The sequence below is a fragment of the Lactobacillus gigeriorum DSM 23908 = CRBIP 24.85 genome (genome assembly GCF_000296855.1).
Classification (GTDB): domain Bacteria; phylum Bacillota; class Bacilli; order Lactobacillales; family Lactobacillaceae; genus Lactobacillus; species Lactobacillus gigeriorum.
This window is the reverse complement of record NZ_CAKC01000060.1, coordinates 1-57,671: the sequence shown is the minus strand read 5'-3', so window position 1 is coordinate 57,671 and position 57,671 is coordinate 1. Positions and strand designations below refer to the sequence as shown.

Here is a 57,671-nt window from a genome sequence, read left to right as displayed (position 1 = left end):
TGATCGTAATGACCCTATTGACGGCGCCATTTATATTATTTTTTATGCTTAAAGATGGCCATCAGCTTCGTCCATATTTGACTAATTTTGTTCCACAACGTTGGCAAGAAAGTTTTAGCGATTTACTATACCAAATTAACTTTGCTTTAGCTGCATACATTAGAGGACAAATTACGGTTGCCTTTTGGGTAGGAGTAATGTTTGCGATCGGATACAGTGTCGTAGGGCTACCATATGGTTATGCTTTGGCAATCTTAGCTGGTTTTCTAAATTTGATTCCATATTTTGGTTCAATTATTGCCTTTATTCCTGCAGTTGTTATCGGTATAATGACATCTGTCCCAATGCTGATCAAAGTTTTAGTAGTTTTCGCAATTGAGCAATTGATTGAAACACGATTGATTAGTCCTTTGGTAATGGGTAATAAATTAGAGATGCATCCAATTACGACCATCTTGCTCTTAATTGGTGCTAGTGCAGTTTGGGGCTTATGGGGAGTAATTTTTGGGATTCCAATTTTTGCAGTCTTGAAGATTATTAGCTCTCGCGTGTACAATTATTACCGAGCTGTTTCTGAAGTTTTTGATGATGAAAACGAAAATGAAGCAAGTGAAGTAATTAAAAAAAGCGAAGATAATCCAGAATAAAGAGACGTGATGGGTTACATCACGTTTTTTCTATAATGTTTAAAGTAAGGGGATTTTATGACTAATCATGTTGTTTTGTTTGAACCGCTAATGCCTGCCAATACAGGAAATATTGCAAGAACTTGTGCTGGTACGAATACGGTTTTGGATTTAATTGAGCCACTAGGATTTCAAATCGACAATAAGAAAATGAAACGTGCAGGTTTGGATTACTGGGATAAAGTAGAGATTCATATGCACGACGATTTAGAGGCATTTTTAAAAACATTGAAGCCTGCGGACGAAATGTACTTGATTTCAAAATTTTCTTCCAAGAACTACTCTGAAGTTGATTATACTGATCAAGATAAGGACTATTATTTTGTTTTTGGAAAAGAAACTACCGGCTTGCCTGAGACTTTTATGCGCGAATACTATGATCGCAATTTGAGAATTCCAATGTCTGACAATATTCGTTGCTATAATTTGTCTAATTCAGTTGCAATGGTATTATTAGAAGTGTTAAGACAACAAGGTTTTCCAAATATGGAAACCAGTCATCACTACGAAAACGATAAGTTGAAAGATGATTACAATCGTCCAGAACGCTATGAAAGAAATTTAGGAGAAGAATAATAATGGAATTTACTAAAGAAACCCCAATCATGGTTGAAGCTTTTCACTATGATGTCAATCAAGAACCTAAAATGAGCAATGACGTTAATGTTGCTTTTAGAAAAGCTACTCGTACCAATGACGATGGCACTACTGAAACTGGTGAAGGCGGAAGCTTCTTTGAAGTTTCAGTAGAATTTGATGTTGCCCCAGCCCCAGGATTTTTTACTGTAAGTGGTAGAATCAGTCAAATTGTAACCTTGAAAGATTACTACGGCGAAGGCTATGATCTTGATCAAAGCGACTACAAGTTGTTGAGTCGTCCATTGGTGGAATACATTGAAACTTTAACTTATCAAGTAACCCAAATTACGCTTGATGAACCTGTTAACTTGAATTTCCAAGCTAACTTTTAAGGTTGATTAGGTTGAGTTATGCCTAAGAAAAAGAAAAAAACAACTGCTCGAACCAGCAAAAAACGCAAATCGAGTCAAGAGCAAACATTATATTGGGTTACTACTGGAATAGGGCTATTATTGGTAGCCTTATTGAGTTTTGCACGTGTTGGCTGGCTGGGAAATTTTGCGGCAAATTTATTGCGCTTTTTTGTTGGTGATTTATACCTTGTAATTGCTGGCGTGATAGCACTACTTGGAGCAATTTTGATTATTTATGGTCAATTTCCGCACTTCAAGTTGAAGCGTAATACAGGATTAGCCTTACTTATAGCAGCAATATTATTATTGCTAGCTGGCAATTATTTTGTTCAAGAAAAAGTATACAGCGGGTTTATCAATGCCTTCCTTGCTGAAATAGGACGTGAATTTGGTCGTGCTAACGTAACTGAAAGTGTTGGTGGAGGACTAATTGGTAGTTTTTTATATCAAATTTTTAATCCTTTGTTGGGCAATCTAGGAATTAAATTTTTAGCAATTATCTGTATTCCCATCAGTATTTTGATGTTTTGCGATGTTAAGTACAGCACTGTGGTGAAATGGGTCCAACAAGCTGGTCAAGGTTTTGTTAATCAAAATAAGGTTGCTGGTAGTAAGATTAAAGATAAGTATATTGAACTAAAAGAAAAGCAGGAGCAAGCTAAAGTTGATAATCGGTCTAATTTGAGTGATCCATTAGGTGGAAAATCAACGGTTTTTCCTGATGTGGATGATTTTTCAACTGCTGATCAAGACATAGATTCTACAGTAGCTGAAGCAGAATCAGTGGCAAAACCAGATCCGAAAATTGAGATTGCGGTTGCGCCGACGCCAACGCCAACTTCCGAACCAGCGATCGAAACTGCAGAAGAAAAATTACCAAATCCTAGAAATCATCATGAGGAAGATCAAAAGCTGTTACAAAAGTTAGCTGATGTTGATCACGGTGAGTTAAAAACTGAAACGACAGTTAACCCAGGGTATCGCAAGCCACCATTGAATTTGCTTGATCCAATTAAAAATGCAGATCAATCCACGGATAAGCAACTAATTCATAAAAATACTGCCACTCTGCAGTCGACTTTTAAAAGCTTTGGCGTTGATGTAATTATCAAAAAGGCTATTCTGGGACCGACGATCACGCGGTATGAAGTTCAACCCGCAGTCGGCGTTAAGGTAAGTCGGATTGTTAATTTAGCAGATGATTTGGCATTAGCACTAGCTGCAAAAGATATTAGAATTGAGGCTCCAATTCCAGGGAAACCATTCATTGGAATTGAAGTTCCAAATCGAGCAACTTCACCGGTTTCCTTTAGGGATGTAATGGAACATCAAGAGAAAAAGGCCAAGCAAGATCCTATGCAAGTACCTCTTGGTAAAGACGTTACTGGTCAAATAATTTCCGCTAATCTAGCAAAGATGCCCCATTTATTGATTGCAGGTTCGACGGGGTCTGGTAAGTCTGTGGCCATTAATACGATTTTGACCAGTATCTTAATGAAAGCCAGACCAGAAGAAGTTAAACTAGTTTTGATTGATCCTAAGATGGTGGAATTGTCCGTTTATAATGGCGTACCGCATTTATTAATTCCAGTAGTTACTGATGCAAAATTGGCGGCCAATGCGTTACATAAAGCAGTAAAAGAAATGGAACGTCGGTATAAATTATTTGCAGCCAGTGGTGCTCGCAACATGGATGAATATAATCAAAAAGTTGCCGAAAACAACCAGGATAAAACCAAACCAGTTATGAAGCCATTGCCATATATTGTAGTGGTGGTTGATGAATTGAGTGATTTGATGATGGTAGGTGGACATGATGTTGAAGGCGCAATTGTTCGTTTAGGGCAAATGGCTAGAGCAGCAGGTGTTCATATGATTTTGGCAACGCAGCGTCCGAGTGTCGATGTTATTACTGGATTGATTAAGGCTAATGTGCCATCGCGAATTTCTTTTGCAGTATCAAGTGGAATTGATTCACGGACGATATTAGACCAAACGGGAGCAGAAAAACTGTTAGGTCGCGGCGACATGCTATTTATGCCGATTGGAGCTTCCAAACCGGAACGAATCCAAGGGGCCTTTATTGCCAGCGAAGAAGTAGAAAAAGTAATTGATTGGGTTAAGAATCAGCAAAAAGTAGAATACGACCAAGAGATGATTCCACAGCAAACTGCTTCGAATGAACAAGCTAGTGATGATGAACCGGAAGATGAATTTTATGACCAAGCAGTGGCATTAGTTCGTCAGCAACAAAGTGCTAGTGTTTCCATGTTGCAGCGTCGTTTTAGAATTGGCTACAATAGGGCAGCCCGTATCGTTGATGAGATGGAAGCTAAAGGAGTAGTAGGACCATCTGAAGGCTCCAAGCCTAGACAGGTATTGTTGCCACCGGAAAAGGAAAATAATAATGAAGATCACAGTTAATTCGAAAATCATTCCTAATACTAAATTTACTACAGCCATGATTGGCTGTTTTTTGCGTTTACCACTTACTAGACACAATTTGGCATATGCAAGTTTGCTTACGCGGATGCAATTAAATGCTAGCTTGTATTATCCAAGTATTGGAATTCAAGAAAAAACCTTATCAAATTTATATGATTTGAGTTTTGATGCCACTCCGCAATTGTTTGGCAAAGAAATTGTAATTTCTTATCTTGCTAACTTCATTGAACCCCAAGAAATTCTTGATCCTGAATACACCTATGAAAAAATCATTTCAACAGTAGCTTCGATCGTGCAACATCCTTTGTTTGATCAAGACTTGTTGAATTATACAAAAAGTCAACTAAGTGAAGATCTGCAAGAACTGTTGGAAGAACCTGCTAATTATGCTTTGGATCGGTTCTTCAAACTTTGGTATGAACAAGATCCCGATTACGGGGATAATTTCATGGGTCCACTTGAGGAGATTGAAGGAGCAACGGTTGATAGCCTAAAAAATTTCAGTGACGGTTTGCGCATAGTGCCAGCTACAATCGTGGGTTTTGCTAGAGATGACCAGCAAGTTACAAATATAATCAATCAAAATTTTAAACAGGCAGGCTTAATTAAACGTTTCCAAATTGATGATTTAACAATTCCTGCACCTCATAAAGATGCTTTAAGCAAGATCGAAAAACGGGGGAATCTTCAAGCACAAATCATGATTGGCTATGGCTTTGCTGGGAAAATGACCTATCGAGATCAAATCGCTGGGATGGTTCTGGCTCAGTACCTTGCTGGAGACCAATCTTCCAAGTTGTTCGTGAGAGTAAGAGAAGAATTAGGAGCTGCTTACGCCATTGATTCGAATAATTATTCCAATAATAGTTTGTTCTTAATCAGTGCGGGTCTAGATCCAGAACTGACTGAACAAGCTATCCAGATAATTAAAGATGAAATTGTCAAGATCAGTGATGGGCAAATTGATCCGGAATTATTCAAGAAAGCCAAAAAGAGTTTGAAGAATCTGCAATTAGTTGGTCGTGATCAAGAAAACTGGCAATTGGCACAAGCATTAAGGAAAGAATTATTTGCCGGCTATGCTGAATTTGATCGAGATCAGGCAATAAGTCGAGTAACGAGCAAGCAACTGATCAGTTTTGCTCAAAAATTGTTTTTAAATGAAAGTTACGTTTTACAATGATTTCACCAAAAATTATTTCCCAAAAATATACGTCTGGGTTTATGGCACAAATAATTTTAAGACCTCAGTTCAATCAACGTTTCTTTGGAATAATTGTTGATTTTGGAAGTAGCGATCCTCAAGCAATACCAGGATCAGCGCACTTTCTAGAACATAAATTATTTGCCAAAAAAAGTGGCGATATTTCCCATCGCTTTGAAGAGCTAGGAGCCGATGTTAATGCCATGACGTCATTCAATGAAACGATGTACTTTTGTAGTGGCGTTGATCATAATCGGCAATTGATTGAGCTTCTTTTTGAATTAGTAGGAGAGCCATATTTTACAGCAGACAACGTTGCTAAGGAGATTCCAATTATTCAACAGGAATTAGCAATGTACCAAGACGATCCAAACTGGCCCATTAGCAATACCTTGATGCAGGAATTATTTGGCAATTCTAATTTAGGAATTGATGTTGCGGGAACAAAAGAATCGATAGCATCAATTAATGTGGCTGCTTTAAAGGCAGTCTATCAACGCAATTATTATGCCCAAAACATGAGGTTCATTGCTTGTGGTGATTTTAACGAAGGTCAAATCCAATACATTTTTAGATTGGTTGGCCAATTACAACAAAAATACATTAAAGTAGCTAAGTTTGAGCAAGATCTAACTAAAGCAACAGGCAAATTGCGTGATCGAATGATTGTCAACAAAACAAACTCAAATGTTTTTGGTTTGGGCATAAACTTGAAAAACTTTAAGAAAGTATTATCAAGTTACGAACTTAGTCAAATTTTACTTGAAATAATGCTAGAATCTAAACTAGGAATTATGAGTCCGTGGTTTGAGGCAATGAAAGCCAAACATCTTTTAGCTAATTCTTTGCAAATTGCTGTAAATTACACTCGGCAAGGAAATTTTGCAACTATCTATGGTGTGGCAGATCATAGTCAAGCGGTGATTGAAGCCATTAAATCAGAAATTATGCGACCTTTTTCAAAGGAGGAGCTTCCTTACGCAAAAGAATTTTTTGAATTGCAGAAAAAAGAATGGCTAGCACAAAACAAACGGGCGTTAAATAATATTCCTTATTTAGCAATGGAAATGGCTGAAGAATTACTTGATTATGAAGATTCGTCACAGAATTTACGAAATTTGCAAACGATGAGTTTCAGTGACTTTTTAAAATATTCACAGGAACTGCTTAAAGAATACGATTTTTGCTCAGCTAGTTTCGCAAAAAAAGGTGAAAATTAATGAAACGGGTAATTGTATTTGGTGCAAGTGGTGGTATTGGACAAGAAATTTGTCGCAGTTTGGCTGCTGATGGTTGGTCAATCTATGTTCATTATCGAAAAAATGTTGAAGTAGCTCAGAAATTGGCAACAGAATTGCTTGAAAAATATCCTAAACAAGACTTTTTTACTACTAAATTGGATTTCGCAGCATCTGATCAGCAACTCGAAGATTTTGTTCAGAGCTTGTTTCCTGTTAATGCAGTTGTTTTTGCCCAAGGGATAACTAAATATGGTTTTTTATCGGAACAGTCGTTGACGGATATAGATCGAGTTATGAAGATTAATTTAACGGTGCCTATAAAATTAACCAAGCTATTAGAACCGATGCTGGTCAAACATGAAATGAGTCGAATTGTATATTTGGGCTCGGTATATGGTGGCCAGGGCAGTGCTTTAGAAACAATTTATAGTGCAACAAAAGCAGGCTTAAGTCGCTTTTCTCAAGCTTATGCGCGAGAAGTTGCATCAACAGGTTTAACGGTAAATACGATCGCTCCTGGGGCTGTAGCCACGGAAATGAACAAAATTTTTTCAAAAGAAACATTAGATGAAGTTCGAGAAGAAATTCCTCTAGGCCGATTGGCTCACGGAGAGGACGTTGCTTATTGGGTAAAAACCTTGCTACAGGCAGAAAGCAAATATTGCACCGGACAAACTATTTATGTTTCTGGTGGCTGGCTCATATAAAGTGATTTTTATCAGCTTTTTTATGTTATACTCAAAGTGATAATCAAATTTTAAAGAGGTAAATATGGCAGATATTGGAGAAAAGTTACGCAACGCCAGAGAAGAAAAGGGATTGACAATTGCGGATATTGAAAAAGCAACTAAAATTCAAAGTCGCTATTTAACTGCAATTGAACAAAATGATTTTGAAAAACTTCCTGGTGATTTTTACGTAAGAGCATTTATTAGACAGTATGCACAAATTGTTGGGCTTGACGGAAAAGAGCTATTGAGCGAATATCATCAGGATATTCCAGAAGCTAAACCTGATGAATATGTAGAAAATTCGATTGATAATAAGAGCAAGGAAGTCCAAGAGACAACTAACAATAAGAAGAATCTTTGGAAAAATTACTTACCTAGAATTGCTGTAGGACTAGGAGTAATTATTGTATTGTTGGTTGTTTATGTTTTGTATGCCCACCTTTCTACAAGCAGTCAAAACAACAATGCGGATAGCAATGTGACTGTATCTTCGCAAAAGGCATCTTCTAAGAAGAAAGCAAAGCCAATCGTCAAAAAGAAAAAATCATCAGTAAAAATTGCTAAAATAACTGATAATCAATATCAAGTCACTGGTTTAAAGAAGAATCGTACTTTAGAAGTTAAGACAGGTAGTCAAGCAATTAATGTAAGTATTGCAATTAATGGAACAGTTCAATTCCAACAAACAATGACTGCAAACCAAAAACATAGTGTGGTACTTCCTGATGATGCCAACACTGTTGTAGTTACTTTAGGTAATGATAATGGTACTTCAATTAAGATTGGTGGTAAGAAAGTTCCATTTGCTCCTATTGGCAATTACCGTTCAATTACTTTGGTAATTGGTAATACTACACAGAATAATACTTCAACTAGCTCTACTACAAATGGTACTAGTTCAACTACTCAAAGCAGCTCACAAACAAGCTCAAGCACTGCCCAAAGTAGTAGTCATGCTTCGTCACAAGCACAATCAAGTCAAAGTCAAAGTAGTCAAGCAACTAGTAGCAGTGAGAATACTAGTTCTAGTCAAAGCAGTAATTAATAGAATTTAGGAGATCAAAGTAAAGAATGAATTTACCTAATAAATTAACTATGCTGAGAATTCTTATGATCCCAGTATTTATGTTGCTTATCATTTTTAGAGATAGTGTTGGTTATTATACAGTTGGTGCCAATCATGTTTCGTGGCTTCAATTAGTAGCAATGATTGTTTTCGCAGTTGCATCTGCAACTGATTGGCTAGATGGTCATATTGCACGTGCTCGTCATTTGGTAACTAATTTCGGCAAATTTGCTGATCCACTTGCTGATAAGATGTTAACTATGACTGCATTTATTTTCTTAGTTGAGTTGAAATTAGCTCCAGCATGGGTTGTGGCGATTATTGTATGTCGCGAATTGGCAGTAACTGGTTTACGGTTAATTGTTGTTGAAAACGATGGTGAAGTTATTGCAGCTAAAATGCCTGGTAAGATTAAGACTACCGCCCAAATGCTAGCAATTATTTTACTATTAGTTGGCGATCCATTTAAGATTGGAACAATTCTTTTATACGTAGCTTTGATTTTTGCAGTATATTCAGGTTACGATTACTTCCGTGGTTCATGGAGCGTATTTAAAGGTTCAATGTAGAATCTTCACTTAGGTCATCTTTCGTTGGGAAAGGTGACTTTTTTGTTGGCAATAAAATTATGTAATATTTTTGTAAAATAGATTTTATGACTTTTTGCGTATTTATATATTAGGGGGAATTTTTTGCATCAAGCAAATTATTGCCAACCTAATAAAATTAAACGTATAATTATTAAGTAATATAAAAAGGAGGTTTATCGGTGGCTAATACTAATAATGATGAGCAAGCAAAACAGGCTGCTCTAGATAAAGCGCTTAAGAAGATCGAAAAAGACTTCGGTAAAGGTGCGGTTATGCGACTAGGTGAAAAGGCCGATACTAAGATTTCAACGGTTCCTACTGGATCTCTTGCTTTAGATGCCGCTTTAGGTGTAGGTGGTTATCCACGAGGAAGAATTATTGAAATTTATGGTCCTGAATCTTCAGGTAAGACTACAGTTGCTCTTCATGCTGTAGCTGAAGTACAAAAGCGTGGTGGTACTGCAGCTTATATCGATGCTGAAAATGCGATGGATCCTGACTATGCAAAAGCTTTGGGAGTAGATATTGACTCTTTGATTTTGTCACAACCAAATACGGGTGAAGAAGGCTTGCAAATTGCTGATACTCTGATTACTAGTGGTGCAATTGATATCTTAGTAGTCGACTCAGTTGCGGCTTTAGTTCCTAAGGCTGAAATTGATGGCGAAATGGGTGATTCTCATGTTGGGCTACAAGCTCGTTTAATGAGTCAGGCTTTGCGTAAATTATCTGGTAATATCAATAAGACCAAGACAATTGCAATTTTTATCAACCAGATTCGTGAAAAGGTTGGAATTATCTTTGGTAATCCAGAAACTACGCCTGGTGGTCGTGCCCTTAAGTTCTATTCAACGATTCGTCTTGAAGTTAGAAGATCAGAATCAATTAAGCAATCAACCGAATTAGTCGGAAATCGCGTAAAAATTAAGGTTGTTAAGAACAAAGTTGCTCCACCATTCAAAGTTGCTGAAGTTGATATTATGTATGGGAAAGGTATTTCCCAAAGTGGTGAATTACTCGACATGGCGGTTGAAAAAGACATTATTGATAAGTCAGGTTCGTGGTATTCATACAAACAAGATCGAATTGGTCAAGGACGTGAAAATGCCAAGACCTACCTTGAAGAACACAAAGATCTTTATGCTGATATTGAAAAACAAGTTCGTGAAGCATATGGCATCAGTGATGACTTAACTGAACAAAAAGTTGAAGCTAAACCAGCTGATGAAAAAGCAAGCACAACTGAAAAAGATAGTGCCAGTAAGGATAAATAATATCAAAGAAATAGATCTTGACCTTGGACTTTGAGTCCAAGGTTTTTCTGTTTGATTGACATAGAGCGTGATGTTCTTTATCATAAAGTCTGTGTGAATAATTCTAAAAAAAGGCGATAGTAATCATGATAAATAATATTTTGATTCCCGCCGTAGCAGCTATAGTTTCATTATTAGTGGGAGTTGGCATTGGTTATGTGTATCGCAAGTCTTCTTGGGAGAAGAAGGCAAGCAATGCTCAGAAAGATGCTGACCATATTTTGGCAGATGCGCAAGCACAATTAGCTGCCGCTAAGGCAGAGGTTAGCGCACAACAGCAAGCTGCCGAAGCAATTAAACAGGGTGCTGAGAATACTAAAAAAGAAAAGATTCTTGAAGCTCAAGAAGAAATTCATAATTATAAACAAACAGTTGAAGCCAATTTAAGTCAAAAGCGAGATGAAATTTCTCGTCAAGCAAATTTACTTCAACAAAGAGAAGATACTCTAGAGCATAAAAAGTCCTTGTTAGCTGATGCAGAAAATGAACTTTCACTAAAGGCTGACCAATTGAAACGCCAGCAAGCTAGTTTAGATGAAAAAATCAATGAAGCCGATGATTTAATTGACCAACGGAAACAGAAATTGTTTGAAGTTGCCGAACTTACAAAAGAGCAGGCTAAAAAATTGGTCTTAGATAATTTGGCTGATGAACTTGTTAAAGAACGAGCTGAATTGATTCGTAACAGTAATGAAGAAATGCAGGCTAAAGCTGATCATTTCGCACATAAAATATTGGTGGATGCTATTCAAAGTAGTGCTGCCGATACGGTAGCTGAGACAACTGTTTCAGTGGTTGATTTACCTAACGAAGAAATGAAGGGAAGAATTATCGGTCGTGAAGGTCGAAATATTCGTTCTTTTGAGGCATTAACCGGAGTTGATTTAATTATTGATGACACACCAAAAGTAGTCACATTGAGTGGCTTTGACCCGATTAGACGTGAGATTGCGAGAAGAGCAATGGAGCGCCTAATCAAAGATGGTAGAATTCATCCTGCAAGGATTGAAGAAATGGTTGATAAAGCTCGTAAGGAAGTTAATGACGACATTTATGAGGCAGGAGAAAGTGCTCTGATGGATTTGGGAATTCACCGGATGAATCCTGAATTAGTTAAGACCTTAGGTCGTCTAAAGTACCGTACATCTTATGGTCAAAATGTTTTGGCTCATTCGATTGAAGTAGGCAAATTAGCTGGTACAATGGCAGCAGAACTTGGTCTAGATGAAAAACTAGCGGTTCGTGCGGGATTATTACACGATATTGGAAAGGCCATTGACCATGATATTGAAGGCTCACACGTAGAAATCGGTGTCGAATTAGCCCGCAAATATCATGAATCGGAGACCGTGATTAATGCAATTGCATCTCACCATGGAGATGTTCCTAAGTTGACTTTTATTGCAGACCTTGTTGTGGCGGCAGATACGATTTCTTCTGCTCGTCCAGGTGCTCGAAGTGAAAGCTTAGAAAACTATATTCGTCGTTTAACTGAGTTGGAAAGAATTGCTATGAGCTATCCAGGCGTTGAACAAGCTTACGCTATTCAAGCTGGTAGAGAAGTTCGCGTAATGGTTGAACCAAGCAAAATTTCTGATGAACGAATTACCATTCTTGCGCATGACATTAGGAATCAAGTTGAAAAAGAACTAGATTATCCTGGAAATATCAAGATAACAGTAATTCGTGAAAAACGAGTAGTTGCGATTGCTAAGTAAGAGAAAGAACTGAACAAGCGATTAAGCTTTTCAGTTCTTTTTTTGTGACTGCTTGATTGTAATCGAACTGACCTTGTATAATTAATGAATAACTCAAAAAGAAAGTAGTCAAAAATGTTTAAAATTATTGTTGATTTATTTTTCTTGGTAATTATTCAAGCGGCAATAACACCGTTTATTCGTCGATTGGCTTTCGTTTTAGGAGCCGTGGATAATCCTAATGCAAGAAGAGTAAATAAAAAACCGATGCCAACAATCGGTGGACTCGGTATTTTTGTGACTTATAATATCGGTGCTTTTGTTCTTTTGCGGGAACAATTTCCAACACATGAATTATTTTCAATCTTATTAGCTTCAAGCATTATTGTTTTGACTGGATTAATTGATGATATTTTAGAATTAAATCCTAAACAAAAAATGTTTGGTATTTTTGTTGCTGCCTTAGTAATTTATTTTTTAGGTGGCATCAGGATGAATGTCTTGAATTTACCTTTTGTTGATCATGAGATTAATTTGGGTTGGTGGAGTATGCCAATCACGATATTTTGGATTCTAGCACTTACCAATGCGGTAAATTTGATCGATGGGCTAGACGGTTTAGCAGATGGAGTCTCAATGATTTCCCTTACTACAATGGGGATCGTAGGCTACTTTTTCTTGCATACGCATCAACTATATGTGCCAATTGCTTGTTTTATGCTAGCAGCGTGTTTAATTGGCTTTTTACCTTATAATTTTCATCCTGCTAAAATCTTCTTGGGTGACACCGGAGCTCTCTTTATCGGCTTTATGATTGCAGTTTTGTCGCTAAAAGGGTTAAAAAACGTAACTTTTATTTCGCTTTTGGTGCCAATTGTAATTTTAGGAGTGCCAATCACAGATACTGTGTATGCGATGATTCGGCGAAAGCTTAATCGGCATCCTGTTTCTCAAGCAGATAAGCACCACTTGCATCACCAATTGATGCGTATGGGCTTGTCCCACCGCCAGACAGTATTAACGATCTATGCCTTGTCATTGATTTTTTCATTCATTTCTCTTCTGTTTCTGTCGTCACCAGCATGGGGGACTTGGCCATTGATCTTTGCCTTAATTTTTGCCTTGGAACTCTTTGTGGAATCAATTGGCTTGCTTGGAGAAAAATATAAACCGTTAATGCATTTATTGCAGAAAATTATTAATTCTCGAAGCGTTGAAGATCCTAAAGTTGAAGTATGGCATTTGGGCGATAAAAAACCAGAACAATTAAGAACTAAAGGCAATACAAAAGCCAATGATCCTACAAGTAAACAGTAGGTCATTGGCCTTTTTTATTGCTCATGATAATTAGTAGCAGTAACCGGTATTTCGTTATAGCGTTTAATACCTTGAATAAATTCAACTTTGCCGTTTAAAAGCTCGATGAGATCTTGCTTGCATTGTGGAACAGCTTCTTCATCCAAAAATAGATGAATTTCAATGTCCACACCATATTCAACATTTGCTACAAAAATATTCTTAGATTTTAGAAAATGATCAACTTCATCAAAGCGATTGTAGGGAATATGAAAGATAATTTCTTGTTGCAGTACACGCTTGATTACTCCAATGTGTTGTACAGCTTCTGTGACGCTGTTTGAATAGGCACGAATTAAACCTCCTGCACCTAATTTGATGCCTCCAAAATAACGTGTGACGACCGCAGTTACATTTTTTAAATTCATGAGTTGCAACGCTTTTAATTCGGGGATACCAGCAGTTCCAGATGGTTCGCCATTATCGCTTCCCTTGACGTGTTCATCATGTAAACCAACAGTATAAGCAAAAGTATTGTGAGTTGCATCGCGATACTTTTTTTGCATTTCTTGAATAAAATTTTCAGCTTCTTCAACTGTACTCGTTCTAGCTATATTAGTAATAAAACGACTTTTTTTGATCACAATTTCGTGAATTCCGGTTTCTTTAATGGTTAAAAAATTTTCTTCTTTTGACATAAATTTATTCCTTTTTTGCGTATTTATATAATAGGGGGGTAAAAAATGAAAATATCAGAGAAACTAATTGGTCGGCAATGGCCCCAAGCAAGTACTAGTATATCTGAAAATTCTGAATTAACGATAATTCCAGGCATTCAAGCTGATCACTGTAATCGTTGTGGTAATATTGTCCAAACTAAATTGCCAAGCGGTCAGCGGTACTGTCGAACTTGTATTGGACTTGGAAGGATCACTGAAGGTGAGGTGCTTGTTAGATATGACCAAAATATCGAATTTCCTCAAGTGAGTGATGGAGGATTAACTTGGCACGGGGAATTGACACCTGAACAAGCTAAAATTTCAAATTGCTTAGTAAAAAACTATCTTACTGGGATTGATTCACTAGTTCATGCAGTTACTGGGGCTGGGAAAACAGAGATGCTATTTCCGTTACTAGCGCAATGTTTGGCTCAAGGGAAACGTGCATGTATTGCTACACCAAGAATAGATGTAGTGAATGAGCTTTACCCACGTTTAAGTGAAGCTTTTGTGAAGATGACGATCGGCAAATATCATGGACGAGAATATTCCGACCCAGGCCTAGAGCAACTGACGATTTGCACAACGCATCAATTACTGAAATTTTATCATGCTTTCGATTTATTGGTAATCGATGAGGTTGACTCTTTTCCTTACGTCAACGACCCGCAATTGCATTTTGGAGCTTTAAATTCTGTGAAGGTGACGGGGAGAAAAGTGTTTTTAACGGCTACGCCTACAGCAGATTTATTGGAACAAGTCAAGCAAAATAAATTGTGTAAATTGACATTAAAACGACGTTTCCATGGAGGATTGTTACCAGTACCAGAGCAGAAATTATTTTTAAAACCGTTTATTAACCAAAAAGGTCAACTAAATCAAAATTTGCAAAAAGAAATTCGAAAAATTATTGCTACCGGTCATCCACTTTTGTTGTTTGTACCAAGAATTTCAGAGATTGATACATATGTCAAAGAAGTGAAAAAACTTTGTTCAGATAATCAAACAGTTGCAGGCGTGCATGCAACAGATAAGCGAAGGCTTGATAAAGTTCAAAATTTTCGTGAGGGCAAAACAAAAGTTTTGGTTACAACAACTATCTTAGAACGTGGAGTAACTTTTAGACATGTATGGGTGATTATTATTGCAGCTGATGATCCGATTTACACGACAGCTAGTTTAGTACAAATTGCCGGAAGAGTAGGTCGTGACAAAAATGATCGTAATGGTAGAGTGTTATATTGCTATCACCGATATACAAAGCAACTAAAAGCTGCGATGAAACAGATTAAAGAGATGAATCAATGAGAGAATGCTTATTGTGTGGGCAATTGTTTTTGCCCGAGCTTAATTTAGCTGAGTTATTTGTTTTTAAGGGCAAACGCAAAGAAAATTTATGCCCACATTGCTGGGCGAAATTTGAAAAATTATCGGCTATCAGGTGTATGGTATGTTCAAAGAATTTGTCTGAAGCAGGTATCTGTCAGGATTGCAAAATCTGGCAAAAACAATATGATCAGCAATTATTGCATCATCATAGTCTTTATCGCTATAATCAAGAATTTCATGACTTGATGGTACAATATAAACGGTATGGAGATTATATGCTTTATGGTGTTTTGCGAGAATTATGTAGTAAGCAACTGATGAAGATAGACTATGATTTTTATATTCCAATTCCTAGTTCACCTGAGCACCTAAAAAAACGTGGTTTTGATACGATTACCGCAATTTATCAGGAATTAGTTCCATTGACGCCACTACTTAAGAAGTTGTCAGGATCGTCTGCACAAGGAGAAAAGAATAAAGCAGAACGTCTTAATACGCCACAAATGTTTTATGTTGATACTACTTATCGTAACCAACACCATATTGAGATACATAAAAATAATAAAATACTATTATTAGATGATATTTATACAACAGGAAGAACCTTATACCATGCGCGTGATAGCCTTTTATTAGAAAATCCGAATGTAACAATTGAAAGCTTTTCAATTTGTCGATAGATATATTATTAAACGCTTTCAATTTCTGGTATAATAAAGGTGTAAAGAAAAACTGCATTGCAGTGAAAGGAGAATCTTATATGTTAAAGTACAATGTTCGTGGAGAAAATATCGAAGTTACAGATGCTTTAAGAAGTTATGTTGATAAACGTTTGAAGAAGTTGGAGAAATATTTTGAATTAAGTCAAGATGTTATCGCCCATGTAAACTTGAAGGTTTATCGTGATCACTCGGCTAAAGTTGAGGTAACTATCCCATTACCATACTTAGTATTAAGAGCTGAAGAAACCACGGACGATATGTATCGTAGTATTGATTTCGTCTCCGAAAAGCTTGAACGCCAAATTAGAAAATACAAGACTCGCGTAAACCGTAAGAGTCGTGAAAAGGGTCTTCAAGACTTCTTCGTAGAAACACCTGCTGAAGAAGAAAAGAAGACTGGTGAATTTGATATTGTACGTAACAAGCGTGTTAGTTTGAAACCAATGGAACCAGAAGAAGCAATTTTGCAAATGGACATGTTGGGACATGATTTCTTTGTCTTCCAAGATGCTGAAACTAATGGTACAAGCGTAGTTTACCGCAGAAATGATGGACGCTATGGCTTGATTGAAACTAATGAATAAAGCTTGAAATTATTGGCTAATAATGGCCTCGTGCATTTTGTGCGAGGCTTTTGTTATGAATAATTTTAAATTTTTCGATAATCATGGTAAAATTATTCTGTATTTTTAGACTTTCAACATATAAGGACCGATTTAATGGTAAACATTATCAAAAAACTTTATAACGCAGATAAAAGAGAACTCAAAAAATTTGAAAAGATCGCAGATAAGGTTGAATCATATGCAGATGAAATGGCAAAGTTATCTGACGATCAATTGCAAGCTAAGACTCCAGAATTTCGTGCTCGTTTGAATGATGGCGAAACCCTAGATGATCTTTTACCAGAAGCTTTTGCAGTTGCCCGGGAAGGTGCTAAACGTGTCTTAGGTTTATACCCATTCCACGTTCAGATCTTGGGTGGTATTGCCTTACACTTTGGTAACATCGCCGAAATGATGACTGGTGAAGGTAAGACTTTGACTGCAACTATGCCGGTATATTTGAATGCTTTGGAAGGTAAGGGTGTACACGTTGTTACGGTTAACGAATATCTTTCAAGTCGTGACGAAAGCGAAATGGGGCAACTATATCGTTGGTTAGGATTGACTGTTGGTTTGAACCTCAATTCAATGTCAGCCGATGAAAAGCGTGAAGCTTATAATTGTGACGTTACGTACTCAACTAACTCAGAGTTAGGTTTCGATTACTTGCGTGATAACATGGTTGTCTACAAGGAACAAATGGTACAACGCCAATTAAACTATGCAATTATCGATGAAACTGACTCAATTTTGATCGATGAAGCTAGAACTCCTTTGATCATTTCAGGTCAAGCAGAACAAGCTAATAGCGACTACATTAGAGCAGATCGTTTTGTTAAGACTTTGACTGAAGACAAGAGTGATGATGATGCTGACGATGATAAGGATTATGGTGACTACAAGATTGACTGGCCAACCAAGACCATTTCTTTAACTAGGACTGGTATTAAGAAGGCTACTGAACACTTTGGTTTACGCAACCTTTACGATGTTGAAAACCAAAAGTTGGTGCACCATATTGATCAAGCCTTGAGAGCCAACTACATCATGTTGAAGGATATTGATTATGTGGTTCAAGACGGCGAAGTTATGATCGTTGATTCCTTTACAGGTCGTGTAATGGAAGGTCGTCGTTATTCAGACGGTTTGCACCAAGCAATTGAAGCTAAAGAAGGAGTAAAGATTCAGGAAGAATCAAAGACTCAAGCAACTATTACTTACCAGAATTTCTTCAGAATGTACAAGAAGCTTTCAGGTATGACTGGTACTGCTAAGACTGAAGAAGAAGAATTCCGTGAAATCTACAATATGCAAGTTATTACGATTCCTACGAACCGTCCAATTGCTAGAAAAGATATGCCGGATCTTTTGTACCCAACTTTAGATTCTAAGTTTGAAGCAGTAGTTAAAGAAATTAAGGCTCGCCATGCCAAGGGGCAACCGGTATTGGTTGGTACTGTAGCGATCGAAAGTTCCGAAAGATTGAGTAAGATGCTTGACCGTGAAGGAATCCCTCATGCAGTTTTGAATGCGAAAAACCACGCTAAAGAAGCCCAAATTATTATGAATGCTGGTCAACGTGGTGCCGTAACGATCGCTACTAACATGGCTGGTCGTGGTACTGATATTAAGTTGGGGCCTGGTGTAAAAGAATTAGGTGGATTAGCTGTTATTGGTACTGAACGTCACGAATCAAGAAGAATTGATAATCAGCTTCGTGGACGTTCAGGTCGTCAGGGAGACCCTGGTTATACTAGATTCTATCTTTCACTTGAAGATGACTTGATGAAACGTTTTGGTGGTGATCGAGTAAAGAATTTCCTAGATCGTTTATCAGACAATGATGAAGATAAGGTGATTGAAAGTCGCTTAATTACCCGCCAAGTGGAATCTGCTCAAAAGCGTGTCGAAGGTAACAACTACGATACTCGTAAGCAAACCTTGCAATACGACGATGTTATGAGAATCCAACGTGAAATCATCTATAGCGAAAGAATGAAAGTAATTGAAGAAGATCACTCATTGGAATATATTTTGATTCCAATGATTCATCGGACAATTGATCACCAAGTTGATATGTTTACTCAAGGTGATCGGAAGGATTGGCGTTTGGATTCATTACGTGATTTCATCGTTTCTAGTCTAGCCGCTGAAGAAACAGCAGAAAAGATTGACTACAAGACAATTACTGTTGATCAATTGAAGCAAAAACTTTATGACATTGTAGCTGAGAACTTTAAAGAAAAGAAAGAAGCACTTGGCGATGATGATCAAATGCTTGAATTTGAAAAAGTTGTTATCTTGCGGGTAGTAGATGATCGCTGGACTGATCATATTGATGCGATGGATCAACTCCGTCAATCTATTGGACTTAGAGGCTATGGACAGCTTAATCCTTTGGTTGAATACCAAGAATCTGGTTATCGCATGTTTGAAGAAATGATTTCAAATATTGAATTTGATGTTACTCGTTTATTCATGATGGCGGAAATCAGAAGGAACTTAAGTCGTTAATAATAGAGGAGAAAGTCCTAGACTTTCTCCTTTTTTACTAGGAAGGATATTAATAAATGGAAATTAGTGAAATCCAAAATGTGTTAGATGAACTCCAAAAAAGATTAAATCATTTCAGGAGGTCTCTTTGACTTAGATTCAATTAATGAGAGCATTGCCATCAACGAGCAAAAAATGGCAGAGCCTGACTTTTGGAATGATCAAGAAAATGCCCAAAAATTAATTGGCGAAACTAATATTTTAAAAGAAAAGCGGGATTCATTAGTCGAGCTTTCAGATAGCTTTGATGACGTGCGCACTGCCTTAGAATTAATCAAAGAAGATCCAGATCCAGAATTACAGCAAGAAATTTCTGACAATTTGGATGATCTACAAGAAAAATTCAAGAACTATGAACTTGATTTACTTTTATCTGGCGAATATGATGCTCATAATGCCTTGATGGAAATCCATCCAGGGGCTGGTGGAACAGAAGCAATGGATTGGGGTCAAATGTTGCTGAGGATGTACCAAAGATATTGCGAAAGTGATGGCTTTAAATTTGAAATTAATGATTATGAAGCCGGCGATGAAGCTGGATTGAAGAGTGTGAGTGTAAGAATTGTAGGTAGAAATGCTTACGGCATGCTGAAATCTGAACATGGTATTCACCGATTAGTCAGAATCTCTCCTTTCGATGCTGCGAAACGGCGACATACATCATTTGCTTCGGTAGAAGTAATTCCTGAGGTTGATGATAGCATCAAAATTGATATCGATCCTAAAGATTTACGAATTGATGTATATCGTTCTAGTGGTGCTGGTGGTCAGCATATTAACAAAACTTCTAGTGCGGTAAGAATTACCCACTTACCAACGGGAATTGTAACCACCTCACAAGCCCAAAGATCACAGTTACAAAACCGTGAAATGGCGATGAATGAACTGAAGGCTAAATTGTTCCACCTAGAAGAAGAAAAGAAGCGCCAAGAAAAAATGGCCTTAAAGGGAGAACAAAAAGAAAATGGTTGGGGCTCGCAAATTCGTTCTTATGTTTTTCATCCATACAATATGGTCAAAGATTTGCGCACAGGTTATGAAACTGCTGATACTAGTGGCGTAATGGATGGGAAATTACAGCCATTTATTTATGCTTATTTACAATGGTTATTAAGTCAGGAAAATCCTGAATAGGTGAAAAAATGACATTGGTTGAAATTATTATTTTAGTTGCTATTGCAGTGATTGTGTTGGCAATCTTACTAGCAGTTTTTAAGTTCTTGATTTTTTTAATTCCAGTTGCTGTCGTAGCGGTTGTAATTATTTGGTTATACTACAAGCTTACTGGTAAGAAAACTAACAAAGAGTTGAATTTCTATTGGCAAAAACCTAAAGATGAGGATTTTCCCTCTTCTGGTAGAAAAGAAGCTCGTGATGTCACAACCAAAGATGTAGATGATAATAATTAGAGGTTACAAAAATGGCTGAAACTGTAAGTTTAAGCAAGTTAATTGATGATTTGAGTGTAATTCACGTTTACCAGGGTAAGCAATATGTGGAGGATAAGAAGATTACGGTCAGCGATGTTTACCGTCCAGGGCTTGAGTTAACTGGCTATTTTGATTTTTATCCTAAGCAACGAATTCAATTATTGGGTAGAACTGAAATTTCTTATGCAGCTCGTCTTGATCATGATAGTCGAAAAACTGTATTTAAGAAAATGTGTACTGACGAAACTCCCTGTTTTCTAATTTCACGAGAATTGCCTATTCCAGAAGAATTGAAACATGAAGCAGAGAAGAGACATATTCCCATTCTGATTTCTGGCGAATCTACTACGTATTTATCGAGTATTTTGACAGACTATTTGCGTCAACGTTTAGCTGAAAGAACCAGTATTCATGGAGTTCTTGTTGAAATCAAGGGTATGGGGGTATTAATTGTTGGTGCCTCAGGAGTTGGAAAATCTGAAACAGCTCTTGGATTAGTTCAGCGGGGCAATCGTTTAATTGCGGATGACCGAGTTGATGTCTATCAAAAGAATCATGAAACGGTAGTTGGTGAGGCTCCTAAAATTCTAAAGCACTTGATGGAGATTAGAGGAATTGGCATCATCGATATTATGAATTTGTTTGGTGCAGGTGCAGTAAAACAACGGGCTGAAATTCAATTAGTAATCAATTTAGTTAACTGGGATAAAAATGCCAACTATGATCGTTTAGGCTTTGATGAAGCAACACGAGAAATCTGTAATGTAGAGGTTCCACAAGTTACGATTCCGGTAAAGGTTGGACGTAACTTGGAAATTATTATTGAAGTTGCAGCGATGAACTTTAGAGCTAAGAAAATGGGTTATGATGCCAGCAAGGTCTTTGATGAAAACTTGGCCAGCTTGATTGCTGATAATTCAAAGAAAGATAGTGAAAAGGGGCATTAGAAAAAATAATGATTAGTTTGGCTTTGAGCCCGATTGCTTTTCAGCTAGGAAGCTTATCAGTTAAGTGGTATGGCGTTATTATGGCAGTTGCAATAATATTGGCTACTACGATGGCAATAAGTGAAGGAAAAAAGCGACAGATAATTAGCGATGATTTTATTGATTTATTGTTGTGGGCAGTTCCACTTGGTTATGTTGGTGCAAGAATCTACTATGTAGTTTTTGAGTGGGGCTATTATTCGCAACATCCGGATCAAATTATTGCAATTTGGCAAGGTGGAATAGCGATCTATGGTGGATTGCTGGCAGGACTTGTAGTATTACTAGTCTTTTGCTATCGCAGGATGTTACCGCCATTTTTAATGCTTGATATTATTGCGCCAGGAGTGATGGCGGCTCAAATTTTGGGACGTTGGGGCAATTTTATGAATCAAGAAGCTCATGGTGGAGTAACCAGTTTAGCCTTTTTGCAAAGCCTACATTTGCCTAAATTCATTATTGATCAAATGTATATTAATGGGCATTACTATCAACCAACTTTTTTATATGAATCAGTGTTAAATCTTTTAGGATTGATTTTGATTTTGTCATTAAGACATCGAAAGGGACTTTTCAAACAAGGAGAAGTATTCTTGTTTTATGTGATTTGGTATGCTGTCGTGCGCTTCTTTGTGGAAGGATTGCGAACAGATAGCCTTTATATAGGTGGCTTTATTCGCGTGTCTCAGGCATTATCATTGGTACTGTTTTTTGCCGGAATTGGAATCCTGATCTATCGACGTGTAAAAGTGAAGCCAAAGTGGTATCTTGAAGGTAGTGGGTTAAAATACCCATATTCAAGAGTTTAAATAGGAATTAGATAAATAGAAAGTTTGAGAGAAGAAATGACTAAGATTGCAGTATTAGGGAATGGTTCTTGGGGCTCAGTTTTGGGTTCAATGTTAGCCGATAATGGTAATGATGTTACTTTTTATGGTAACAAGCCTGAAGTAAATCGTGAAATTAATGAAGAACATACAAATAAGCATTACATGAAGGATTGGAGTCTTAATCCTAATGCTTATGCAACTGATAATTTGGCAGAAGCACTTAAGGGTGCAGAAGTAGTGTTGTTTGTCTTACCAACAGCTGCCATTAGAATCGTTGCTAAAGAAGTTAAAAAGGTCTTGGATAAAACTGGTGAAACTCCATTATTAGTTACTGCTACTAAAGGAATTGAACCAGGAAGCAAAAAGCTAATTTCAGAAATTTTGACTGAAGAAATTTATCCTGAACATGAAGAAAGAATCGTTGCAATTTCAGGACCGAGTCATGCTGAAAATGTGGCGCAAAAAGACTTAACTGCAATTTCATGTGCATCAACCAGCAGCGAAAACGCTAAGCGTGTCCAAGAATTATTCTCAAATAGTTATGTACGTCTTTACACTAATGATGATTTAATTGGTGTAGAAGTAGGTGGTGCAGTTAAAAACGTAATCGCGATTGCTGCGGGAATTTTAGTTGGTAAGAACTACGAAGATAATGCCAAGGCAGCTTTAATGACTCGTGGACTTGCGGAAATAACTCGTTTAGGTGTTAATTACTTTGGTGCTAAACCAATGACTTTTAGTGGCTTATCCGGAATCGGTGACTTAATCGTTACTTGTACCTCAGTGAATTCACGTAATTGGCGTGCAGGTAAGCAAATTGGTGAAGGAAAGAGCCTTGATTACGTTTTGAAGAATATGGGTCAAGTTGTTGAAGGTGCTACTACTGTTAAAGCAGTTCACGAATTATGCGAGGAAAAAGGCATTGATATGCCAATTAGTGAAGCAATTTATCGTGTCCTTTATGAAAACAGTGATGTTGATGCTGAAATTAGCGAAATGATGGGTAGAGATCCAAAGCCTGAAATTCGCATCTAAGCAAAAAAATTGCAAAGTTCAAATTATGTGATATGATACTTGTAAAAAGTAAGTTACACATGAGGTGAGTCTATGACAGAACAAAAAGAGTATGATGTTATTATTATTGGTGCAGGTCCTGGTGGGATGACCGCAGCTGTTTATGCAGCTCGTGCAAACTTGAAGGTTTTGGTACTTGATCGTGGACCTTACGGCGGTGCAATGAATAACACCGATGCGGTTGACAACTATCCTGGTTTTGTCGATGTTAAAGGCCCAGAACTAGGCGAAAAAATGTATCAAACAATGATGAAGTTTGAACCAGAATTTGAATATGGCGATGTTCAAAGTGTCGAATTAGATGGCAACAAGAAGATCGTTAAGACTGATAATGGTGATTTTGTTGCTCCTGCATTAGTAATTGCCACTGGAGCCGATCATCGTAAGATCGGCGTACCTGGTGAAGAAGAATTTTCAGGACGCGGAGTTTCATACTGTGCCGTATGTGACGCACCATTCTTTAAGGGCGAAGATTTAGTAGTTGTCGGTGGTGGAGATTCAGCCATTGAAGAGGGAATTTACCTAACTCAATTGGCCAACTCAGTAACTGTAATTCACCGTCGCGATCAACTTCGTGCTCAACCAATTTTGCAAAAACGTGCTTTTGCAAATCCAAAGATGAAATTCATTTGGAATGCTCAAACTGAAGAAATCGTTGGTGACGATAATAAAGTTACTGCAGTTAAATACCGTGATAAAGAAACTGGTGAAGAAAAAGAAGTTCCTGCAGCAGGTGTATTTATCTATGTAGGTATCTTGCCACAATCAGATGCATTTAAGGGTCTTGGAATTCTTGATGAAAAAGGTTGGGTTGTTACTGACGAACAAATGCATACTAGCGTACCTGGTATTTTTGCATTAGGAGATGTTCGTGCAAAGCATTTGCGTCAAATTGCTAATGCTGTTGGTGATGGTAGTATTGCAGGACAAGAAGCTTACAATTATATTCAAAGCTTAAATGATTAATTATAGGTCTATCTCTGAAAAGAGATAGACTTTTTATTTATGCCTTGTATTACCGTTCAAAATAGATTAACTTATTTGTTAGGGATTATTGATTCGAATGGGATGGAATTTTGAAATTAGACATAAAAATATGTAGAAGTTGAGGCATTTATGAACGCTGAAGAATTATTTTTAGAATGGAAAAAATCAGATCGTTTACCTGATTATTTACGAGCACAATTGGAGACATTGGGTCAAGATCCTAAATGGATTGCCGATGCTTTTGGTCAAGAAATCAATTTTGGTACGGCTGGAATGAGAGGTCGGCTTGAACCAGGTATTAATCGGATTAACCTCTTTACAATTGCCAAAGTGACAGAAGGGATGGCACGATTAATCGAAGAAAACGGCGAAACTGCTAAAAAACGTGGTGTTGCGATTTCTTTTGACTCAAGATATCATTCTCGCGAATTTGCGGAACATGCTGCCAGAATTTTAGCAACACATGGTATTCAAGTTTATTTATTCGATGATTTACGGCCAACGCCTGAATTGTCTTTTGCCGTGCGTTATTTACACACGTTTGCAGGTATTAACATTACCGCTTCACATAATGCTAAACAATATAACGGTTATAAGGCATATGGTGAAGACGGGGCACAGATGGCGCCTGAGAATGCTGACAAATTATTTGCATATGCGCAAAAAGTTACTGATATTTTTAATATTAAAGTTGCTCCCATCGAGGAGTTATGTGCCAATGGAACTCTTAAATTGATTGGTGAAGATTTAGATCAAGCATATTTACAAGAACTACAACAAGTCACAATTGATCCTGAATTGATTAAAGCCAATGCTGACAAGCTAAAAATTATTTATACGCCACTTCATGGAACAGGAAAAATGCTCTATGAAAGAGCATTCCGTCAAGGCGGTTTTGACAATGTATTGCCAGTTCCTAGTCAAGCAATTATCGATCCAGAGTTTCCAACTACTAAGAAGCCAAATCCAGAGTTTCGCGATGTTTTTGAACCTGGATTTAAATTGGCTAATGAAGTAAATGCCAATGTTATTATCGCAACGGATCCCGATGCTGATCGAATGGGAGCAGCGGTTCGTCGTGAAGATGGCACTTTTCAAGTTTTGACAGGAAACCAAATTGCAACTTTGATGGCTAACTACTTATTAGTTCACCTTAAAGAAAGTGGTAAATTAACCGATGAATATGAACTAGTAACTTCAATAGTTTCAAGTGCTCTACCATTCAAGATTGCTAAAGCATATGGTATTAAAACCAAGTATGTTTTAACTGGATTTAAATATATCGGTGAAGAAGTTGACCGAATGAATAAGGCCCATGATGGCAAGTTCTTAATGGGCTTTGAAGAAAGTTATGGGTACTTGTTTAAGGCTTTTGCCCGCGATAAAGATGCTATGCAAGGTGCCTTAATGTTTGCCGAAGTAGCAACCTATTATGCCTCTAAAGGTAAGACCGTCTTTGATGGCTTGAAAGAAATTTGGCAAAAATATGGTGTTGCCTATGAAATTACCGAAGCTTATGAAATGCCGGGAATTGGTGGTCAAGCAAAGATGGCACAATTAATGGCCAAATTGCGTGAGGAACGACTAACTGAAATCAATGGTGTTAAGGTCGAGGAAACCCAAGATTATTTACTTCAAACTACGACCAAGGATGGTGTTGAAACTTCTTTAACTGGCTTCCCTAAATCGAATGTCTTGAAGTACTTCTTAGCTGATGAAACTTGGGTTGCTCTTAGACCATCCGGTACCGAACCAGTAATCAAAGCTTATGTTGGCGTTAACCAACCAACGATTCAAGCTGCTAAACAATTAGCTCAAGCTTATCAAAAGGCCTTAGAAGCATTGACTAAATAAGCAAAAAATTATTATTAGTGCTTAGACTGTAGTAAAATATATACATCAAAAGTTGGGCTTCCCAGTCCAGCTTTTTTTACAGTATAGGTTTTAAAATAAAGGGATGTTCTATGATTAAACGACAAAACAATCGTAAGTTTGAATTGGTTTCGAAGTTTAAGCCAGCTGGCGATCAACAAGAAGCGATTGATAGCTTGGTTTCTGGCTTTCAAAAGGGTTACAAGGAACAGATCCTTGAAGGAGCTACTGGTACTGGAAAAACCTTTACCATGGCCAATACTATTGCCAAATTGAATAAGCCAACACTAGTAATTTCTCATAATAAAACTCTTGTTGGTCAGCTTTATGGAGAATTTAAGAACTTCTTTCCCCACAATGCAGTTGAGTACTTTGTTTCTTACTATGATTATTATCAACCGGAAGCTTATGTACCTCAATCTGATACTTATATCGAAAAAGATTCAGCGATTAATGATGAAATTGATCAATTGCGACATGCTGCTACGAGTGCTTTGATGGAACGCAATGATGTTATTGTTGTGGCATCAGTATCATGTATCTACGGCTTGGGTGATCCTAAAGAATATGCAAGAAGCGTTTTAACGATTCATGAAGGTGACGAATATGAGCGCAATACTTTGTTGAAAGACTTGGTCAATATTCAATATGATCGAAATGATATTGATTTTCAACGTGGTCGGTTTCGTGTTCGTGGCGATGTGGTGGAAATCTTCCCTGCAGGAAATTCCAATCATGCTTATCGGATTGAATTTTTTGGTGATGAAATTGATCGCATCGTTGAAATCGACTCATTAACTGGAGAGGTATTGGGTGAGCGAGAAACAATTTCACTTTTCCCAGCCACGCACTTCATGACCAATGATGAGCAAATTAAACGTGCTTTAGCTGCAATCTCAGAAGAAATGAACCTTCAAGTCAAGAAATTTGAAGGCGAGGGAAAATTGCTGGAGGCTCAAAGAATTAAACAACGTACTACTTACGATATGGAAATGATCGGTGAAGTAGGTTTTACCAGCGGAATAGAAAATTATTCTCGTCACATGGAAGGCAGAAAGGCTGGAGAACCGCCGTATACCTTGCTAGATTTCTTCCCTGATGACTTCTTGATTTTAATCGATGAATCTCATGCTACTATGCCTGAAATACGGGCAATGTATAATGGAGACCGAAATCGTAAACAAACTTTGATTGATTACGGCTTTCGTTTGCCATCAGCTTTGGATAACCGGCCACTTAAGCTGGAAGAATTTGAAAAACATGTCAATCAAATTCTATATGTTTCGGCAACTCCCGGTGATTATGAGTTAAATCGAACTAGTCATAAAGTAGAACAGATAATTCGTCCGACTGGCTTGCTTGATCCTAAAATTGAGGTTAGACCAATTGAAGGTCAGATCGACGATTTGGTTGCGGAGATTAATTTGCGAATAGAGCGCAATGAACGAGTCTTTGTAACTACGCTTACCAAAAAGATGGCAGAAGATTTGACTGATTATTTGAAGGATCTTAGCATCAAGGTGCGTTATTTGCATTCGGATATTAAAACGTTAGAACGAATGCAGATATTAAGAGATCTGCGATTAGGAAAATTTGACGTACTGGTTGGTATTAACCTACTTCGAGAGGGAATCGACGTGCCAGAAGTATCTTTAGTGGCAATTCTTGATGCTGATAAAGAAGGCTTTTTACGGGCATATCGGCCATTAGTGCAAATCATGGGTCGTGCTGCTAGAAATGCTAATGGTGAAGTAATCATGTACGCTGATAATATGACTGATTCAATGAAAGCAGCAATTGATGCAACTAACCGCAGAAGAAGCATTCAGATGAAGTTCAATGAGGAACATGGTATTGTTCCTAAGACGATTATTAAGCCGGTTAGAGATGCCATTTCGGCGCTTAAAGCTACGAAAGATGATAAAGATAAGAAGTCTGATAGTTTTGCAGATCTTAACTTTGATGAGTTGACAGCTAAACAAAAGCAAACCATGATTAAGTCGTTAAGACAACAAATGCAAGAAGCTGCTAAAAAGTTGAATTTCGAAGAAGCTGCTAACTTGCGGGATGCAATTATAGAATTAGAAAATTCAAGCAGAGTTGTAAAGAAGAAAAAAGGTAAAGATTTCAATGGCAAATAATAAAATTACCATTCGCGGTGCACGAGAACATAATTTAAAGGATATTAATTTGACGATTCCTAAGGATAAACTGGTAGTCGTTACTGGCTTATCTGGTTCAGGAAAAAGTTCGCTAGCCTTCGATACTTTATATGCTGAAGGTAGAAGAAGATATGTTCAGTCGTTATCAAGTTATGCCAGACAATTTTTGGGTCAAATGGATAAGCCCGATGTTGATTCAATTGATGGCTTAAATCCAGCAATTTCAATTGATCAAAAAACCACCTCACATAATCCTCGTTCTACTGTAGGAACAGTTACCGAGATTAATGATTATCTAAGATTGTTATGGGCTAGAGTTGGTGTTCCTGTTTGTCCAAATGATGGGACAATCATTGAACGTCAAAGTGTGGATCAGATGGCTGATATCATTTTGGCGTTACCTGAGCGAAGCAAGATTCAAGTTTTGGCGCCAATCATTCGTCAAAAGCGCGGAGAGCATAAAGAAGTTTTTAAACGAGTACAACGATCTGGTTTTGTACGGGTGATCGTTGATGGCGAAATGCACGAAGTAACAGATGAGTTTGATCTTGATAAGAATAAGCGCCACTCGATTGATATTGTCGTTGATCGCTTGATTGTAAAAGCTGGCATTCGGTCACGTTTGTTTGATTCTATTGAAAGTGCATTGCGTCTAGCTGATGGGTATATGAATGTCGATGTTGTTGGTGGTGAAAAATTAGTCTTTTCAGAATATTATGCTTGTCCTCTTTGTGGTTTCACAGTAGGTGAAATGGAACCACGATTGTTTTCATTTAATGCTCCATTTGGTGCTTGCCCAGATTGTGATGGATTAGGGATGAAACTATCAGTTGATGAAGATTTAGTAGTTCCTGATAAGACTTTAACCTTGGCTCAAGGAGCATTAGCACCTTGGAAAGGTTCAAAATATTATACGCAAATGCTTGAACAAGCTTGTTCCGCCTTGAAGATCCCAATGGATAAGCCGTTCAATAAGTTGACTGCCCGTCAAAAGGAAATGATTTTGCGAGGTGCAAAAAAGGAAATTAGTTTCCACTTAGATGGCGATTTTGGTGTAAATGATACCACGCAAGCATTTGAAGGCGTGTTGAATAATGTTGATCGTCGTTATCATCATCCGATGTCGCAATTCATGCGGGATGTGATGGGTAAATATATGACAGAATTAACTTGTTCAACCTGCCACGGCAAGCGTTTGAATGAAAAAGCATTAGCGGTAAAAGTTGCTGGCAAAGACATTGCGGAAGCTTCTGAATTACCTATCAGCAAGGCAGAAAAATTTTTCAAAGAAATAAAATTTAATGAACAGAAGACAGCGATTGCTAAACCGATCTTAAAAGAAGTACGGGACCGGCTATCGTTCTTAAATAGTGTTGGTCTTGATTATTTAACTCTATCGCGATCGGCTAATACCCTTTCTGGTGGGGAAGCTCAACGTATTAGATTAGCAACGCAAATTGGCTCAAATCTTTCTGGGGTAATGTATGTTCTTGATGAACCTTCGATTGGTTTACATCAAAGAGATAATGATCGGTTAATTGCTTCATTAAAACGAATGCGTGATTTGGGCAATTCATTGATTGTAGTTGAGCATGATGATGAAACTATGCGCCAAGCTGATTATTTGGTTGATATGGGACCAGGTGCTGGAGTTTATGGTGGCGAGGTAATGGCTGCTGGTACACCTGAAGAAGTAGCTAATAACCCTAAATCATTGACCGGTCAGTATCTATCTGGTAAAAAATTTGTTCCGGTGCCTCTTACAAGACGCAAAGGGAATGGTAAGAAGATCACCATCAAGGGAGCAAGTGAAAACAATTTAAAGGATATTGATGTTGCGTTTCCTTTAGGAAAATTAGTAGTTGTTACAGGGGTTTCTGGTTCAGGAAAATCAACTTTGGTAAATATGATTTTAAAGCGGGTACTTGCGCAAAAATTAAATCACAATTCAACTAAACCAGGTAAGTTTAAGAAGATTACGGGTTACGAAAATATTGAAAAAATCATTGATATCGATCAAAGTCCAATCGGTCGTACGCCAAGAAGTAACCCAGCAACATATACTAGCGTGTTTGATGATATTAGAACTTTATTTGCTCAAACAAATGAAGCCAAAATGCGGGGCTATACTAAGGCACGGTTTTCTTTCAATGTTAAAGGAGGCCGTTGTGAGGCTTGCCATGGTGATGGAATCATCAAGATCGAAATGAATTTCTTACCTGATGTTTATGTTCCTTGTGAGGTATGTCATGGCCATCGCTATAATTCAGAAACGCTTGAAGTAACATACCGGGAAAAGAATATTTCCCAAGTTCTAGATATGACTATCAATGAAGCTACTAAATTTTTCTCAAATATTCCTAAAATCGAACGTAAGCTTCAGACAATCGTAGATGTTGGTTTAGGTTATATCAAGTTGGGACAACCTGCAACCACTCTTTCTGGTGGAGAAGCTCAAAGAATGAAATTAGCAGCCGAACTGCAAAAGCTATCTACGGGCAAGAATTTTTATATTCTTGATGAACCAACGACAGGGCTCCACACTGAAGATATCAAACGATTAATGACGGTTTTACAGCGTCTAGTTGATGAAGGTAATACGGTATTAATTATTGAACATAATCTTGATGTGATTAAATGCGCAGATTGGTTGATTGATTTAGGTCCCGAAGGTGGCGAAGGTGGTGGCCAAATCGTGGCTACAGGTACACCAGAGGAACTAGTTAAGGTTGAAGGTAGTTATACTGGCAAGTACTTAAAACCAATCCTATTAAGAGATACTAAATTAACTAAAGAAGCTGAGCGGTAAAAATAGTAGAATATATATAGGGGGTTATTAACTATGTATAATTTTTCTTATAATCGCGACAATGGCGGCTTTGACTGGGGTGCATTAATCTCAGGGATTTTAATGGTAATTGTCGGATTGTTGTTGTTAAGACATCCAGATAAAGGACTGCAGGCTTTTGTCTTGATTTTTGGAATTTTATCTATTGTTCAAGGGGTTGTGTGGTTAGCTGGATATTTCAGATTTAGATTATTATTCCAGCACAGTTGGGCAGCTCTAGTCGCCGGAATTCTAGATATTTTAGTCGGGATAATGTTCTTAGGCTCATATGAGTTTGGTGGCTTAACTTTAGCATTTCTATTTGCAACTTGGTTCATGGTTGATTCAATTGTGGGAATTGTGTTTGCATGGCACTTAAAATTTATTTCCAACACCTACTTTATCTTTAATTTGATCATGAATATTTTGAGTTTAATTATTGCTTTTATGCTAGTACTAAATCCGGTTTTAGCGATTCTAAGTTTAATATGGCTAGTGGCATTCTGGTTGATTGTAACTGGGGTAAATCTAGTTGTAGTTGCTTGGATGCATCGGTAATGAATCAAACTGAGTCAAACTTGGTTTGATTCTTTTTTTGATGATAATTTCACCAAATGAAACACCCGGCTATGATATAATATTTCTGAAACGGAGGCTTTTTTATGACGGAAGAGAAAAAGCAGTTGCTTATTGTTACGGGTATGAGTGGTGCAGGTAAGACAGTTACAGCTCACGCACTTGAAGATATGGGATATTTTGTGGTGGACAACTTGCCTCCTACTTTATTGGGCAGTTTTTGGGATTTAATGATTAATTCTAACGATTTCCAAAAGGTAGCGGTCGTTATCGATTTGCGAGTTAAGAGCTTCTACAAAGATTTGTTGAATGAAGTAAATTCTCTTGAAGATAATGGTAAGGTGCAGGCAGTTATTGTGTTCTTGGATTCTTCTGATGATACTTTAGTTGCTCGTTACAAAGAAACCCGGCGCTTGCCACCACTAGCTACTAGTGGTCGTTTGCTTGATGGCATTCAAGAAGAAAGAAGAATTTTGGCGCCGATTAAGAATCGGTCAAACTACTTGATCGATACTTCTAGTTTGTCGACTAAAGAGTTAAGACAAAAATTGTTATCGACTTTTAGTGAACATGAACGTCAACCATTCTCAATTGAGGTAATGTCATTTGGTTTTAAATATGGGATGCCAATTGATGCAGATATCGTAATGGATGTAAGATTTTTGCCAAATCCATTCTATATTCCAGAATTGCGTCCTTTTACTGGATTGGATAAACGAGTTTTTGACTATGTAATGGAAAAAGATGAAACTCATGTTTTCTACCAAAAGCTGTTGGAATTATTACAGACGGCAATTCCAGGATATATTGCTGAAGGTAAGGAAAAATTAACTATTGCAATTGGATGTACGGGTGGACAACACCGGAGTGTTTCAATTGCCCAACAATTGGCAAGAGATCTTGCCAAAGATTATCCGGTAGATATTACTCACCGCGAGATTAGTCGGTATATCAGAAAGTAGGTGTAGGCTGTGGCTTATGGTGAAAATCGAATTATTCGCGTTATTAAGGGGAGAAGACCACGCGTAGTCGTAATCGGTGGAGGAACCGGCTTACCAGTTGTATTAAATGCCCTTAAAGATCAAAATGCTGAAATTACGGCAATCGTAACTGTTTCAGATGATGGTGGCTCATCTGGTTCAATTAGAAACTTTATTAACGTAGTTCCACCTGGTGATATTAGAAATGTTCTTGTCTCATTAAGTGACTTATCCCAAGAAGAAAAAGAAATTTTCCAATATCGTTTTGACTCTTCTGATTCTTTCTTTTCAGGACATGCGATTGGAAATTTGGTCATTGCAGCTTTGAATGAAATGCATGGAAATATTTTTGAAGCAGTACAAATTCTGTCAAAAATGATGCATGTTGATGGTCATGTCTTTCCAGCTTCCAACGAACCATTGACATTAAACGCAGAATTCGTTGATGGTAGTATTCAAGCTGGAGAAACTGAAATTACGGCTTTAGATAAGCGAATTAAACGGGTTTGGGTAACTGATACGGACTCGGACGAAGAGCCAAGAGCCGTACTGCCAGTTTTAGCTACAATTATGCAAGCTGATGCAGTTGTGTTAGGACCAGGAAGTTTATTTACTTCGATTTTACCTAATTTAATGATTAGCAATTTAGGGCAAGCTGTTAGAGAAACTAAAGCAGAAGTGATTTACATCTGCAATATAATGACTCAGCAAGGCGAAACCGATCATTTTAGTGATGCCGATCATGTTCGCGTAATCAATGAACATTTAGGTGGACATTATATTAATACTGCTTTAGTAAATGGGGCCAAGATTGATATGAGCAAGTTCCATCCTGAAGATTATGATGCCTATCTTGAGCCAGTAAGAAATGATTTTGCGGGATTAAGGGCTCAGGAATGTCGTGTGATAACTGATGATTTCATTGATCAACGTCATGGACTGGTATTTCACGATGGTAAAAAAGTCGGGAAAGAGATTATCAATTTGGCATTTGAAGCAATGTCACGTAGAAGGTTGGATGAAAATTAATGGCAAGTTATGCAAGTGATGTAAAAAAAGAATTAACAGCGTTAGAACTTCATCCTGAGCATGCCAAAGCCGAATTAGCAGCTTTCTTGCGGATGAATGGGGTCCTGAACTTGCATGACCACCAGTTTAGTTTGGATATTACTACAGAAAATCCAGCGATTGCTCGAAGAATTTTTAAGTTAATTAAAGTTGCCTTTAAAATTGAACCATTATTGATTGTTTCGAGAAAAATGAAACTGAAGAAAAATAATCAATATTTGGTTCGATTGCAACGTAATGTAAAAGAAATTTTAGAAGAACTGCAAATATGGGATGACCAGGAAGGCTTTGTAACTCACGTTCCTAGTCGAATTATGGCTTCAAGAGAAGGAGCAATGTCATATTTACGAGGCGCATTTTTAGCAGGAGGTAGCGTCAATAATCCAGAAACCAGTCGCTATCATTTGGAGATTTATTCAACATATGAGGATCATAATGATGGCTTGGCAGAATTGATGAATAAATACTTCTATTTAAATGCGCGAACAACAAGTAGAAGACGTGGATATATTGTTTATATCAAAGAAGCTGAAAAGATTGGCGATTTCTTACATATTGTTGGGGCATTGAATGCTATGCTGGCGTTTGAAGATTTACGAATTATGCGCGATATGCGCAATTCGGTTAATCGCTTGGTAAATTGTGATACGGCCAACTTGAAAAAGACGGCTTCAGCAGCAGCTAAGCAAATTGAAGATATTGAATTAATTGATAAAAAACAGGGTTTGGATAGTTTACCTGAAAAATTAGCTACTTTAGCAAGATTTAGACTAAAACATCCAGAATTATCCCTAAAAGAATTAGCGATGCAAGTTCCTGATGGACCAATTTCAAAGTCGGGAGTAAATCACCGGTTTAAGAAATTGAAAGAAATTGCAGCTAATTTACGGACAGAAGAATAGATAGATAACTCAAGAGATCATAGAATAGTTGTGGCTCTTGAGTTTTTGATTTAATCGCAAAAACAAAAAATGATTGATAAACAGCGTTTTAGCGCAGTTATCAATCATTTTTAAATAGTTTTAGCTTACTTCTTCTTGTTAACCATGATTTCGTCGATCAAGCCATATTCCTTAGCTTGTTCAGCAGTCATGTAGTTGTCGCGTTCAGTATCCTTAAGAATCTTTTCAATTGGTTGACCAGTAGTTTCATGTAAAATCTGGTTCAACTTCTTACGACTCTTCAAGATTTCTTCAGCAGCGATTTGAATATCAGTTTGTTGACCTTGAGCTCCACCTAATGGTTGGTGAATCAAAACAGTTGAATTTGGCAATGCAAATCTCTTGCCCTTAGTACCTGAAGTCAACAAAATTGAAGCCATTGAAGCAGCCATACCAATAGCAATAGTTGATACATCTGACTTAATGAAATTCATAGTGTCCATGATAGCTAAACCTGAAGTGATCACACCACCAGGAGAATTGATGTAAAGTGAAATATCTTTAGTGTTATCTTGTGCGTCAAGGAATAGTAATTGGGCAATAATTGAGTTTGCCATTTGGTCGTTGATTTCGCCACTAAGCATGATAATACGGTCTTTTAATAACCGTGAGTAAATGTCATATGCACGTTCGCCACGAGCAGTTTGTTCAATAACTGTAGGTACAAGCATAATTTACCTCCTAAAATACAATTAGCACTCTCATGAGTACAGTGCTAATTAAAACACTAACATTTCATAATGTCAATTAAGATGTATCGCATTTGTATTTTTCTTGTTACTTTTTTATATTACAATAGTAAATATGACAAGAATAATTAATAGGAGTTTTAGGAGGATATCATGAAGCTTAAAAACATTTTCGTCGCTGGCTCAGCTCTAGCACTTAGCTTAGGCTTTTTAGCCGATGTTAACTACCATGTTTCAGCTGATGAGAAAGATACCAGTGCCAAATCTGGTGAAGTTGATGCAACAGATAGTGTTAAGAAACAAAAAGGTGATATCTTAACTAGCTATAGTTTAATGACCAAAGTTGCTGGCAATAAAAACTATAAAGTTTGGAAAGTTATCAATAAAGGTAAACCCCAAGGCAAGGTAGCTGATGGAATTGATTTCAGATATAGTCATATTCAATCAACTCAAAGTATTAAGACTAGTAAATATACTTACTGGTTTATCTATGTTAATGGTCGTCCAGTAGGATGGGTAAACCAAAATTACTTTGCTCGCAATGCTATTGCCGTACCAAAGACTGTTTCACTTGTTAGAAATGAAAATGCGTTGTTTGATAGTAGGGATGCAATTAGCTATGCCACTGATGCAACGGGTACAGTAGTTGATAATTCTGAAGTCTCAGTTTCAAGAGATAGCGTTAGTTGTACGGACCCTAAGACTTACAAGATCAAATATAGCATCGGCGATACCACTGAAACAGTTAAAGTTACAGTCAGAAAGAGTACTCGTGAAGGTATTGGTGATGCTAACGCTGTTCAAGGTCAAAATGGCGTAAGTGATCTTAAGAGTTGGAAGTCTCACTATGGTTCATCATTGAACTATATTAGTCCTAGAGAATACCAACCAGAAACTAAATTACATACATTTACGACTGAAGATCTCAGCTTGACTACTAGATTGTATCAACCAGTTTTATTGAGTGTTAAGACAGATACCGATGATGGTAATATTAACCGTGTTGGTCACATTCCAGAAGGTGTAACTGTTTCAAATGGCTGGGCTTACACTAGTTTATTGAGTCACACCAACTTACTTCAAGGTCATATTGTTGGTTACAACTTGGAAGAATTAACAGATCCATTTGAAACTCAAAATCTTTTGACTATGCCACTAAAAGATTTTATTAACTATGCTAAGAATATCAAGGTAAGCCCATATATTCCAATTGGTCACGGTCAAGCAATGGGTGCAACCGACAAATATATTTATGTATTAGTAAACGATCATAGTGAAAAGTTAAGTAACGATTCTGAAGAATTGATTCAAATTCGTAAGAGCGACATGTTGATCAACAAGATCTGGACAATTAAATGCTGGAATGGTAGTCAAGATGCACCACGCTACTTCCAAAATGCAGTGATAACTTCTGATTACCAAATGTACGGATTATACTATGATCCACAAAGCAGTCGTTACGAGTATTGGGAACTTAACCGTACTGGTGACAACTGGTATCCACAAATCGTTGGTGCCACTAAAGGAACTTTAGTAGGTGATGGTTCACCAGTTCAAGGATTTACTTATGATCCAAAGAACCAAAACTTCTATATTGCCTTCAATGATCTTTTGGTAAAGCTTAGTCGTTCAGGAGAGTTCCAAAAGTCATATGCGGTGACAACGGGTAGAGAAATTGAAGGTATTTCAGTATCAAATGATCGCTTATACATCAATTTAGCACAGCGTGCAGAATTGCTTGAAAGCAATAAGTTAAGATAAACAACAAGAAAAACGGTCCCATGAGGGCCGTTTTTTGTCTACAAATTTTTCTTATGTTTTAGTTTAGCTTGGCAACTAGGACAGATGCCGAAGATTTCCAAGTGGCTACTGGAAGTAATATATCCTGTTTGTTCTTCTGCGTTTTCACGCATTTTGTTTTCAATTTCATCAAAATTAGGGTAGAAAACATCAGCAATTCGTCCACAATTTTTGCAAATAATGTGAAAGTGAGGTTCAACAAAGAAATCATAATGACTGGAATTATCGCCATTCTTGATTTCGATCACGATCCCAACTTCGATTAAAGAATTCAGAGTATTATAGATCGTAGCTCGATTTAAGTGATCATCCTCAGCTACAAGTGCACGGTAAATCATATCGGCTGTGGGATGATTGTGATTCTCCATTAAGTAGTTAAGAATTTTAAGTCTGGGCCTAGTTGCTTTAAGTTGATGTTGATGTAGTAAGTCGGCTGCCTTTAATTCTGTCATAAATTTCACCAGCTTTCAGTTTTTATCTACTATCTAGTTTACCATCAACCATAAAAAAACGCCTGTAAAAAGGTATTTTCCTTGAAAAAATACGTGCTTCCTTTTATCATTTTTAGCAGACAATGTTAAAAGCAATATTAAATATTAAAGATAAAAACAGCTTATTTGAGGAATAATAATGAATATTGGTAGTGAGTTGAAGAAAGTAAGAGAAGAATTGGGACTTAGCCAAGAAAAAATGGCAGGTAATGTATTGACAAAATCTTATTATTCAAAAATTGAACGAGGAGAATATGAAATAAAAGCCTGCGATTTGAAAGAGATTTTAAGTTTACACGGTATAAAAACCTCAGATTTTTTTGAATCACTTGAGAGTAAAGAAAGTTGGTTAAATATGAATATTATTTAGATCGTTTAAGAATAAGTTTTTATAAAGATGACTTAAATTCAATCAAGGATATAAAACTCAAACTCGAAAATGAACATCAAACTAGAGAAGTAAGGACACTTCTGGCTCATACAATACTATTAGAATCTAATCTGAAAAATACAGTATCTGAGCTACCTAGTGATAAAGTTAATCTAATAAAAAGGGTTATTTTTGAGGTGGAGAATTGGAATAAGTATAATTTACGTTTATTTTCGATGGCAATGAGTTTGTTTGAAATTAATGAAGTAAATACAATAATAAAATCTATTCTAGACAAGTATGATCAAAAAAATAGGGAATATAGAGAATTGATTCATGCCATTTTGGTAAATTATTTAAATATGGCATTTACTCATCGAAGTAAAGACAAAAGTATAATCCAGTTTGTCCTTCTTAAATTGAAACAAATGGATCCACAACCGCAAAATTATTTTGCATTAATCATGTGTAATTATTATGATCATCTGCTTAATAAGGAATATGAAGATACACGAATGGTATTAGATTTTTTGAATAAGATAGGTCTAAAGGACTTCGTTAAAAAAGTATACAAAAGGAAATTATAGTGGTAATTGAACAATAGTAATTTTTGGGTGTCTGTAGGTTATAAAATACTTTTTTATATAAAAATCATTGTCATTGAGAAGGTCATGAATAGTAATTTACCATAAATTTTATTGGTTTCATCAAAAAAATTTTTGTAAGTATAAATAATAGTGTCGCATATGACACTTTATAAAGGGTAAGTCGATTGATCAGTAGAATATAGTAAAAATCTATCTAATAAATATGTCTCTTCTATCTCTTTGTTTAATAAAGAAGAGACATGGTTAATATCATCAGATATACAGAATGTTGATTTCAACTCTGTATCTGGAACAATAACTTGGAATGTGGAGGAGTGGAAAAGATAATGATTATTGAAACTAATGGCCTCTCGAAAAAATACAAGAAGATTAAGTCTAAAGGCTTATTGAAAAAAGAATACATCGACTACTCGGCGGTTAATAACATTACCTTGTCGATTGAAAAAAACGAACACATCGGCTTGGTGGGATTAAATGGCTCAGGAAAATCTACTTTAATAAAAATGATCTTGGGCATCCTGCAGCCAACGGGAGGAGAAGTAAAGACTTTCGATCGCGATCCAGTCAAGTTTAGGCAAAAAAATGCCATGCACATAGGAATCGTCTTTGGCCAAAGAAGCCAATTGCGCTGGGATTTACCTCCGATTGATACTTTCAAGCTGAATAGAGAGATTTATCGAATTCCCGTTGACGTTTATGAAGAGCGGCTTGCTAGATTGACTAAATTGCTGGATGCAGCTGAATTTCTGTATCAACCGGTTAGAACCCTAAGTCTTGGTCAACGCATGAAGGCGGAATTTATCGCTGCCTTGATCCATGATCCAGAGCTAATTATCTTGGATGAGCCAACGATTGGACTGGACGTAGTGACCAAGAACAGCATCGTAAGCTTTTTGAAGACTTTGACCGATAAGACGATCATCTTTACCTCTCACGATTTAGAAGAAGTAGAAAAGGTATGTTCACGGGTAATCATTCTTAATCGGGGCAAATTGGTTTTAGACAAGTCGATCGCAGAAGTAGAAAAGCTAGATACGCCAACTACTATAAAATTCACTACTCAAGACGATCTAAGCAAAATTCAAGGCAAGCTTGAAATTCGAAAGGTTTCAGACAGCAGCTACGAAGTCGCTGATATCGCCAGCGATGAAGTTAAGAACACGCTTAGTTTGATCACTGGCCAATTGGACATCCAGCATATTGAAGTCAAGCGATCGAAATTGGAGTACTTGCTTGAACAAACCGCAGAAAGAAGGGATAACTTTGAAAGCTAGAGGAATGCTTATGAGCATGGGATTTAAAAAGGGATTCTCTTCTAGATACGCCTTAGTATTCTACTTGGGCTCGATCCTAATCTCGATTACCATTCAGTTCTTTTTATGGAAGGCCGTTTTAGTAAACAAGCCTGAAGTTGAGTTCAAGCAGACCATCAGCTACTTGGTCTTGATGCAGTTCTTGAGCATGGCTTTCCCAAAAAGCAGCTATGAGCTCAACGATGAGATCAAATCTGGAGACATGGCCTTAAGCTTGTTGAAGCCGATTAGCCTGGAGAATAAGTTCTTCTGGGAAGGCTTGGGGTACTCCTTGGCTAAGGTTGTGGTAATTGGATTAGTGGAAATCGTCATCTATTTCTTGTTGGTTCCCCATGCAGTAACCGTTTTGTCCGTCTTAATGGTGTGCGTAGCGATTGCCTTGGCGTACACGCTGTATTTTGAAATCGAGCTGATTTTGGGAACTTTTGCCTTTTATACCTACAGCATCTGGGGCATCGCCACTTTTAAATCGGCTATCTTGTTGATCCTATCGGGAAACATCTTCCCAGTGGAGTATTACCCCAGCTTTATTAGATCCTTGTCGGATATTCTGCCTTTCCAATATTCGTTTGGGGCAGTAGGGCTATTGTCTCAGAATCCTAGCCTTGACTTGTTTACGAAGATCGTGCTGATTCAGCTGTTTTATATCGTCGTCTTTCATTTTATTTACCTGGGCCTCTTTAACAGGGCTGTTAAGTCGGTTGTAATTCAAGGAGGGTAGAATATGAGATATGCAAAATTGCTAAGAGAGTATTTAAAGGTCAACCTTAAAGCCTTGGCCGTCTACGATCTAGACTTTTATTTCGCTATTTTTGGCATGGCAATCCAAAATATTTTGAATATCGTAGCGCTAGGATTTCTGTTTAATATCGTGCCGTCGATTAAGGGCTACAGCTTCCAAGAACTGATATTGACTTATTCGCTGGCCACCTTGTCTTTTTCAATTTTCCGGTGTTTTTTCATCAATACGCTGAATATAGCTGAATTCATCAATAAAGGGACGCTGGATACGATTCTGGTAAAGCCGATCAATCCCTTGTTTCAGCTGATCAATCAACGAGCTGATGAAGACTCATGGGGAGACCTGGCGGTTTCATTGATACTGGTTATATTCGTAGACGTGCAATTGGGCTATCCATGGTACATAACGGTGATGTTTATATTCATTTCATTGTTTACCTCGCTCATCTTTATGGGCCTAGCCTTGTTGGGCAATACCGTGTCCTTATTTTCAAACGGTCTGTCCGACTTAGCAGAAGTAACCTTTGACTTCTTTGAGCTAAGCAAATACCCATTGTCAATCTATTCGCAAGCTTTAAAATGGATTCTGACGTTCATTTTTCCCATCGGCTGGATAGCATCGATTCCCCAGGAACGAATAGCGCAGCATCACGAATGGTATTGGCTGTTCGTCATTCCAGTAATTTGTGTAGTATTTTTCGTGATCATATATCAGCTTTGGAAATTGTTCTTAAATAAGTATCAGAGTACTGGAACTTAAAGCGATTATTTTTTATAGACACATAATAAAACCCCGAAAGTCAAATTTGGCTTTTCGGGGTTTAAAATGTAAAAATTTTTAATTTTAGATTAATTGTTACGTGCTTCTCGCTTCTTGATTGCAGGCAAAATCAAACCTAATGCTACTAGGATAATAGGAGTGATAATGTTCAAGAAGAAGGTGAAAGGATCTGTTGAGTATATTCCCCAGATGCAGCAAAGAGCTGTTACTAGGAAGCACCAGATTCCTGCTAGATAGGCTAAGCCTTGAGATTTAGTCATTTGATATGAAGTGACAAATTTTTCTTGTTGTTTTCTCAAAGCGATATAAGCAGCAAATACCCATAAGTAACGCATTGGCATTGTTGTAGAATTAAGTTTAACCAATTGAGCCATAACTGCTTGAGCGTTTGGCAACAATGCTTGAGCGAGAATCAAGCTTCCTGATAGGATCACGATCATCCAAATACCATTAATGTAAGCACCATTTTTGTTGAGCTTCAATAATTTTGATGGGATGAATTCCTTAGCTTCTTTACTACCAAGCAAAATACGCAATGGAGCATCAATACTCAAAACTAATGTTGAAAATTGACCGATTACGTTACACCATGAGTAAATGTACATGAATAATCCACCCACATGGTAGTATTCACCTAAACGTTGGAAGGCCATGTAAGCACCATTTGAGATATATTCGTTAAGATTATTGTTGACCACTTTTGGATCGAACATTAACGCCATCGCAAACGTACCCAAAATTGCTGAAACCATAACCATGATTGCCAAAGCCATCATTGCTTTAGGGAAGTTCTTGGATGGATCTTTTACCTTGTTTACGTATGGCGAAATTTTTTCACACCCACCAACAGCAAAAACCAAAATTGAAAGTGAAGTAAAGTATTTCACATTGAATGTTGGCAACAAACTCTTCCAGTTAAAATTGAAGGAATAGTAACTTGCATGTGGATTAATTGCTGGAGCGGCGAACATCATGACGATAAACAAGATTGACATGATGAACATTGAAGTACCAGCAATTGTCGTTAAACTCTTTAAAACTGGAATACCCTGGCTAGCAACCCAGCAGAAGAATAGGAAAATTACTAAAGTTGCCGCTTGCGTCCATGCGGTTGGAATGGCATCGTACCACGAAGTGTTACCGAAGATGCCCCATGACATTGCACGAAGACCTCCGGTACCTTTACTTGAAATATATACCACGTGGCAAGCCCAATAAGTCCAGCCAGCATAATATGCCCACTTTGGCCCCATTGTGGCATTAACCCAAGAGGAAACTCCACCTTCTGCTTCTTTAAAAGTGGCACCTAATTCACCTACCATTAGAGCGTAAGGTACAAAATATAACAGGAACATTAGTACCCAACTAAAAATGACTCTCGTACCGTCGAAGTAAACATAGCCGTTAACTACGTTACCAAAACCCCATACTGTGGAGAAAGCCATCATTGCCAAAGTAGTCCACATCATTTTTTTGGGATTGCCTTGATTTTCTACCATAGAATTTCTCCCTTATAAATAACAATATAAATTAACTAACTTAGTTATTATATACCAAAAACGGTTACAATTCGCTCAGATTAATTAAACTCTAATCTACAGCACTTGTGATCGCTTTCGTGATATAATGTAAACATAATTAATTGTAAGTTTTGGGAGGAAGAAAAATGAAGCACAAGTAAGGTTTTCGAGCAGTCGCTTTAGCTGGTGCAATGCTTGCGGGAGTAACTCTTTTTGCTAATACTAATACAAATAAAGTAGCAGCTACCTCGTATAGCAAAGCTGTTACTAAAGTAGCGGGAGATAAGGATTATGCTATTTACCATTCCGTTAATGGTAATGGTCCTACTGGAAAATTCACATCGACTAAGTACTTTAAATATGGTCAAATTCAATCAAAGCAATATCAAAAAACTAAGAAGGGTACCTTCTGGGACATTTATGTAAGTGGTCGTCATGTAGGTTGGGTAAGCCAAAACTTCTTTGCTAGAAACAAAATTTCAGTTGCTAAGGAAGTGTCTCTGGTACAAAACCCTAGCTATAGTTTCAATACGCGTGATGCTATTAACTATGCAACCGATAGTAAAGGTACTGCTGTTAACCCAGATAAAGTTAAAGTATCTCAAGAATCAGTTTCTTCAAATGCAACTGTAACCTATACTTATGGCAAGGCTAGCGCGACTGTCAACGTAACGGTTCATCCTGGACAAACTGGCAGTACTTCAAAATCAGCAATGAAGGGTTTCAAGAATAGCACTACTTGGAACGGTGGCTCCAAGGGTTCATCAAGGAACTGGAATGCAGCTCATGGCTATCGTTCAGAAACTACTAGCAATACCTTTAAGAGTGGCGATTTAACTTTGCGTACCCGCATTTGAACCTCGCTTTGTAAGTTTGGATTACGGTAAAGCAGGGGATGAAATGGGTCAAGTCGGAGTTATTCCAGAAGGGATGACCATCCGCAACAACATTTTTGTAACTTCAATGTACAACAAGAACTCTGATCAAAGAGGTCACTTGGTTTCATACAATTTGAATGCAATCAAGAGTAAGTATGCAGTCCAAAACTTGACGACAATGAGCTGGAGCAGTTTTAAGACCTACTCACAAAACATCAAGGTTAGTCCTTACATTAAGATGGGGCATGGTCAATCATTAGGTTCGTCAAGCTCCTACATCTATGTCATGGCTAACGACAACAACTACAAGAATGGTCCTAAGTCAGAAGAAATCTTGCAAGTTCGCAAGAGCGATATGCAAATTGAAAAGATCTGGATCTTTAAGATTGCTGATAATCGCTACATTCACAATGCTACCTTCACTGATGATGGTACGATGTATGCCTTGTTCCACAATGGTGGACATCATTTATACGAATACTGGAAGTTGACCCTCTCTGGCGATACTTGGGTACCAACTCAAGTTGGCGCAACCAATGGCGACTTTATTACTAACTCACCAGTTCAAGGTTTTGCTTATGGCAATGGTTACTTCTTCATTGGTTTCAATGATTACATTTTCAAAGTTACAGAAAATGGTACTGCAGTGAAGAGCTACCACTTCAATACTCGTCGTGAAATTGAAGGTATGGGTGTAGATGGTGGACAACTCTATGTTCAATTTGCCCAACGCTCAGAATTAACTTCAGGTAAGATTAAGTAATAACGATTTAAATCTAAGTATCGATTATTGATGCTTAGATTTTTTTGTTGCTGTTTACTATGCTAAAACTTGTTAAAATATAGGTATGAGTAAAATAGCTAAAAAAGAAAATCTAATCCAATTAGTCGAATATGGTATCATTGGGATCCTTGGCTTTTTGGTTGATTTGGGAATTTTTTATTTTGTACAACGACTTGAAGTTTTGCCTATTGAAGTCGTGAATATCATTTCAAGCAGTATTGCCTTAATTCACAATTATCTGTGGAATAGCTACGTGACCTTTAAAGTTTATGATCGCTTTTGGCTCAGACTTGTAGGATATTTTTTGGTTGGACAAATTACCACTCTATTTACCACGATTTGTTTATGGATTTTTGTGACCATTTTGCATCAAGATAAATATGCGGTAAAAATTATTTCAATGATAGTTGCAGTCCTACTTCAATTTTTAATTAATAAGAAAGTGACGTTTAAAAGAAAGGGAATCTCATGAAAAAACTTTCAATTATTGTACCTTGTTATAATGAACAAGAAGCGATCAAGTTTTTTTATCCAGCGGTTGAAAAAGTAGTAGCTGGCTTAGAAATTGAAGCTGAGTACTGGTTCATCAATGATGGTTCAAAGGATCGAACCTTGGTGGAAATTAAGCAATTGCGCAAACAGATTGGCGATAAGATTCATTACGTTTCTTTTTCTCGAAACTTTGGTAAAGAAGCAGCTTTGTTGGCGGGGCTAAAAGCAGCTACTGGCGACTTTGTAGTCGTGATGGATGCCGATTTACAAGATCCACCTGATCTATTAGAACAGATGTTGGCCTTGCTCGAGACTGGTGAATGGGATTGCGTCGGTGCTAAACGAGTTGATCGCGTGGGTGAAGATAAGATAAAAACTTTTTTTAGTAGAAGTTTTTATCGAATAATCAATCAATTGTCAGAAACCCAAATCGTGCCTAATGTTCGTGACTATCGGATGATGACGAGACAAATGGTAGATGCTGTTACTTCTTTAGGCGAATATAGTCGCTTTTCTAAAGGGATTTTTTCTTGGGTTGGTTTTCGTACTAAATATTTGGAATACCATAATGTAAAGCGAGTTGCAGGTGAAACTAGCTGGAATACCTGGCAGCTGTTTAAGTATGCCTTTGATGGGATAGCAGACTTTTCATTAGCTCCATTGAACTTGGCTGTATTAATAGGGAGTTTTTCTTCACTGTTGGCAATTGCTGGGATTATTTGGGTAATTGTGAGACATATCGTTGATCCAACCTCGGCCATTTTTGGCTGGGCTTCATTGGTTAGCATTATTTTGCTAATTGGTGGACTCCAATTGCTATGTATTGGAATAATTGGACGCTATATTGGAAAAATCTACCTGCAAGTAAAGAAGCGTCCAATATACATCGTGGAAGAAGAGGCTTGATAAAATGTAAAAAGCATTGCCATATTACCGACAATGCTTTTTACATGTTGTACCACACAAAAATAAGTATTGAAAAATCAACACTTATCAAATAATTATATGGGCCCCCTGGGAGTCGAACCCAGATTTTAAGAACCGGAATCTTACGTGCGATCCATTACACTAAGGGCCCAGAACCATAACAACTATATCAAAAAAAGGGATAAAATAAAAGGCTTTTCATGTAAAAAAGGAGATTATAAATAATTCACTAAATACACTTGAATTTCGAAATAGAGATTGTTATACTTACATTGTCGAGTGAGAAATGGGATTTAAGAAAGTCTATGGATCCGCGTTTCTCTTATATTTTTAAGCGATCTGGGACAAAATACGGCAAGATCATGGTCGTAAAGTGTCCCAGCGGAGAGGGAGGAGTTTATGAACTCGGATTTTTCCTTGCTCGAGACTCTGGTACCTGATGTCTTAAAGATCGTTCGACAAAGATATCTTGTCCTTGAGCAAGTTGCAAATGGCGCTCCAATTGGACGCAGGTTAGTTGCTCAACGGTTAGGGTTGACAGAGCGGACAGTGAGGACTGAAACTGAATATTTAAAGAAGCTCGGTTTAATCGAAATCAAAAGCTTTGGCATGTTTCTAACCGAAAAGGGCAAGAAAGTGCTACAAGATGCTGCACCTCTCGTCGATAGATTGTTTAATGCTGATGAAACAGAATTGAAATTGGCGAGAAAGTTAAATATTGAACGAACTATCATTGTTCCGGGTAATGGCGATTTTCAAGATCGTGTTTATCAGGAGATGGGGGAAGCTTTAAATTCTGCTTTGGACTTATTGCTTCCATTAGGTCATTCAATTATTACAGTTCTTGGTGGCATGGCGTTAGCTAAGTCAGCTAGGTATCTTTCAAAGAATTTGGCAAATAATCGTGAGTTGGAGTTTGTTCCAGGGCGGGGAGCCCTAGGCGAAAATGTAAAAACTCAAAGTAATACGATTGTTCAGGAAATGGCTGCTCGAACACATGGTGAATATAAAACGCTATATTTACCTGAGCAAGTTTCAGAGCAGGCATACAATTCTTTGATAAGAGAGCCGGCAATTGCTGATTTGCTACAAGATATCTCGCAAAGCGATGTGGTGATTCATGGTATTGGTTTGGCTCAAGAAATGGCTAAGCGAAGAGGCTATGATTCGATTAAGTTATCAGACTTGCGGGAGAAAAAAGCAATCACCGAATGTTTCGGGTGTTTCTTCGGTGAAGATGGAAGGATTGTCGACCGCATCACCCAGGTTGGATTGCAGTTCGAAAATCTAAGTAAAATACCTCGCATATTTGCCTTCGCTTGTGGAGCTTCAAAAGCGGACGCAATCAAAGCTTATATGCCTAATGCGCCTCATCAAACCTGGTTGATTACTGATGAGGGCGCCTCAGAAGCGATTTTAAAGGAGAATAACTCTCGTTTAAAATAAAATTGTTGTTTTTATAGTTCTTAAGGAGGACTTTTAGGTTATGACAGTTAAAATTGGTATTAACGGTTTCGGTCGTATCGGTCGTTTAGCTTTCCGTCGTATTATGGACTTGGGCGAAAAGTCAAAGGATATTGAAGTTGTTGCTATTAACGACTTGACTACTCCAGCACTTTTGGCACACTTGCTTAAGTACGACTCAACTCATGGTACTTTCAACCACGAAGTTTCAGCTACTGAAGACTCAATCGTTGTAGACGGCAAGAAATACCGTGTATACGCAGAACCACAAGCTCAAAACATTCCTTGGGTTAAGAACGATGGCGTTGACTTTGTTCTTGAATGTACTGGTTTCTACACTAGCAAGGCTAAGTCACAAGCTCACCTTGACGCTGGTGCAAAGCGTGTATTGATTTCAGCTCCTGCAGGTAACGACTTGAAGACTATCGTTTACTCAGTAAACGAAGACACTTTGACTTCAGACGACACTATCGTTTCAGCAGGTTCATGTACTACTAACTCATTGGCACCAATGGTTAACGTATTGCAAAAGGAATTTGGTGTTGAAGTAGGTACTATGACTACTATCCATGCTTACACTTCAACTCAAATGATCTTGGACGGTCCAGTTCGTGGCGGTAACTTGCGTGCAGCTCGTGCGGCAGCAGTTAACATTATTCCTCACTCAACTGGTGCTGCTAAGGCTATTGGTCTTGTTGTTCCAGAATTGAACGGTAAGTTGAACGGTCACGCACAACGTGTTCCAGTTCCAGATGGTTCTGTAACTGAATTGGTTTCAATCCTTAAGAAGAGCGTAACTGCTGACGAAATCAACGAAGCTATGAAGAAGTACGAAAGCCCATCATTCGCTTACGAACCAAACAACGTTGTTTCAAGCGACATTGTTGGTATGACTGCTGGTTCAATCTTTGACCCAACTCAAACTATGGTAACTACTGCAGGTGACAAGCAATTAGTTAAGACTGTTGCTTGGTACGACAACGAATGGTCATTCACTTGCCAAATGGTTCGTACTTTATTGAAGTTTGCTACTCTTTAATCATTAATTTAGTTAAATGATTTAACGTTAAGTGGTAATTGAGAAGGCGGAGGGAGATTCTTCCTTCCGCCTTTTTTTGAAGAAAAAATAAATTCGGAGGTTTCTGATGGCTAAGTTAATCGTTTCAGATCTCGATGTTAAAGGTAAAAAAGTTTTAGTACGTGTAGACTTTAATGTCCCAATTAAGGGTGGCGTTATCGGTGATGACAACCGTATTGTTGCTGCTCTTCCAACTATTAAGTACATTATTGACAATGGTGGTAAGGCAATCTTGTTGAGCCATTTAGGTCGTGTTAAGAGTGACGATGATAAGAAAGAATTATCATTGAAGCCAGTTGCTGAACGTTTAAGCGAATTGCTTGAAAAGCCAGTTACTTTTGTTCCAGAAAACGAAGGTAAAGAAGTAGAAGACGCTATTAACGCTATGAACGATGGCGATGTAGTAGTTCTTGAAAACACTAGATTCCAAGATATTGACAATGATTTCGGTAAGCGTGAATCTAAGAACGATCCAAAGCTTGGAGAATACTGGGCAAGTCTTGGAGACATGTTTGTAAACGATGCTTTCGGTACTGCACACAGAAGTCACGCTTCAAACGTTGGTATTGCAACTGCTATGAAGGCAGAAGGTAAGCCTGCAGCAGCTGGTTACTTGATGGAAAAGGAAATTAAGTTCTTAGGTGATGCTGTTGAAAACCCAGTTCACCCATTTGTAACTATCTTGGGTGGTGCTAAGGTATCAGACAAGATCGGTGTTATTGAAAACTTAATTCCTAAGTCAGACCACATCTTAATCGGTGGTGGTATGGCTTATACTTTCTTGGCAGCACAAGGTCACAAGATTGGTAAGTCATTGTTTGAAGCTGACAAGGTTGACCTTGCTAAGAGTCTTTTGGAAAAGGCTGGCGACAAGATCGTTCTTCCTGTTGATAATGTAGCAGCAACTGAATTCTCAAACGATGCTTCACACGAAGTTGTTGGTGATGATATTCCTGACAACGAAATGGGTCTTGACATTGGTCCTAAGACTGTCGCTAAATTCAAGGAAATCTTGAAGGATGCTAAGACTGTTGTTTGGAACGGACCTATGGGTGCTTTCGAAATGTCAAACTTTGCTGAAGGTACTTTAGAAGTTGGTCGTGCTTTGGCAGAATTAACTGACGCAACTACTGTTATCGGCGGTGGTGACTCAACTGCTGCTGCTAAGCAATTGGGTATTGCACCTAAGATTACTCACATTTCTACTGGTGGTGGTGCTTCACTTAACTACCTTGAAGGTAAGGAATTACCAGGTATCGCTTGCATCTCAGATAAGTAGAAATTAGGAGGAAATTTTAATGCGTACACCTATTATTGCTGGTAACTGGAAGTTACATATGAATCCTGAACAAACTGCTGAATTTGTAGCAGCAGTAAAGGACAAATTGCCAGAATCAAGCAAAGTTGAATCTGCAATTTGTGCACCTGCAGTTGACCTTGATGCTTTAAGAAAAGCTGCTGAAGGTAGCAACTTGCACATTGGTGCAGAAAATGCTTATTTTGAAGAAGAAGGTGCCTTCACTGGTGAAACTTCACCTAAGGTATTGAAAGAAATGGGCATTAACTACTGCATCATTGGTCACTCAGAACGTCGTGGTTACTTCCACGAAACTGATGAAGACATTAATAAGAAGGCTAAGGCTTTGTTTGCTAATGGTGTTACCCCAATTCTTTGCTGTGGTGAAAGTTTAGAAACTCGTGAAGCTAACAAGCAAGAAGAATGGGTTGTTGGTCAAATCAAGGCTGACTTGGAAGGCTTATCAGCTGATCAAGTTGCTTCATTGGTTATCGCTTATGAACCAATCTGGGCAATCGGTACTGGTAAGACTGCTACTGCTGAACAAGCAGAAGAAATGTGCAAGACTATCCGTGAAACTATCAAGGACTTGTATAATGAAGAAACTGCTGAAAACGTTCGTATCCAATATGGTGGTTCAGTAAAGCCTGCTAACGTTAAGGAAATTATGGCTAAGCCAAACATCGACGGTGGTTTAATCGGTGGTGCTGCCTTAGAGCCAGAATCATTCTTAGCATTGGTAAACTACCAAGACTAAAATAACCTTATATGATAAAATAAGACTGGTATTATTTTGCCAGTCTTATTTTTTATAGAGGAAAAATTATGGATTATGGTGAGTATCAATCCCCACTGGGAAAAATAGTCTATTATACCGAGGGGAATAAGCTAGTAAAATTATTTTTTAGTGATCAGTTAATGAAAGGCTGTGGCGTTAAAAAGAATAACAAACAAATTGATCAATGGCTAGATTATTATTTCCAAGGTAGGCAACCTAGTTTTGCGGATATTGCATTAAATATAAATTTGACTGCTTTCCAAAAAAGAGTTTTCAAACAAGTAATGGCAATTAAGCCAGGTGAAACTAAAAGTTATGGAGAGATTGCTAAACAATTAGGAATGAAAACTGGTGGCGCTAGAGCAATTGGTCGTTGTCTAGCTAATAATCCTGTCTTATTAATAATCCCTTGTCATCGAGTTGTTGGAAGTGATGGCAGTTTAGTTGGCTATGCTGGTGGAATAGACCGAAAAAAGAAATTATTGATATTTGAACAGAGAGGTAACAATGATTAGAAGAGCTGAAAAATCTGATTTTCCTTTTGTTTATCCTATTCTTAAACAAATTTTTGAAGAGATGGATATGGAATCTATCAAGAGTCTTCCAGAAGATCAATTTTATGATTTGATGAAATTAGGCTTTATTTCGGATAATTACCGTTATTCATATCGTCGAACTTGGGTTTATGAGAATAAAGCCGCGGTAGTAACGGCAATATTGGTAATGTATTCATACGAAGATCAAAAGATTATTGACTTTGTCTTGAAGCGTGAAATGCCACGTGTTGGTTTGCCAACGACAACTGTCATCTTTGATGATCAAGAAGCTTGGCCTAAAGAATGGTACCTTGATGCGTTAGCTGTTCATCCAGATCATTGGGGTAAAGGTTATGCTAGCAAATTACTTGATTATTCAGTCACAGTAGGACAGAAAAAGGGCTATCACAAGCTTAGTTTAAACGTGGATAAAGAAAACCCTCGTGCTCAACGATTATATGAACACAAGGGCTTTGTAACTACTAATTCGATGACTATTGGTGATCGAGTTTACGATCATATGATCAAAGAAATTTAAGAAAGATCTGTCGATAATTTACGATTTAAACCAGTAATTGATGGTAATTTCAATGGCTTGATATGCCATTGAGTAAATAAAACTGTAATCAATAAAATAAAAGGAGTGTCTTCTGGTAAATCAATATCACATTGTAATAACACACCAGAAGCATTCGTAAAAGTTTGGACACCTGCAACCTTTTTAATTCCATTACGAAAAGTGTAGGTGCCATTTTTTATGCTTCCAGTTACTACATAATTCAAACGTGTAATATAAAATAGATTGGCATTAGTGAGAACATTGAGACGCTTTACACTAACCAGTGAATGATTGATTACATCAATCGTAAAAGAAGCGATTAGTCCAGTTCCATCAGTATATAAACGTCCAATCTCCTGATTATTGGGATCACAAAGATAAAGCGTATGGTTGGGATTATCGAGGTTGCCTTTGATAATATAGCGAAGATTACCAGCTTCGTCAGTAACAGGTATCTGACCATAAGCTTTTTCTTGATTTAATTTAAGCAAGAATTTCATCATTATTACCTGACTTATTTTCATCAATAAACTTATATAAAACCTTAGCGACGCCGTTATCATTATTGCTAGAAGTCGTGATCTGAGCTAAATGTTTAATTTTAGGGACAGCGTTTCCCATAGCAACACCAATACCTGCTTCGCGGATCATGCTTTCATCATTCAAGTTATCACCGATGGCTGCAATTTCTTTGCGTTTGATATGTTTGATTTGGGCATAATCAAGTAAGGCCAAGCCTTTTTGTGCTTGTACGGCATTGATTTCAATGTTTGATGACGAGCTCGAAGTAACAACCAAACCATTTAATTGGTTAATTTCTGTAATAACATCTTCAAAAGCCTCATGACCGCGATGATCAAACACTAAAAATTTCATGATTTTCGGATCTTCGTTTTGGAAAAGTTCATCATAGCTATCAACTTGAGTCATATTTAAAATTGACTTATTTCCAGCAGTAATTGCTACAGCTTCTCTAAAAGTAATTCCAGCATTTAAATCTACCATAAAATGAGCGACATTAGTAATTCTTTTACTTAAATCCTCAGTATAGACATTATCAGCAGTAACTATTTCAAAATAAAAATGATTATCGTGAAGCAGATTGATCAATTTCATGGCTGAATTGGCAGGAATTGGATGCTTGATTATCAGTTTACCTGACGCATCGAACACTAGTGCGCCATTAAGATTGATAAAGCCACTTTTGATTCCAGCATCTTCAAGCAGAACTTTTGATTCTCTTGGAGCGCGTCCAGTAGCTACTAAAAACTCAATTCCATTTTGCTGAGCAGCTTTGATGGCAGTAGCATTTTCAGGAGAAACCATCATATCGCTATTAAATAAGGTACCATCGAGATCACAAGCAACTAATTTAATCATTTCGTTCAATCTTTCTATAAAAATCAACTTATCTTTCAAAATCATGATACCATAAAGAGGATAAGAAAAGAGGGGAGAATTTAGGTGAAAAAGTTAATCGGAAATGATTGGGATGACATATTAGATCCTGTTTTTGAAAGCGAACAATATCAACAATTGCATAATTTCTTGAAAGGGGAATATGCTACTAAGCAAATTTTTCCTGATATGTATCACATTTTTACGGCTTTTAAGTTGACGCCTTATTCTCAGACAAAAGTAGTAATTTTAGGTCAAGATCCATATCATAATCCTGGACAAGCTAATGGGATGAGCTTTTCTGTTAGCCCGGGTGCAAGCTTGCCTCCATCTCTTAAAAATATCTATAAAGAATTATATGATGATGTAGGTGCTCGACCAGTAAATCATGGTTACTTGAAGAGCTGGGCGGAACAAGGAGTATTATTGTTAAATGCAGTTTTGACCGTTCCTTATGGTCATGCGAATGGGCATCAAGGAAAAGGCTGGGAAGCCGTTACAGATGCTGCAATCAAAGCATTGAGTGAACGTGGTAAAGTTGTGTTTATTTTATGGGGCAAATTCGCTCAAAATAAAATTCCTTTAATAGATGAAAGCAAAAATGTAATTATCAAGTCTGCTCATCCTAGTCCTTTTTCAGCAGATCGGGGATTTTTTGGCTCCCGTCCTTTTTCAAGGTGTAATGAGGCGCTACACAAATTTGGCGAGTTGCCAATAGATTGGCAGTTGCCAGAACAAATAAATTGATTTTAGAAAGGAAAACAAATGGATATTTTTAGCACTTTAAAGAAAATTGCTTTATCAGAAAAGAAGACGATTGTTTTTCCAGAAGGAAATGATAAGCGTGTGTTATCAGCTGCTGTGAAATTAGCTAATGAAGGCGTAATTGCTGCAATCTTGCTGGGAAATGAAACCGAGATTGGCAAAATGGCAGCAGATTTGAAGCTTGATCTTACGCATGTGAAAATCATCGATCCTCAAACCTATGGTGGTCTTGAAAAAATGGTTGCTGAATTGGTTGCATTACGTAATGGTAAGTCGACAGCTGAAGATGCAAAAAAGATGTTATCAGATGTAAGTTACTTTGGTACGATGCTTGTTTATGAAAATATTGCAGATGGAATGGTCTCTGGTGCAGCCCATTCAACGGCTAGCACAGTTAGACCAGCACTGCAAATCATCAAAACAGCAGCAGGGATGCATCGTGTTTCAGGATCATTTGTAATGGAACGTGGCGAAGAAAAATATGTTTTTGCTGATTGTGCAATCAATATTGATCCTGATGCTACCACTTTAGCAGAAATAGCTTATCAATCTGCTCAAACTGCTAAAATGGTAGGAATTGATCCTAAAGTTGCCTTTTTAAGTTTTTCTACTAAGGGATCAGCTAAAGGAGCAATGATTGACAAAGTGGTTGAAGCTACTAAGTTGTTCCAAGAAAAATATCCTGAAATTCCGGCTGATGGTGAATTGCAATTCGATGCTGCGTTTGTGCCAAGTGTAGGTCAAAGTAAGGCACCTGGCTCAAAGGTTGCCGGTCATGCTAATGTTTTTGTTTTCCCTGAATTACAATCTGGCAATATTGGTTACAAGATTACGCAAAGATTGGGTAATTTCTTAGCGGTAGGTCCGATTTTGCAAGGGATTGCTAAACCGGTTAACGATTTATCACGTGGAGCAAGTAGTGATGATGTCTATAATCTAGCCATTTTGACTGCTGCTCAAGCGATTTTTAAGGATTAATATATGAAAATAGAAATCAATTCTTCAACAGAAATGCAAAAATTAGGTGCAAGTATTGCCAATACCGCTAGTCCTAATGACCTATTATTGCTAGAAGGTGACTTAGGTGCTGGCAAGACGACAATGACTCAAGGAATCGGTCGTGCACTAGGAATTAGACGTCCTGTAAAGAGTCCAACTTTTACAATTGTTAGGGAGTATCGCGAAGGGAAGCTTCCGCTTTTCCATATGGACTTTTATCGTTTAGAAAATGATGACCTTTCTTCAATCGACCTAGCAGGTTATTTAACGGAAGGTGGATTAGTAGTCATTGAATGGCCTCAATTGGTTCTAAATGACCTACCAGAAGAATACCTGCAATTAAACATTACTCGTGTTGACGATGAATGGAATTCAACCAAGCGGATAGTTGAATTTTTACCTAAAGGAGCACACTATCAAGAATGGGTTGATAAGTTGATCGCAACTTTTAACGCATAAAAAAGCCAAGAATAGCATTGATGATCAAAAAAATTATCAATGTTTATTCTTGGCTTTTTAAATTTGGTAGATTAGATTTTTGATTGGTTCATTGCCAAACTCTTTATTTTGTGCAATTAGAATTCCTGCACAAGCTTCGCTATCACTAAGGGCATTGTGATGATGCCAAAGGTCAACGTTAAGTGCATCAGATACGGTATTTAATTTATGATCTTTTAGATTAGGTTCAAAAATCCGACTAGTTTTAAGCGTATCAATTACTAAATAATGCGGTTCATCAATTCCATAACGAGCTAAAGATTGTTTCATAACGTTGGTATCAAATCGAGCATTATGAGCAGCAACTAGCATTCCCGGTTTAAATAAATCCTTGATTTTAGGCCAAAGTTCAGCCATGGTTGGTGCATCCTTAATATCATCAGCCGTAATATCATGAACTTTGATATTTTGACTATCGAATGGCATCTGAGGATTAATGACAGTATAAAATCGATCAATGATTTGGTTGTCTCGTACCATTACTAGTGCTAATGAACAAGCACTTTCAGGATAGCGATTGGCAGTTTCAAAATCCATTGCCACAAAGTTCATGTTTTAACCTCACTTTCGCACACATCTTTTATAATTATGTCACAAATTTTGGATTAATAATAGCTATTTCGTTTTTAACTGGTTGTATGGTTCGGAATGCGGTAAAATAGGAAAAGTAAATTAAATGAGGGGGTCTTTTCATTGCAGCTACTCGATTTAAAAAATAATGGGATTAACATTCAAACTCAGATTCCATTGAGTCGCTATACTTTTACCAAAACTGGTGGTCGAGCTGAATATTTGGCTTTCCCTAAAAATCTGGATGAATTAAGGCAACTTTTACTAGTCGCTAAAGCAGAAAAACTACCAATTACTGTAATTGGTAATGCATCCAATTTAATTATCCGTGATGGCGGTATTTCAGGCTTAGTAGTGATTTTAACAGCTATGAATGAAATATCGGTAAAAGATGATCGAGTCATCGCGCAAGCAGGTGCACGGATTATCGATACTGCCTTTGCTGCAGCTAATAATGGTTTAACAGGTTTTGAGTTTGCCGCTGGTATTCCAGGCAGTGTGGGCGGAGGCGTCTTTATGAATGCTGGAGCATATGGTGGTGAAGTTAAAGATGTCGTTGATAAAGTCACTGTAATTACAAGAAATGGTGAACTTAAAGAATATAGTAATCAAGAAATGAATTTTTCTTATCGCAATTCGCGTATTCAAAGTTCAGATGAGATTGTTGTGGTTGCTGAATTTAAACTTAAACATGGCAATAAACTAACTATTTTGGATCAAATGCATTATTTGAACGCCCTTCGACGATATAAGCAGCCGTTAGAATATCCATCATGTGGCAGCGTCTTTAAACGACCAAAGGGTCATTTTGTTGGCCCGATGATAATCAAAGCAGGTCTTCAAGGAACGCAAATTGGTGGTGCACAAAATTCAATGAAACATGCTGGTTTCATCGTTAACAAGGGTGGAGCAACAGCAACTGATTATCTAAAACTAATTCATTTTATCCAAGAAAAAATCCAAGAAAAATATGGGATTAGTTTAGAAACAGAAGTACGAATAATTGGTAATGAATAAGTTGAAGGCAGGACAAGCTACAGGCCTAGAGGCTTGTAGCTATTTTTTTGAAGGAAGAAAAGAATGGCAATTATTGAAATAAAACATGTAAAGAAACGCTATGATGATGGCTTTGTTGCCCTTGATGACATTAATTTGACGATTGAATCTGGGAAATTTTACTCTTTGTTGGGACCAAGTGGTTCTGGGAAATCCACCATTTTAAGAATAATTGCTGGTTTTACCAAACCAACTGAAGGACAAGTTTTTTTTAATGGAAAAGATATTACGGATCTTGATCCTTCTAAGCGGCAAATCAATACCGTCTTTCAGAATTATGCTTTGTTCCCGCATTTAAATGTTTTTGAAAATGTTGCTTTTGGTTTGAAAATCAAAAAACGTCCTTTAAATGAAATC

Annotated in this window: 55 protein-coding genes, 1 tRNA gene and 1 pseudogene (1 of these 57 running past the window's edge); 49 read left to right on the top strand and 8 right to left on the bottom strand. The window is 37.4% G+C overall.

The genetic code is table 11. The features are described 5' to 3' along the window. The 12 genes from BN52_RS06225 to BN52_RS06170 form a co-directional block, all read left to right on the top strand. Positions 1-647 carry the 3' portion of an AI-2E family transporter gene (locus BN52_RS06225; protein ID WP_008473530.1) on the top strand. 547 nt of this gene lie to the left of the window's left edge, so 647 of the gene's 1,194 nt are visible here — the last part of the coding sequence; the start codon falls outside the window, past its left edge; the stop codon is at positions 645-647. Between the two features lie 57 nt (positions 648-704). Then, positions 705-1,262, top strand: coding sequence for a tRNA (cytidine(34)-2'-O)-methyltransferase (locus BN52_RS06220; RefSeq protein WP_008473529.1), 558 nt, complete (start codon positions 705-707; stop codon positions 1,260-1,262). A gap of 2 nt (positions 1,263-1,264) precedes the next feature. Next, complete coding sequence (locus BN52_RS06215; RefSeq protein WP_008473528.1) at positions 1,265-1,657, top strand: DUF1149 family protein; 393 nt, start codon at positions 1,265-1,267, stop codon at positions 1,655-1,657. An 18-nt stretch (positions 1,658-1,675) separates the two neighbouring features. Continuing rightward, a complete protein-coding gene (locus BN52_RS06210) occupies positions 1,676-4,102 on the top strand; it encodes a DNA translocase FtsK (RefSeq protein WP_008473526.1) in 2,427 nt (808 codons plus the stop codon). After that, the gene (locus BN52_RS06205; protein WP_008473525.1) at positions 4,086-5,306 is read left to right on the top strand and encodes a M16 family metallopeptidase; all 1,221 of its coding nucleotides are present in this window, start codon (positions 4,086-4,088) and stop codon (positions 5,304-5,306) included. The genes BN52_RS06210 and BN52_RS06205 overlap by 17 nt, the downstream gene beginning before the upstream one ends. Continuing rightward, complete coding sequence (locus BN52_RS06200; RefSeq protein WP_008473524.1) at positions 5,303-6,547, top strand: M16 family metallopeptidase; 1,245 nt, start codon at positions 5,303-5,305, stop codon at positions 6,545-6,547. Before BN52_RS06205 ends, BN52_RS06200 begins: the two co-directional genes overlap by 4 nt. Continuing rightward, positions 6,547-7,275: an elongation factor P 5-aminopentanone reductase gene (gene ymfI / locus BN52_RS06195; protein ID WP_008473523.1), complete on the top strand. Its 729-nt coding sequence runs from the start codon at positions 6,547-6,549 to the stop codon at positions 7,273-7,275. The genes BN52_RS06200 and ymfI overlap by 1 nt, the downstream gene beginning before the upstream one ends. A 64-nt stretch (positions 7,276-7,339) precedes the next feature. After that, positions 7,340-8,344: a RodZ domain-containing protein gene (locus tag BN52_RS06190; protein WP_008473522.1), complete on the top strand. Its 1,005-nt coding sequence runs from the start codon at positions 7,340-7,342 to the stop codon at positions 8,342-8,344. Between the two features lie 26 nt (positions 8,345-8,370). Further along, complete coding sequence (gene pgsA / locus BN52_RS06185) at positions 8,371-8,934, top strand: CDP-diacylglycerol--glycerol-3-phosphate 3-phosphatidyltransferase (RefSeq protein WP_008473521.1); 564 nt, start codon at positions 8,371-8,373, stop codon at positions 8,932-8,934. Positions 8,935-9,134: 200 nt separating this feature from the next. Next, a complete protein-coding gene (recA, locus tag BN52_RS06180) occupies positions 9,135-10,229 on the top strand; it encodes a recombinase RecA (RefSeq protein ID WP_008473520.1) in 1,095 nt (364 codons plus the stop codon). 125 nt (positions 10,230-10,354) lie between these two features. Then, entirely contained in the window at positions 10,355-11,986 is a 1,632-nt protein-coding gene (gene rny / locus BN52_RS06175) for a ribonuclease Y (protein ID WP_008473519.1), read from the top strand. A 114-nt stretch (positions 11,987-12,100) separates the two neighbouring features. Continuing rightward, positions 12,101-13,282: a glycosyltransferase family 4 protein gene (locus BN52_RS06170; RefSeq protein WP_008473518.1), complete on the top strand. Its 1,182-nt coding sequence runs from the start codon at positions 12,101-12,103 to the stop codon at positions 13,280-13,282. Positions 13,283-13,296: 14 nt separating this feature from the next. On the opposite strand, the gene BN52_RS06165 is transcribed toward BN52_RS06170, so the two are convergent. Beyond that, positions 13,297-13,959 (bottom strand): YigZ family protein, encoded by a 663-nt coding sequence (locus BN52_RS06165; RefSeq protein ID WP_008473516.1) that lies wholly within the window; start codon positions 13,957-13,959, stop codon positions 13,297-13,299. Between the two features lie 45 nt (positions 13,960-14,004). Between BN52_RS06165 and BN52_RS06160 the strand changes: the two genes are divergently transcribed. The 17 genes from BN52_RS06160 to whiA all read left to right on the top strand — a co-directional run bounded on the left by BN52_RS06160 (position 14,005) and on the right by whiA (position 34,883). Continuing rightward, positions 14,005-15,288 (top strand): helicase-related protein, encoded by a 1,284-nt coding sequence (locus BN52_RS06160; protein ID WP_008473514.1) that lies wholly within the window; start codon positions 14,005-14,007, stop codon positions 15,286-15,288. Further along, positions 15,285-15,989 (top strand): ComF family protein, encoded by a 705-nt coding sequence (locus tag BN52_RS06155; protein WP_008473513.1) that lies wholly within the window; start codon positions 15,285-15,287, stop codon positions 15,987-15,989. Before BN52_RS06160 ends, BN52_RS06155 begins: the two co-directional genes overlap by 4 nt. 80 nt (positions 15,990-16,069) lie before the next feature. Then, complete coding sequence (gene hpf / locus BN52_RS06150; protein WP_008473512.1) at positions 16,070-16,615, top strand: ribosome hibernation-promoting factor, HPF/YfiA family; 546 nt, start codon at positions 16,070-16,072, stop codon at positions 16,613-16,615. A 135-nt stretch (positions 16,616-16,750) separates the two neighbouring features. Beyond that, positions 16,751-19,150, top strand: a complete 2,400-nt coding sequence (gene secA / locus BN52_RS06145; RefSeq protein ID WP_008473511.1) for a preprotein translocase subunit SecA — start codon at positions 16,751-16,753, stop codon at positions 19,148-19,150. 56 nt (positions 19,151-19,206) lie between these two features. Then, positions 19,207-20,323 (top strand): peptide chain release factor 2 gene (gene prfB / locus BN52_RS06140; protein WP_156640919.1). Its coding sequence is split into 2 segments (ribosomal slippage): positions 19,207-19,278 and positions 19,280-20,323, totalling 1,116 coding nucleotides; the frame shifts between segments, so codons are not numbered across the junction. An 8-nt stretch (positions 20,324-20,331) separates the two neighbouring features. Continuing rightward, entirely contained in the window at positions 20,332-20,598 is a 267-nt protein-coding gene (locus BN52_RS06135) for a hypothetical protein (protein ID WP_008473509.1), read from the top strand. Positions 20,599-20,609: 11 nt separating this feature from the next. Further along, a complete protein-coding gene (gene hprK / locus BN52_RS06130) occupies positions 20,610-21,566 on the top strand; it encodes an HPr(Ser) kinase/phosphatase (protein ID WP_008473508.1) in 957 nt (318 codons plus the stop codon). An 8-nt stretch (positions 21,567-21,574) separates the two neighbouring features. Continuing rightward, entirely contained in the window at positions 21,575-22,414 is an 840-nt protein-coding gene (lgt, locus tag BN52_RS06125) for a prolipoprotein diacylglyceryl transferase (protein WP_008473507.1), read from the top strand. Between the two features lie 36 nt (positions 22,415-22,450). After that, positions 22,451-23,470 carry an NAD(P)H-dependent glycerol-3-phosphate dehydrogenase gene (locus BN52_RS06120; protein WP_008473506.1) on the top strand — a complete coding sequence of 340 codons (1,020 nt, stop codon included), beginning with the start codon at positions 22,451-22,453 and terminating at the stop codon, positions 23,468-23,470. 72 nt (positions 23,471-23,542) lie between these two features. Continuing rightward, positions 23,543-24,475 (top strand): thioredoxin-disulfide reductase, encoded by a 933-nt coding sequence (gene trxB / locus BN52_RS06115; protein ID WP_008473505.1) that lies wholly within the window; start codon positions 23,543-23,545, stop codon positions 24,473-24,475. Positions 24,476-24,625: 150 nt separating this feature from the next. Then, on the top strand, positions 24,626-26,350 hold the full coding sequence (locus BN52_RS06110; protein ID WP_008473504.1) for a phospho-sugar mutase: 1,725 nt from the start codon (positions 24,626-24,628) through the stop codon (positions 26,348-26,350). Positions 26,351-26,460: 110 nt separating this feature from the next. Next, positions 26,461-28,509 carry an excinuclease ABC subunit UvrB gene (gene uvrB / locus BN52_RS06105; RefSeq protein WP_008473502.1) on the top strand — a complete coding sequence of 683 codons (2,049 nt, stop codon included), beginning with the start codon at positions 26,461-26,463 and terminating at the stop codon, positions 28,507-28,509. Then, positions 28,499-31,339 (top strand): excinuclease ABC subunit UvrA, encoded by a 2,841-nt coding sequence (uvrA, locus tag BN52_RS06100; RefSeq protein ID WP_008473501.1) that lies wholly within the window; start codon positions 28,499-28,501, stop codon positions 31,337-31,339. The genes uvrB and uvrA overlap by 11 nt, the downstream gene beginning before the upstream one ends. A gap of 33 nt (positions 31,340-31,372) precedes the next feature. Continuing rightward, positions 31,373-31,915, top strand: a complete 543-nt coding sequence (locus BN52_RS06095; RefSeq protein ID WP_008473500.1) for an HdeD family acid-resistance protein — start codon at positions 31,373-31,375, stop codon at positions 31,913-31,915. Positions 31,916-32,019: 104 nt separating this feature from the next. Then, entirely contained in the window at positions 32,020-32,895 is an 876-nt protein-coding gene (gene rapZ, locus BN52_RS06090) for an RNase adapter RapZ (protein ID WP_008473499.1), read from the top strand. Between the two features lie 9 nt (positions 32,896-32,904). Next, complete coding sequence (locus BN52_RS06085; protein ID WP_008473498.1) at positions 32,905-33,942, top strand: gluconeogenesis factor YvcK family protein; 1,038 nt, start codon at positions 32,905-32,907, stop codon at positions 33,940-33,942. Continuing rightward, positions 33,942-34,883: a DNA-binding protein WhiA gene (gene whiA / locus BN52_RS06080; RefSeq protein WP_008473496.1), complete on the top strand. Its 942-nt coding sequence runs from the start codon at positions 33,942-33,944 to the stop codon at positions 34,881-34,883. The genes BN52_RS06085 and whiA overlap by 1 nt, the downstream gene beginning before the upstream one ends. A gap of 125 nt (positions 34,884-35,008) precedes the next feature. Here whiA and clpP read toward each other — a convergent pair whose 3' ends face one another. Beyond that, the gene (gene clpP / locus BN52_RS06075; RefSeq protein ID WP_008473495.1) at positions 35,009-35,593 is read right to left on the bottom strand and encodes an ATP-dependent Clp endopeptidase proteolytic subunit ClpP; all 585 of its coding nucleotides are present in this window, start codon (positions 35,591-35,593) and stop codon (positions 35,009-35,011) included. A 171-nt stretch (positions 35,594-35,764) separates the two neighbouring features. On the opposite strand from clpP, the gene BN52_RS06070 reads away from it, so the two are divergent. Next, positions 35,765-37,372 carry an SH3-like domain-containing protein gene (locus BN52_RS06070; RefSeq protein ID WP_008473494.1) on the top strand — a complete coding sequence of 536 codons (1,608 nt, stop codon included), beginning with the start codon at positions 35,765-35,767 and terminating at the stop codon, positions 37,370-37,372. A 38-nt stretch (positions 37,373-37,410) separates the two neighbouring features. On the opposite strand, the gene BN52_RS06065 is transcribed toward BN52_RS06070, so the two are convergent. Then, the gene (locus BN52_RS06065; protein WP_008473493.1) at positions 37,411-37,863 is read right to left on the bottom strand and encodes a Fur family transcriptional regulator; all 453 of its coding nucleotides are present in this window, start codon (positions 37,861-37,863) and stop codon (positions 37,411-37,413) included. Between the two features lie 178 nt (positions 37,864-38,041). On the opposite strand from BN52_RS06065, the gene BN52_RS06060 reads away from it, so the two are divergent. From BN52_RS06060 to BN52_RS06040, 5 genes are all read left to right on the top strand, one after another. After that, on the top strand, positions 38,042-38,272 hold the full coding sequence (locus BN52_RS06060; protein ID WP_008473492.1) for a helix-turn-helix domain-containing protein: 231 nt from the start codon (positions 38,042-38,044) through the stop codon (positions 38,270-38,272). Beyond that, positions 38,248-38,859, top strand: a complete 612-nt coding sequence (locus BN52_RS06055) for an Rgg family transcriptional regulator (RefSeq protein ID WP_008473491.1) — start codon at positions 38,248-38,250, stop codon at positions 38,857-38,859. Before BN52_RS06060 ends, BN52_RS06055 begins: the two co-directional genes overlap by 25 nt. Positions 38,860-39,206: 347 nt before the next feature. Continuing rightward, on the top strand, positions 39,207-40,154 hold the full coding sequence (locus tag BN52_RS06050) for an ABC transporter ATP-binding protein (RefSeq protein WP_008473490.1): 948 nt from the start codon (positions 39,207-39,209) through the stop codon (positions 40,152-40,154). Further along, on the top strand, positions 40,114-40,914 hold the full coding sequence (locus BN52_RS06045; RefSeq protein ID WP_008473488.1) for an ABC transporter permease: 801 nt from the start codon (positions 40,114-40,116) through the stop codon (positions 40,912-40,914). The genes BN52_RS06050 and BN52_RS06045 overlap by 41 nt, the downstream gene beginning before the upstream one ends. 3 nt (positions 40,915-40,917) lie before the next feature. Beyond that, positions 40,918-41,694: an ABC transporter permease gene (locus BN52_RS06040; protein WP_008473487.1), complete on the top strand. Its 777-nt coding sequence runs from the start codon at positions 40,918-40,920 to the stop codon at positions 41,692-41,694. Between the two features lie 89 nt (positions 41,695-41,783). Here the strand turns inward: BN52_RS06040 and BN52_RS06035 are convergent, their stop codons facing one another. Further along, the gene (locus tag BN52_RS06035) at positions 41,784-43,214 is read right to left on the bottom strand and encodes an APC family permease (RefSeq protein ID WP_008473486.1); all 1,431 of its coding nucleotides are present in this window, start codon (positions 43,212-43,214) and stop codon (positions 41,784-41,786) included. Between the two features lie 212 nt (positions 43,215-43,426). Here BN52_RS06035 and BN52_RS06030 point away from each other — a divergent pair. From BN52_RS06030 to BN52_RS06020, 3 genes and pseudogenes are all read left to right on the top strand, one after another. Continuing rightward, a pseudogene (locus BN52_RS06030) lies at positions 43,427-44,876 on the top strand (LBA0864 family S-layer associated protein). 85 nt (positions 44,877-44,961) lie between these two features. Then, entirely contained in the window at positions 44,962-45,369 is a 408-nt protein-coding gene (locus BN52_RS06025; protein ID WP_008473483.1) for a GtrA family protein, read from the top strand. After that, on the top strand, positions 45,366-46,295 hold the full coding sequence (locus BN52_RS06020) for a glycosyltransferase family 2 protein (protein WP_008473481.1): 930 nt from the start codon (positions 45,366-45,368) through the stop codon (positions 46,293-46,295). The genes BN52_RS06025 and BN52_RS06020 overlap by 4 nt, the downstream gene beginning before the upstream one ends. 100 nt (positions 46,296-46,395) lie before the next feature. Here the strand turns inward: BN52_RS06020 and BN52_RS06015 are convergent. Continuing rightward, positions 46,396-46,467, bottom strand: a tRNA-Arg gene (locus BN52_RS06015). Positions 46,468-46,715: 248 nt separating this feature from the next. Here BN52_RS06015 and BN52_RS06010 point away from each other — a divergent pair. The 6 genes from BN52_RS06010 to BN52_RS05985 all read left to right on the top strand — a co-directional run bounded on the left by BN52_RS06010 (position 46,716) and on the right by BN52_RS05985 (position 52,007). Continuing rightward, positions 46,716-47,762, top strand: coding sequence for a sugar-binding transcriptional regulator (locus tag BN52_RS06010; RefSeq protein WP_008473480.1), 1,047 nt, complete (start codon positions 46,716-46,718; stop codon positions 47,760-47,762). Between the two features lie 40 nt (positions 47,763-47,802). Beyond that, entirely contained in the window at positions 47,803-48,819 is a 1,017-nt protein-coding gene (gene gap / locus BN52_RS06005; RefSeq protein ID WP_008473479.1) for a type I glyceraldehyde-3-phosphate dehydrogenase, read from the top strand. A gap of 106 nt (positions 48,820-48,925) precedes the next feature. Continuing rightward, positions 48,926-50,137 carry a phosphoglycerate kinase gene (locus BN52_RS06000; protein WP_008473478.1) on the top strand — a complete coding sequence of 404 codons (1,212 nt, stop codon included), beginning with the start codon at positions 48,926-48,928 and terminating at the stop codon, positions 50,135-50,137. Positions 50,138-50,156: 19 nt separating this feature from the next. Then, entirely contained in the window at positions 50,157-50,912 is a 756-nt protein-coding gene (gene tpiA / locus BN52_RS05995; protein WP_008473477.1) for a triose-phosphate isomerase, read from the top strand. A 68-nt stretch (positions 50,913-50,980) separates the two neighbouring features. Further along, positions 50,981-51,448 (top strand): methylated-DNA--[protein]-cysteine S-methyltransferase, encoded by a 468-nt coding sequence (locus BN52_RS05990; RefSeq protein ID WP_008473476.1) that lies wholly within the window; start codon positions 50,981-50,983, stop codon positions 51,446-51,448. After that, positions 51,441-52,007 carry a GNAT family N-acetyltransferase gene (locus tag BN52_RS05985; RefSeq protein ID WP_008473475.1) on the top strand — a complete coding sequence of 189 codons (567 nt, stop codon included), beginning with the start codon at positions 51,441-51,443 and terminating at the stop codon, positions 52,005-52,007. The genes BN52_RS05990 and BN52_RS05985 overlap by 8 nt, the downstream gene beginning before the upstream one ends. On the opposite strand, the gene BN52_RS05980 is transcribed toward BN52_RS05985, so the two are convergent. Continuing rightward, positions 52,004-52,528: an LURP-one-related family protein gene (locus BN52_RS05980; RefSeq protein WP_040473442.1), complete on the bottom strand. Its 525-nt coding sequence runs from the start codon at positions 52,526-52,528 to the stop codon at positions 52,004-52,006. The two genes, BN52_RS05985 and BN52_RS05980, sit on opposite strands and share 4 nt — an antisense overlap. Beyond that, entirely contained in the window at positions 52,512-53,408 is an 897-nt protein-coding gene (locus tag BN52_RS05975) for a Cof-type HAD-IIB family hydrolase (RefSeq protein ID WP_008473472.1), read from the bottom strand. The genes BN52_RS05980 and BN52_RS05975 overlap by 17 nt, the downstream gene beginning before the upstream one ends. 84 nt (positions 53,409-53,492) lie before the next feature. Here BN52_RS05975 and BN52_RS05970 point away from each other — a divergent pair, with 84 nt between their 5' ends. The 3 genes from BN52_RS05970 to tsaE are packed head-to-tail and all read left to right on the top strand — an operon-like array spanning position 53,493 to position 55,649. After that, positions 53,493-54,173 (top strand): uracil-DNA glycosylase, encoded by a 681-nt coding sequence (locus BN52_RS05970; RefSeq protein WP_008473471.1) that lies wholly within the window; start codon positions 53,493-53,495, stop codon positions 54,171-54,173. An 18-nt stretch (positions 54,174-54,191) separates the two neighbouring features. After that, complete coding sequence (gene pta, locus BN52_RS05965; RefSeq protein WP_008473470.1) at positions 54,192-55,169, top strand: phosphate acetyltransferase; 978 nt, start codon at positions 54,192-54,194, stop codon at positions 55,167-55,169. 3 nt (positions 55,170-55,172) lie between these two features. Further along, positions 55,173-55,649, top strand: coding sequence for a tRNA (adenosine(37)-N6)-threonylcarbamoyltransferase complex ATPase subunit type 1 TsaE (tsaE, locus tag BN52_RS05960; RefSeq protein WP_008473469.1), 477 nt, complete (start codon positions 55,173-55,175; stop codon positions 55,647-55,649). Between the two features lie 57 nt (positions 55,650-55,706). On the opposite strand, the gene BN52_RS05955 is transcribed toward tsaE, so the two are convergent. Further along, the gene (locus BN52_RS05955; protein ID WP_008473467.1) at positions 55,707-56,240 is read right to left on the bottom strand and encodes a 3'-5' exonuclease; all 534 of its coding nucleotides are present in this window, start codon (positions 56,238-56,240) and stop codon (positions 55,707-55,709) included. A 141-nt stretch (positions 56,241-56,381) separates the two neighbouring features. Here BN52_RS05955 and murB point away from each other — a divergent pair, with 141 nt between their 5' ends. Together murB and BN52_RS05945 are read left to right on the top strand one after the other, a co-directional pair. After that, positions 56,382-57,275: a UDP-N-acetylmuramate dehydrogenase gene (murB, locus tag BN52_RS05950; RefSeq protein WP_008473465.1), complete on the top strand. Its 894-nt coding sequence runs from the start codon at positions 56,382-56,384 to the stop codon at positions 57,273-57,275. A gap of 63 nt (positions 57,276-57,338) precedes the next feature. Then, positions 57,339-57,671, top strand: a 333-nt coding sequence (locus tag BN52_RS05945; RefSeq protein WP_040473441.1) for an ABC transporter ATP-binding protein, incomplete at its 3' end; no start/stop codon positions are given.

What these genes read in the sequence shown, in the direction of transcription:
- BN52_RS06220 (WP_008473529.1), top strand. Translation starts at nt 705, where the DNA reads ATGACTAATCATGTTGTTTTGTTTGAACCGCTAATGCCTGCCAATACA.
- BN52_RS06215 (WP_008473528.1), top strand. Translation starts at nt 1,265, where the DNA reads ATGGAATTTACTAAAGAAACCCCAATCATGGTTGAAGCTTTTCACTAT.
- BN52_RS06210 (WP_008473526.1), top strand. Translation starts at nt 1,676, where the DNA reads ATGCCTAAGAAAAAGAAAAAAACAACTGCTCGAACCAGCAAAAAACGC.
- BN52_RS06205 (WP_008473525.1), top strand. Translation starts at nt 4,086, where the DNA reads ATGAAGATCACAGTTAATTCGAAAATCATTCCTAATACTAAATTTACT.
- BN52_RS06200 (WP_008473524.1), top strand. Translation starts at nt 5,303, where the DNA reads ATGATTTCACCAAAAATTATTTCCCAAAAATATACGTCTGGGTTTATG.
- ymfI (WP_008473523.1), top strand. Translation starts at nt 6,547, where the DNA reads ATGAAACGGGTAATTGTATTTGGTGCAAGTGGTGGTATTGGACAAGAA.
- BN52_RS06190 (WP_008473522.1), top strand. Translation starts at nt 7,340, where the DNA reads ATGGCAGATATTGGAGAAAAGTTACGCAACGCCAGAGAAGAAAAGGGA.
- pgsA (WP_008473521.1), top strand. Translation starts at nt 8,371, where the DNA reads ATGAATTTACCTAATAAATTAACTATGCTGAGAATTCTTATGATCCCA.
- rny (WP_008473519.1), top strand. Translation starts at nt 10,355, where the DNA reads ATGATAAATAATATTTTGATTCCCGCCGTAGCAGCTATAGTTTCATTA.
- BN52_RS06170 (WP_008473518.1), top strand. Translation starts at nt 12,101, where the DNA reads ATGTTTAAAATTATTGTTGATTTATTTTTCTTGGTAATTATTCAAGCG.
- BN52_RS06165 (WP_008473516.1), bottom strand. Translation starts at nt 13,959, where the DNA reads ATGTCAAAAGAAGAAAATTTTTTAACCATTAAAGAAACCGGAATTCAC.
- BN52_RS06160 (WP_008473514.1), top strand. Translation starts at nt 14,005, where the DNA reads ATGAAAATATCAGAGAAACTAATTGGTCGGCAATGGCCCCAAGCAAGT.
- BN52_RS06155 (WP_008473513.1), top strand. Translation starts at nt 15,285, where the DNA reads ATGAGAGAATGCTTATTGTGTGGGCAATTGTTTTTGCCCGAGCTTAAT.
- hpf (WP_008473512.1), top strand. Translation starts at nt 16,070, where the DNA reads ATGTTAAAGTACAATGTTCGTGGAGAAAATATCGAAGTTACAGATGCT.
- secA (WP_008473511.1), top strand. Translation starts at nt 16,751, where the DNA reads ATGGTAAACATTATCAAAAAACTTTATAACGCAGATAAAAGAGAACTC.
- BN52_RS06135 (WP_008473509.1), top strand. Translation starts at nt 20,332, where the DNA reads ATGACATTGGTTGAAATTATTATTTTAGTTGCTATTGCAGTGATTGTG.
- hprK (WP_008473508.1), top strand. Translation starts at nt 20,610, where the DNA reads ATGGCTGAAACTGTAAGTTTAAGCAAGTTAATTGATGATTTGAGTGTA.
- lgt (WP_008473507.1), top strand. Translation starts at nt 21,575, where the DNA reads ATGATTAGTTTGGCTTTGAGCCCGATTGCTTTTCAGCTAGGAAGCTTA.
- BN52_RS06120 (WP_008473506.1), top strand. Translation starts at nt 22,451, where the DNA reads ATGACTAAGATTGCAGTATTAGGGAATGGTTCTTGGGGCTCAGTTTTG.
- trxB (WP_008473505.1), top strand. Translation starts at nt 23,543, where the DNA reads ATGACAGAACAAAAAGAGTATGATGTTATTATTATTGGTGCAGGTCCT.
- BN52_RS06110 (WP_008473504.1), top strand. Translation starts at nt 24,626, where the DNA reads ATGAACGCTGAAGAATTATTTTTAGAATGGAAAAAATCAGATCGTTTA.
- uvrB (WP_008473502.1), top strand. Translation starts at nt 26,461, where the DNA reads ATGATTAAACGACAAAACAATCGTAAGTTTGAATTGGTTTCGAAGTTT.
- uvrA (WP_008473501.1), top strand. Translation starts at nt 28,499, where the DNA reads ATGGCAAATAATAAAATTACCATTCGCGGTGCACGAGAACATAATTTA.
- BN52_RS06095 (WP_008473500.1), top strand. Translation starts at nt 31,373, where the DNA reads ATGTATAATTTTTCTTATAATCGCGACAATGGCGGCTTTGACTGGGGT.
- rapZ (WP_008473499.1), top strand. Translation starts at nt 32,020, where the DNA reads ATGACGGAAGAGAAAAAGCAGTTGCTTATTGTTACGGGTATGAGTGGT.
- whiA (WP_008473496.1), top strand. Translation starts at nt 33,942, where the DNA reads ATGGCAAGTTATGCAAGTGATGTAAAAAAAGAATTAACAGCGTTAGAA.
- clpP (WP_008473495.1), bottom strand. Translation starts at nt 35,593, where the DNA reads ATGCTTGTACCTACAGTTATTGAACAAACTGCTCGTGGCGAACGTGCA.
- BN52_RS06070 (WP_008473494.1), top strand. Translation starts at nt 35,765, where the DNA reads ATGAAGCTTAAAAACATTTTCGTCGCTGGCTCAGCTCTAGCACTTAGC.
- BN52_RS06065 (WP_008473493.1), bottom strand. Translation starts at nt 37,863, where the DNA reads ATGACAGAATTAAAGGCAGCCGACTTACTACATCAACATCAACTTAAA.
- BN52_RS06060 (WP_008473492.1), top strand. Translation starts at nt 38,042, where the DNA reads ATGAATATTGGTAGTGAGTTGAAGAAAGTAAGAGAAGAATTGGGACTT.
- BN52_RS06050 (WP_008473490.1), top strand. Translation starts at nt 39,207, where the DNA reads ATGATTATTGAAACTAATGGCCTCTCGAAAAAATACAAGAAGATTAAG.
- BN52_RS06040 (WP_008473487.1), top strand. Translation starts at nt 40,918, where the DNA reads ATGAGATATGCAAAATTGCTAAGAGAGTATTTAAAGGTCAACCTTAAA.
- BN52_RS06035 (WP_008473486.1), bottom strand. Translation starts at nt 43,214, where the DNA reads ATGGTAGAAAATCAAGGCAATCCCAAAAAAATGATGTGGACTACTTTG.
- BN52_RS06025 (WP_008473483.1), top strand. Translation starts at nt 44,962, where the DNA reads ATGAGTAAAATAGCTAAAAAAGAAAATCTAATCCAATTAGTCGAATAT.
- BN52_RS06020 (WP_008473481.1), top strand. Translation starts at nt 45,366, where the DNA reads ATGAAAAAACTTTCAATTATTGTACCTTGTTATAATGAACAAGAAGCG.
- BN52_RS06010 (WP_008473480.1), top strand. Translation starts at nt 46,716, where the DNA reads ATGAACTCGGATTTTTCCTTGCTCGAGACTCTGGTACCTGATGTCTTA.
- gap (WP_008473479.1), top strand. Translation starts at nt 47,803, where the DNA reads ATGACAGTTAAAATTGGTATTAACGGTTTCGGTCGTATCGGTCGTTTA.
- BN52_RS06000 (WP_008473478.1), top strand. Translation starts at nt 48,926, where the DNA reads ATGGCTAAGTTAATCGTTTCAGATCTCGATGTTAAAGGTAAAAAAGTT.
- tpiA (WP_008473477.1), top strand. Translation starts at nt 50,157, where the DNA reads ATGCGTACACCTATTATTGCTGGTAACTGGAAGTTACATATGAATCCT.
- BN52_RS05990 (WP_008473476.1), top strand. Translation starts at nt 50,981, where the DNA reads ATGGATTATGGTGAGTATCAATCCCCACTGGGAAAAATAGTCTATTAT.
- BN52_RS05985 (WP_008473475.1), top strand. Translation starts at nt 51,441, where the DNA reads ATGATTAGAAGAGCTGAAAAATCTGATTTTCCTTTTGTTTATCCTATT.
- BN52_RS05980 (WP_040473442.1), bottom strand. Translation starts at nt 52,528, where the DNA reads ATGAAATTCTTGCTTAAATTAAATCAAGAAAAAGCTTATGGTCAGATA.
- BN52_RS05975 (WP_008473472.1), bottom strand. Translation starts at nt 53,408, where the DNA reads ATGATTAAATTAGTTGCTTGTGATCTCGATGGTACCTTATTTAATAGC.
- pta (WP_008473470.1), top strand. Translation starts at nt 54,192, where the DNA reads ATGGATATTTTTAGCACTTTAAAGAAAATTGCTTTATCAGAAAAGAAG.
- tsaE (WP_008473469.1), top strand. Translation starts at nt 55,173, where the DNA reads ATGAAAATAGAAATCAATTCTTCAACAGAAATGCAAAAATTAGGTGCA.
- BN52_RS05955 (WP_008473467.1), bottom strand. Translation starts at nt 56,240, where the DNA reads ATGAACTTTGTGGCAATGGATTTTGAAACTGCCAATCGCTATCCTGAA.